Below are 57,671 nucleotides of genomic sequence, written 5' to 3' on the forward strand. Positions count from 1 at the left end.
GATTCCTTCCACAGCTTCTTTGTCTTATTCTTTATCCGCATTAAAGTAATTTAAGATGCCTTGATAAATTCCGAGGGTAGCCTGTTCACGGAATTTAGCCGTTGTGATGGCACGTTCCTCACTAGCATTACTTAAGTATCCTAACTCAATAAGCACGGCTTTTTGACGATTCTCTCGTAGTACTAAGTAATTGCCCTGTTGTGTTCCGCGATCTCTCAAATCTATTTTACTCGAAAGTCCATCATGTATGGCCTCAGCAAGCCCTTTTTGATTACTATTCATATAATAGGACGTGAAGCCGTTAATAGAGCTATCGTCAGTTGCATCATAATGTAGACTGATAAAGGCATCTGCCTCATATTGATGTGCAATCGAGACACGCTTACGCAGTGCCACATACTCGTCTGATTCTCGTGTCATAACAACATTGGCTCCAGCAGCACTTAACTTGGAGGCAAGGAGAGTGGCTGTTTTCAAGGTAATTCCTTTTTCTTCTGTTCCACGTTGGCCTGTTGTACCATGGTCATTGCCTCCATGCCCAGCATCTACAACAATGGTCAGTCCATTTAACGTTCCCTTTTTACGTGGCTCTAGTTGATCCTTTTGTGGAATTGAAGTTTTATTGGAGCTCGTTGTCACAACCCAGTTCGCAACAAACGCTGTTTCTTTGTCTAATTGAATTTCGTAGAAATCATTTTTTACGCCTACAATAGGATACGTTTTACCAGCATCTACTCGCTCCACTACTTCAGCTGCTGTTGAAGCATCCGTTCGGAGGTTTGTCCCATTATAAATAATGGTAACGGATTCCAAATCTTTTGAAGAGGACGATTTAGATGTACTCTTTACTTTATTTGAAAATGTCCCATAAAAACTATAGACCCATCCAGTTTTTTTATCATTGTACTGAATTTGTACCCAATTGTGCTCATGCGTAAGTACTTTGTAAGCCTGTCCTTTTTTTACAGTGCCAATTTTTTTAGCATTCAAGTCTGGTTTTTTACGAACATTCAGTGCATCCACCAAAATAGTAAAGCTTGTATCTTTATTTACAGGTGTAGTAGTTGTTGATACTTCTACTGCATTTTCTTTTGGTTCCGTTTCTTTTTTAGGACTATCGTTAATCGTGACATAATCCTTAGAAACCCAACCTGTTAGTCCATTCCAATCAATTTTTGCCCATTCATTATTCTCCTCAATGAGGTTTGCTTGGTTGCCCGTAGAGAGCTGTCCAAGAACAGCTGAAGAGATATCTGGTTCTGTGCGAATATTTAAACGGTCTACCTGTGAAATAACAGTTTTATCAATGGTTTTTTGAGCGTTTGTAGAGGCAGTCAGCCAAGATGCTACCCACCCTTCATAGCTACCTGTTTTTACTTGTATCCAATCACCTTCACGACCAATTGAAGTTAAAGGATCACCTTCTTCTAAAGTCGTAATAATTGGATAAGACAATCCAGGACCCTCACGTAAATGAAGAATCATACCTGCTACTTTTAGATCACTGGCGTCAGCGGAAGCTTTTTGAATAAAGTTCTTATTTGGAATCGCAATTGTTACCATTAGTACGAAGATGATAATACTATGTAAAATTTTTGTCCTCATCAGATTCCTCCTATTCCTTGTGCTATTTTACCATGCTTTTGTATGAAAATTCGTGGTAAAAAGGTAATGGAATTTGTCATTTTCATTACTGCCTGATGAAAAAAACAAAAATAGTTGACATTGGCCTAGCTAGTGACTAACATAAAGGGTAATCGAAAAATGATTAATCGCTTATGACCAAGCAAGTAGCGTGTACCTCTATTGGAACAGAGAGGGGAAGACTTAGGCTGCAATCTTTCCTACAAAAATGTATGACGTGAATAACACTTGAGAGGCTTTTTTCCGAAAAGCAGTGCTTAGTAGGAAAAAACGGAATCGGCCGTTATCCGATTACGAGGAGGACACATGTAAAAATTTGTGTCAACTAGGGTGGAACCGCGGAAGCTTATACAGCTCTCGTCCCTTGCAGTGGCAAGGTGACGGGAGCTTTTTGTGTTGTCCGAAAAATTGAGATGCTCTTAATGAGGGGAAACCTGCTTAACTCGATGAAAAAGGCACTTGAGTGAACTCGTTCAAAACGGAGGAAAAACTGCTCAATCATAGGCAATCAATATAGGAGGGAATTACATGAGTTTTAAAGTGCCAAGAGGGACACAAGATATTTTGCCAGGTCAATCTGAAAAATGGCAAAAGGTTGAAGCGATTATTCGTGATATTTGTCGTGTATATCGCTATAACGAAATTCGTACACCGATTTTTGAGCAAACTGATTTATTTGCACGCGGTGTTGGTGAAACAACGGATGTTGTACAAAAAGAAATGTATACATTTGAGGATCGCGGAGGCCGCTCGTTAACACTGCGTCCTGAAAATACAGCTGGTGTTGTACGTGCATATGTTGAACATAAAATGTTTGGTGCTCCAGACCAACCTGTTAAGCTTTCCTATTTAGGACCCATGTTCCGCTATGAACGTCAACAAGCTGGCCGCTACCGCCAATTTGTTCAATTTGGGGTAGAGGCAATTGGTTCAGCAGATCCTGCAATCGATGCAGAAGTCATTGCTCTTGCAATGGATGTCTATGAATCAGCTGGCTTAAAGGATTTAAAATTAGTGATCAATTCACTGGGTGATAAAGAAACACGTGATACGCACCGAACAGCTTTATTACAACATTTTGAGCCACATATTCATGAGTTTTGCTCAGATTGCCAAAATCGTTTGCATAAAAATCCATTACGTATTTTAGATTGTAAGGTGGATCGTGAGCACCCATTAATGCAAACGGCTCCTGCATTAACAGATTTCCTCACTGAGGAATCGGCTACTTATTTTGCTCAAGTGAAAACATATTTAGATACTTTGGGTATTACGTATGAGGTTGATCCAAATCTTGTAAGAGGACTGGATTATTACAATCATACAACATTCGAAATAATGTCTTCGGCATCTGGCTTTGGTGCTATTACAACCCTTTGTGGTGGTGGACGATACAATGGTCTGGTGCAAGAAATAGGCGGCCCAGATGTACCCGGTATTGGTTTCGCATTAAGTATTGAACGTCTGTTATTAGCGCTTGAAGCAGAGGGCGTTGAATTGGATACGGCTTCAGGACTAGACGTTTATATTATTGCCATGGGTGATGAAGCGAAGCAAAAGGCTGTAGAGTTGACTAGTACTTTCCGTGCGAAGGGTCTTGCAACAGAGATGGATTATTTAGATCGTAAAATGAAAGCCCAAATGAAATCAGCTGACCGTCTAGGGGCAAAGTATACAATTGTCCTTGGTGAAACAGAGCTTGAAGAGCAACAAGCCGCGGTGAAACATATGGAATCTGGTGAACAGCACAAGGTTGCATTTTCAGAGTTAGTGAACTATTTATCACAACAATCTTAAAAAAGATAGGGCATTTCTTGTTGAATGCTACATAAATTGAATATATTTTGGAGGAATTTAACAATGGCTACAAGAACACATGCTAGTAACGAGCTTTCAGAAACGTTACAAGGCGAAAAAGTCGTATTAAAAGGATGGGTACAGCGTCGTCGTGACCTTGGTGGTTTAATTTTCATTGATTTACGTGACCGTACTGGTATTACACAAGTCGTATTTAGTCCAGATGTTGCAGAAGCACATGCATTAGCGGATAAAGTGCGTAGTGAATATGTAATAGAAATAGAAGGAACAGTCATTCTACGTACAGAGGACCAAATCAACCCGAATGTACCAAACGGTAAAATCGAAGTGGAAGCGACAAGATTAGTCGTGATTAATACAGCAAAAACAACACCATTCCAAATTGAAGATCGCACAGACGTATCAGAAGATCTACGTTTAAAATACCGTTACCTTGACCTACGTCGTCCAGTCATGTTCGATACTTTCAAAATGCGTTCGGACGTTACGCGTACAATCCGTAACTTCTTACAAAACGAAGGCTTCCTAGAAGTAGAAACTCCGATATTAACGAAATCAACGCCAGAGGGTGCTCGTGACTATTTAGTGCCATCACGTGTCCATGAAGGTGAATTTTATGCACTACCACAATCACCTCAGCTATTTAAACAATTATTAATGGTTGCTGGCTTTGAAAAGTATTTCCAAATTGCACGTTGCTTCCGTGACGAGGACTTACGTGCTGACCGTCAACCTGAGTTTACACAAGTTGACATTGAAACAAGCTTCTTAACACAAGAAGAAGTATTAGAAATGAATGAGCGATTAATCCAAGCAGTAATGAAAGAAGTAAAAGGGATTGATATCCCTGCACCATTCCAGCGCATGAAGTACCAAGAAGCAATGGATCGATATGGTTCTGATAAGCCAGACGTACGTTTTGGATTAGAATTAGTGGCATTAAATGATGTTTTTGAAGGCTGTGGTTTCAAAGTATTCGCTGATACAGTGGCACAAGGTAAGCAAGTAAAAAGTATCAATATTAAAGGTGCAGCTGACAAATACTCTCGTAAAGACATGGATGAACTAACAAAGTTCGTTGGTATTTACGGTGCTAAAGGTCTTGCTTGGTTAAAGGTAACAGAGGAAGGCTTAAATGGCCCAATCGCGAAATTCTTTGATGAGGCGTTAGCGGCAGCATTAATCGAACGAATGGGAGCAGAAGTTGGCGATATTCTAGTATTCGTAGCGGATAAAGCATCTGTTGTAGCTGCTTCTTTAGGTGCACTTCGTACGAAATTAGGTCAAGATTTAGAGTTAATCGACGAATCACAATTTGCTTTCCTATGGATTACAGACTGGCCATTATTTGAATTCTCTGAGGAGGACGGTCGTTATTATGCCGCTCACCATCCATTCACACGACCATTTGATGAAGATATTCTATTAATGGACACGGACCCATCTGCTGTTCGTGCACAGGCATATGATATCGTTTTAAACGGCTACGAGCTTGGTGGTGGATCATTACGTATTTATGAACGTGACCTACAGGAAAAAATGTTTGAATTACTTGGTTTCTCAGAGGAAGAAGCTCAAGCGCAATTTGGTTTCTTATTAGAAGCATTTGAATATGGCGTGCCACCGCATGCTGGTCTTGCATTTGGTCTGGATCGCTTTGTCATGCTGTTAGCTGGTCGTCACAATTTACGTGATACAATTGCATTCCCGAAAACGGCAAGTGCTAGCTGCTTAATGACAGAAGCACCAAGTGAGGTATCTCCTGAACAACTAAGCGAATTGAGCTTGGCAATTAAACCTTTTAGAAAATAATCAATAAGGCAAAATACCTGGATTTTCTAGCAAATATTGTTGGGAATCTAGGTATTTTTTGCGTTTTCTCAAGAAATTATAGATTATTAGAGAAAATCGTTTGAATTATCAGAAAAGTGATGCTATGATAACTGTAATACGAATCCTGATGTGTTTGTCTAACTGCTAACTCTACTTCACAGTTTTGACCGAACACTATCGAATCGGGAGCCTTCATTTTGTAGTCGCAAACATGCCCCTTGCGGAGCGGGAAGTTTAAAGCTGCAAAGCAGGCACCCCCCTGCAAATTGCGGGTTCAAAACGAATGTTTCTTGGCATTACGGCACAATTGGGATTCGTCCTATACATAGGATTGAAAAGGAGCTTAAAAAAAGCTCCTTTTTTATGTGCAAATGAATTCATGTAAGTTCCAAACATTAAGAAAAGAACATACGTCTGTCAAATTGGAATTCTTTCAAGGATTAAATATTTTATAAAAAATTTAGAAAATAGAAAAAATTACTTTTTATTTCTGGTAAATCAGCATATAATTGGTATAGACAACTATACCTTTTAGGTGAAACTGTTGATGGAGGTGAAATTTTGAAGGATACACTATTAATCTCCAATGTCACGATGATTAACCCAGAGGGAAAACCTTTTGAGGGTGATATCTATATCCAGAACGGTAAAATTGCTCAAATAGGTCATAGGTTAACTTTGGAGGCGACTCAATATATTGATGGTCAAGATCAGGATTGGCTACTGCTCCCTGGTTATATTGATATGCACATTCACGGTTCAGCTGGCCATGATACGATGGATGGTACTCAACAGTCTTTGCATGCAATGGCTCAATCTTTAGTACAAGAAGGTGTTACAGGTTTCCTTGCCACAACAATGACACAATCCGTCGCTAAAATTGAAAGCGCTTTAAAGAATGTAGCAGAATTTGATCATAATGAGGGAGAAGCCAATCTATTGGGCATACATGTGGAAGGTCCATTTGTTTCGCAACTTCGCGCTGGCGCTCAACCAGTAGCTTATATGATTAGTCCTACGATTGATCAATTTGCCCATTGGCAAACAATTAGCAAGAATCGGATAAGACAAATCACAGTTGCACCAGAAATAGAGGGTGGCTTTACATTTCTAGAAGCACTAAAGAACTTTCATGTAATTCCATCTATTGGTCACTCTGACGCTACAATAGAGGAGGTCAAGAAAGCAGTAACATTAGGGGTAAATCAAGCCACTCATTTATATAATCAAATGCGGCCATTTCATCATCGTGACCCTGGAGTTGTCGGTGGAGCGTTACTAAATGACAAAATTATGGTTGAACTAATTGTCGATTTTGTGCATAGTCATCCTCAATCAGTTATGTTAGCTTATCGTATGAAAGGTGCGAAAGGCATCATTCTTATTACGGATGCAATGCGCGCGAAAGGGTTAAAATATGGCGAATATGATTTAGGCGGGCAAACAGTGTATGTGAGTGAAAAAGGAGCCCATTTAGCAAACGGAGCATTAGCTGGGAGTATTTTAACCATGGAACAGGCAGTAAAAAATATGAAATTTATTACAAATTGTTCACTTCAAGAAATAGTCGCTATGTCCTCTACGAATGCAGCGGAGCAATTACGGCTGTCCAAGAAAGGACGAATTAAAGAAGGTTTTGATGCAGATTTTGTATTGCTTGATCAAAAATTAAATGTGCAAAAAACTATTTGTCGAGGTAAAGTTGTATTTGAGAAATCATAAACGAGGCGATAAGGATGGTGCAAGAATTGTTAGAGAAAAATTCTCATATACCTATCTATATACAAATAGAAGAGATTATTAAACAACGAATTTATTTAGAAGAGTACAAAATTGGTGAAACAATACCTTCAGAACGAGAGCTTTCTGCACAATTTGATGTAAGTAGAATGACTGTCCGTCAATCCATTACTAATCTAGTGAATAGCGGTTTGTTATATCGTGAAAAAGGAAGAGGCACCTATGTTGCCAATCCAAAATTAGAGCAACCGTTAAAAGGCTTAACAAGTTTTACTGAGGATATGCGAGCAAGAGGTATGGAACCGAGTAGTAAAGTATTACGATTTGAAAAAATCATACCACAAGTGGATATTGCAAGAGATTTAATGATAGAGCCTGGGGAAGAAGTATTCTTTGTCGTGCGGATAAGAAATGCTGATTCACAACCAATGGCAATTGAAAAAACGTATATACCTGTGAAAGTATATCCAGAATTGGATGAGAAGCAAATAATGGGCTCTCTTTATGCATTAATCGAAGCTAAATTCCATCAAAAAATTGGAAATGCCGTCCAACAAATGGAGGCAGCGATTGTGTCTAAAGAGGATAGTAAGTTTTTACAGATCAATCAAACAGCACCTGTTTTAATTATTAAACGTACGAGTTATCTGTCTGATGGTCGGCCGTTTGAGCTTGTACGTAGTACGTATCGTGCTGATCGCTACAAATTTATAAGTGAAATTAAAAGGTGATAATATGGATGCATATTTTTCTGAAATCGAAAAGCTGATCCAGGTTGTGAAAGAGCAGGAGTCTGCTCGTATAAAGGAAGTTGCACAAATCATTGTGCAACGCCTTCAGAAAGGTGGGATTATCCAATTATTCGGTTGCGGTCATTCTCAGTTATTAGCACAGGAGGCATTTTATCGTGCTGGAGGTTTAGTACCTGTACGTCCAATTTTTATTGGACCTCTAGCATTACATGCAGGTGCCTTGGCCTCCTCTATCAATGAGAAGGACCCAGCAATTATTGAACAACATAAGGAACAATTTGACTTTCGTGAAAATGACATTTGTATTGTAATTTCAACCTCTGGGAGAAATTCAGCGCCAATTGACGCGGCTTTATTAGCCAAAAAAGCAGGTGTATTTGTCCTATCTCTCCAATCACTTGCCTATAGAGAGCAGGCTACACGTCATCACAGTGGGCAACGGCTAGAAGAAGTGGTAGATCTCGTTATTAACACTCATATACCTATTGGTGATGGTGTTCTGCATGTACAAAAAATGCAGTATGCACCTGCATCAACAGTTATAGGTTCGCTGCTATTGAATGCTTTGTTCAGCGAAGTTATTGGGGAAATTGCAAAGACTTCAACAGAGCTGCCCATTTTTGTTAGTAATAATGTAGACTCCGATTGGTCACATAATGAGATAATGATTGCCAATTATCAAGATCGGATAGATTTTACATGAAAATGGAGGCATTATGAATGAAGAAAATGTATAAAATTACTTCACCCGAAGGAATTCATGCAAGGCCCGCTGCATTACTCGTCACTGCAGTTACACCGTTCGAAAGTGATATTACCTTAACTTTTCAAGAGAAATCAGTAAATTTAAAGTCTATTATGGGTGTCATGTCACTTGGGGTAAAACCAGGAAGCGTAGTAGAAATTTCAGCGTATGGTCCAGATGTCGAAAAATTATTTCAAACAATAACGGACATCATGGTATCGAAAGAGATAGGGGAAGAGTTTTAAGGGTTCTAGCAGTGGTTGTTTTTCAAGCCACTGCAGATGAATCCCCATTAACAGATTCATAGCTATTTAATTATTAGAATATTCAGATAAAAAGAGGTGGTTATATGGACATTCGCATCGTTTCGCCCAACGATTATGGGCAGGTCCATCAATTACGGGATTATTGTTTTCCAAATAAATATACAGGGCCACGTAGAGAGGATTTTCACTATTGGATTGAGCATAGTACAACACTTGGTGCCTATGATACTAAAAAGGTAGTTGGGCAGCTATTAATCTTACCACTAAATATGACCATACATGGTATCCGCTATAAAATGGGTGGTATAGGATTTGTTGCTACGTATCCTGAGTATCGACAGCAGGGAATTATTAAAAGTCTGATGATAGAAGCTCTACAAAATATGCGTGAAAATGGGCAAACCATTTCTATATTAGCGCCTTTTTCTGTGTCCTTCTATCGTCATTTCGGATGGGAGTTGTTTTTCGAGAAGTTACATTACACAATACCGCAATCGATGTTCCCATCATTCGGGAAACAACTAGATGTCGTCAAACGGATGAGCTTCGAATGGCAAGACTCCGAGCTTTTTAAGAAGATTAAGGATTTTCATGATGCAATGGCTGTTTCTCAAAATGGTGGCATGGTACGTGATGACGCATGGTGGAAGAGAATTGAGAGAAGGAGCCCTGATAGTCATTTTGCTGCTTATTTTAACAAGGATCACCTTGAGGGGTATATCCGTTATACGATTCAGCATAGTACGTTTGAAATTCAAGATTTTATGGTAGCAAATTATTCAGCAGAGCAAGCTATGTGGCGCTATATTACATCTCATGCAGCAAGTGTCAGTAGTATTACAGGGGTTACTTCTAACCATGTTCCTTTCGGCTTTTTTTTCAAAGAGCCACAATTTAAAAAGGAAGTTATACAGGATGTGATGGTCAGAGTAGTAGATGTTTACGCCTTTATGCAGCAGTATCCATGGAAAGATATTCATGAAACATTGTATGTCCGTATTGAAGATAAATTCTGTCATTGGAATGAACATATCTATCAAATAAATAAAAGTGGTCATGTCTCAATAATTGAGACAAATTCGATCATTGACATGCATATGTTAACATTACCAATTACTCTTTTTTCTGCAATGATGGTTGGCTATCTGTCGGTTAAAGATGCTGTCATTTATGCGAATCAACCTGTGGTGGAAAAGGTTATTCAGCAATGGCAATGGGCATTACCTACTGAAAAACCAGCATTTTATGAGTATTTTTAAGGATTGGATAGTAAAGAAAATTAAAATTTTTTTGAATTCTTTTGTGGACTATACCAGTTAAGCGAAATCGTTTATTCTCCTATAAAATGTGACAGCCCAATTTTGTAAACACTTTCATATGGAGAAAATTACTGTAAAAAATATATTGTGGTATATACCAATAGGTGCTATTCTCAGATTAAGTAAGCGATTACAAAGTTAAAAAATGTAAAAGGGAGTGTTTCAAATGAAAAATATCATGTTAGTGTGTGTGGCAGGTATGAGTACTAGTTTATTAGTATCAAAGATGCAAAAAGCTGCACAGGAGCAAAATATTGAGGCAGATATTTATGCTATTGCGGAAGGGGAGGTTGAAAAAGTACTAGCCACAAAAAAGGCTGATGTGCTGTTATTAGGTCCACAAGTTCGCTACTTAAAGGGCTCATATGAAACAAAGTTTAAGGACATGAATTTTCCAATCGATGTTATTAATATGGCAGACTACGGCATGATGAATGGCGAAAAAGTTTTGCAGCAAGCACTACAACTAATAGGGTAAAGGAGGCTTAAGGGGAATGGAGGACACAGCATTAATGGAATCCATTATGGGGCTTATTGTTCATAGTGGTAATACAAAAAGTGAATGCATGGAAGCCATACAGCTGGCAAAAAAGGGACAGATAGATGCAGCAAAGGAAAAAATTAAATTAGCGAATGAGGCATTAATCGAAGCGCACCATTCTCAAACAGGTTTACTGTCACAAGAAGCAAGGGGAGAAAAAGTGGAAGTATCCATGTTATTAATTCATGCACAGGATCATTTAATGAACGCTATTACATTTCGTGATTTAGCACAGGAAATGATTGAATTATATGAACGTATCAAAGGGGAGTAACATCAAATTTTGATGTCACAATAAAAAGCAAAGGGAGTGTATGAGAATGTTCCGTTTTTTAGAAGAAAAATTTGTACCGGTTGCTGCTAGGGTTGGAAATCAGCGTCATTTAGTTGCTATTCGTGACGGATTTATTACGATCATGCCTTTGACGATAGTTGGTTCACTGGCTGTACTTATTAACAATTTGCCTATTAAACTTTATCAAAATGCACTCGATGCCATTTGGAAGCATGAGACATGGACACAGTTTGGAGGCAATGTTTGGGGCGCAACATTTGGAATCATCTCATTATTATTAGCCTTTTCTGTTGCTTATCATTTGACGAAAAGCTATGACAAGGATGCATTATCCGGAGGGGTTATCGGTCTTGCCAGTTATATGACATTTGGTACGTTTGGGGAAGGTGGTTTATCAGGATTAACGACAGGTACGGGAGGAATATTTGTTGCTCTCATTACTGCCCTTATTTCTGCTGAGCTGTTCGCACGGTTATCGGGTAACTCTAGACTATTAATTAAAATGCCTGCTGGTGTGCCATCTGCTGTGTCAAAATCATTTGCTGCATTACTACCAGCAATCATTACGATTGGTTTATTTGCATTAGTTCGTACGATAATTTCTGCTGGCTTTGATATACCAGATATTATTGGATCGTTTTATTCATCGATTCAAGAGCCGTTTATGGGCTTAACAAATACATGGGTAGCTGGTCTTATTTTAGCTTTCATTCCTACATTTTTATGGTCATTTGGTATACATGGGGCGAATATTATCGAGCCATTTATGCAATCCATTAACTTGCAAGCAATTGACGCTAACGTCGCTGCTATTTCTGCTGGAAAAGTAGCACCTTATATTATAAACAAACCGTTCTTTGATGCATTTATTAATATGGGTGGTTCAGGTACAACGATTGCTTTAATAATCGCCATATTCATTATTGCACGTAAAAACAAACAATATAATACAGTAGGAAAGCTTTCAGCTGCACCTGGATTATTTAATATTAATGAACCTTTATTATTTGGTTTACCAATTGTTTTAAATCCAGTCTTATTCGTACCATTCATTTTAACACCTATGATCAATGTGACAATTGCATTCTTTGCAACAAAATGGGGGTTCGTGCCTGCAGCAACAATTGCGGTTCCATGGACGACACCACCGATTATTAATGGTTTCTTAGTAACACAATCTTGGCGTGGAGCTGTATTGAGTATCGTTTTAATTGTGGTAGCAATATGTATTTACTTGCCGTTCCTTTCCATGGCAAATCGCATGGCGAAGCAGAACGAGCAAAAAGCTGCTTTAGCGGTACAGAGTGAACAATCACCTGTAGCCCAATCAGAAGGGCAAAAAGTAGAAGTATAAGCGTTTACTAACGGAGGGTTCGAAGTGAAAAGATTAGGAATTTCGCTATATCCGCAGCATAGTACACTAGAAGAAATGAAGCGTTATGTTCAGCTAGCTCATGACAACGGCTTTGATCGTATTTTTACATGTCTGATGTCATTAAAGCAGGAAGAGGAACGGCAAAAATTACAGCAAATAAACCAATTTGCACAGCAATTGGGCTTTGACATTTCTGCAGATATAGCCCCAGCTGTTTTTCAAGAGCTAAATTTAACCTATAGAGACATAGGGTACTTGAAGGAACATTATCATTTGGCAGCATTACGTTTAGACATGGGATTCTCAGGTCAGGAAGAAGCATGGATGTCACTTGATGCAAGTAATCTGAAAATAGAATTAAATATTAGTAATGGTACAAAATATGTAGACAACATTTTATCTTACCATCCGAATAAAGAGAACATTATCGGCTGTCATAATTTTTATCCAAGACGCTTTACGGGTTTATCTCGTCAGCATTTTTTACAAACCTCTCATCAGTTTAAAGCAAACAATATTCGGACGGCTGCGATGATTTCCTCTCAGAATGGTAAATTCGGGCCATGGGAAGAAACGGAGCATGGATTACCTACATTGGAGGAACACCGCCACCTCCCAATTACTGTTCAGGCAAAAGATTTATGGCATACAGGGTTAATCGATGACTGTATCATCGGCAATATGTATGCATCTGAGGATGAAATACGTGCATTAGGTCAATTATGCCGCAATAAGCTTGAGTTAAAACTTGTTCAGTCAACAGACACGAGTATTTTAGAAGAAACCATCCTTTATAAAGAACCACATTTTAATCGTGGAGATGTATCTGAATACGTAATTCGTAGTACCCAATCTCGAGTGAAATATAAAAATGGGGATTTTCCAGTTCATGATACACGTCCATTAAAAGTTGGAGATGTCACAATAGATAATAATTTGGATGTACGTTATAAGGGTGAGCTACAAATCGTACTAAAGGAAATTCCGAATGCTGGGTCTAGTAATGTTGTCGCAAGTGTTGCTGAAGAAGAACAGTTTTTACTAGCGCACATTCAACCGTGGTCATCATTTGGTTTTACGAAATGAAAATAAGGGAGAAAGGGATTGAGCTATCAATCTCTTTTTCTTTATGAGAAAGGAAATGATGTTATGTATGTATTAGCCATTGATGGAGGTGGCACAAAAACGACGGCGGTTATTTGTGATGAAAAAGGCCAATGTTTTGCCCAAATAGAAACGACTCGCAGTAACCCTACAGCCATGGATCAACCCTATTTCGAAGCCACAATCCATTCAATCATGCAAAGTTTGCAGCAACAAAATCCTCAATTAGTGGCAGAAGTTACTAGCTGCTTTGCGGGTATGGCGGGCGTCAAAGAGCTTCGAGCAGAGGGCATTGTGGAAGCTATCTTACGTCAATATGTATGTAGCTCAGCAACTATTACGGTGGACAATGATGCGTTAATCGCTCTTTATGCGGGTACACTTGGAAAGGCAGGTATAGTTCAAATCGCCGGAACAGGTGCCATTACGATGGGGTATGATGAGCAGCAACGTTTTTATCGAGTAGGTGGCTGGGGTTATCTTTTTGATGATGAGGGGAGTGGCTATGATTTAGGTGTTCAGTTACTAAAAGCTGTGTTTCAAAGTTATGATGGTAGAGCTTCTGCTACTGTATTAACAGAAGCTGTGCTGAAACATTTTTCTGTGGATTATGTGCCGCAATTAATCGCATGTGTTTATGGAGAAGAGCATCCACGCACAGTTATAGCACCACTCAGTACATATATTTTTGAAGCGGCTGATAATGGTGATCTTATAGCTAAGCGAATCGTTGAAGATGCTTGTCAAAACTATTATAGGGCGATTAAAGCATGCTATTCTCATATGGAATGGACGCAAGAAGAAGTGCTTGTCGTCTTATGTGGAGGCGTGTTTACGAACGAAAATTATTTTGTACCAAGACTTCAAGCTATGGCAATGGAGGAGACACTGCCATTCCGTTTTAAGACCCCAGATTTACCTCCAATAGGTGGGGCTGTCATTGCAGCCCTTCAACAAATAAATGTCCAGTTTTACAGTTCTTTTGTAGAGACCTTTCAAAAAAATTATGTATAATGAAGCACAGAGCAATTGAATGAATTCAATTGCTTTATTTTTTTCTTTATAATTTTCACTTGATGAATAACATGATAAAATGTAAGATAGATTTTGATTTTATCTTAGTATATAACTAGGTTTACTAATAAAATTTCATAGATGGAGAGTGTCAGGATGTTACATCAATTTTCACGTAACGAGCTCGCTATAGGAACAGAGGGTCTCGAAAAATTAAAAAATACAACGGTTGCTATTCTTGGAGTAGGTGGCGTTGGATCTTTTGCAGCTGAAGCGTGTGCACGAAGTGGTATCGGCCGTATTATATTAGTCGATAAGGATAATGTAGATATTACAAATGTGAACAGACAATTAGTAGCGTATCTATCTACAGTTGGCCAATCTAAATCAGCTATCATGAAAGAACGCATTGCAGATATTAACCCTGCATGTGAAGTCATTGATATGCATATGTTTTATACGGAAGAAACTTATGAAGAATTTTTCGCGCAAGGCATTGATTATGTCATCGATGCAAGTGATACAGTAATGTATAAAATTCATATTATGAAAGAATGCTTAAAGCGTAATATTCCTATTATTTCAAGTATGGGTGCAGCGAATAAAATGGACCCTACGCGCTTCCAAATTGCGGATATTTCAAAAACCCATACAGATCCATTAGCTAAAGTTATTCGTACGAAATTACGTAAAGAAGGAATTCATAAAGGTGTGACCGTTGTATTTTCAGATGAAAGTCCAATTGTCGTACGTCCAGATGTCGTTGAACATGTAGGGAAACCTGATGCTGCTATCCGCAAAGCGAAGATGCCACCTTCTTCCAATGCTTTTGTGCCATCAGTAGCTGGTTTAATTGCTGCTAGTTGGGTAGTTAATACAATCTTAAAAGATGTGAAAATAACACGAGTACAAGGTTAATAGCCTAGATGGTTTTCAAAAAACAGCATAATTGATCATTTTCATAGAAGTAGCTACCTTAATTGTTTTAGAGGTGGCTACTTTTTCTATGTTACAATTAGACCGTTGAAAAAAGGAGGCATATACAGATGGAAAAAATTTATCAAATGGAGTATAGAGGCTTAAATCTTTTCGATGAAATAGGCACTGTTGAGTTAGCTATAGATGAAGAAAAGCAAACGATACATATTTTTGATGTTGGACAGGTTGTAAGCCCCATTTTTAATTTTGATGTATCTGCCTATGAATTGTCAGATGGCTTTTATAAAATGGCCGATGTATTGCGTCATAAGAGAATATTAACGAATCAACAAGCTGCTAGTGACTTAACATTAAGTGAATGGCTCATTAAAAACAATGCTTATTTTTATATACCGAATAAACGTATTAAAAAATATGTCAAGGGAAGTATTGTTGAAATTGTTGATCAAACAAAGGAATTAGCGTTATTTGATGAATATGTACAAAGGGTATAATTTTACCAAAATAGTTCCTCTTATGTGCATAAAATGCTATTAATTCACGAAATTGTCTTATTTTTTTCATGTCCTCACTACTCCAATTGGTTTATTGCTATAATTTGAATAATTCCAATAGATAATCGATCAGTTTGTTTGGGATGCTTTGAGCTAATCAAAAAATAGCCATGAAGTGAAATCAACAAATGACAAATGGGAGAGTGGGAAAATGGAAATTCAAATTATTCGTGATCATTTAGATATTGTCAAACTTCAAGAGAAAATGAATGCCATTGTATTTGATTACTTAGACACTTCTGATAATTATCCGAAAGCGATGCGAGAATTAAATCCTTTATATACACAAGTGACAACTTTTTATAAGGAATATCTCGATAATCGAGCAGGGGAGATTCCAAGTGCAAATACTTATTGGCATTTGTTTATAGACTGTAGTGCCAAGTTGTGTTATTTTTTAGCTGCTTCAATGTATTATTCATCCAATGCTTTGCAAAAGACGCCTGAAAAAGTTGAGAAGTTATTAAATATAGCGGCCTCTTCTTTGCCTAGTATTGAACAAGAAGAAAATGAGCAATTGTTAACAGATATATTTGCCCTCATGACTGAAGTTGTAGAGGATAAAGAAAAAGTGACTACATTGCGTAATGATGTGCTTGTACAAAAAGGTGATGTGAAGCAATGTCTTCAACAGTTTAAATTATTTGTTGATCATGAACTGATTGTCTAGACAATTTTAGGCACTCTATTTTCAGAAAATAGACTATACAACAAGAATCTACGTGACTTCTGTAGTTATTTCTTGTTTTTCTACAATGTTTGGTGTTAGAAAAACAGATTTTACTTGCCTATTTAAGTCTCGTGGGTTCTTTTTTATATTTAGAAAGTAAAAGGTACATATTCTTAAAAGGTATTTCTTCTTTTTTGTCGAATTATAGTTAAAAACAGGTAATTGTTGTGTACACTATATTTGACACTGTAAGTACAGGTTGAAAGGGGGCTAGGCAATGATTGTAAATGGTACTGAAATAGATTTGACGAATTTGGAAAAACCACTTTTACTAGTCAGTGAGGAAGAAGAACATTTATTTCGACGACTACTCCAACCGACGATTGAGCATGAGCTTATTCAATGCCAATTAGCGCTCTCTACACGGAAATCCATTTCATTGGTCAAAGATATTTGGCTGGCTATGTACAAGGATTCAGAAAAAATATATATCAATAGCGACCATGCCATGCTGTACCCCATTCGTTTAATTCTTTTTGAATTAGTAACCCAGGCAGAGTATTTTCAGCGCTTAGCAAAAAAATCACGTGGTGATGAATGTCTTTCCCTTATTTATGCGGTTATCCTGTTACAATTTGTTTTACAGTGGTTGAAAGATCGTTTTAGTGACAATCAAGAGGTCTATGGTGCATTAAAGCTGTTATATAGAGTGACAGATGATGAAGTACGGAATGAACAAACTCCTGAAACAAGAGAACAAAAGATTGCTCAAGCAATTGCTGTAAAAGCTATTCGCTTTGAGGTGCGAGAAAACTGTCAAGAGTTCGCCAGCTTGTTGTATCAATCTTATAATTTGATTGTTTTTTTGCATAGCAAGGAAAATGAAGAAGGTGGGAAAGAATCTATTTTGCCTTTTCTTCGAAATGTAGCGGAGACGTTGCAACGTTTTTATAAAGAACGATACACAACCTATAATGCTAGCAATTCAGGATGATTGTCGGGGCAGTCTATCCTGTTTTTTTGTCTTAAAAAAGCAAAGTCACCTCTATCGCTAGAAGTAGTGACTTTGCTTAGGGAACTATTTTTTATGTTGATGAAAAGATTTAAGCTTTTCGTAGATGCTAGCCATACGTTTTTCTTCACCTGCAATCACTGGTTTATAAAACTCGGTTCCTACAAGCTCATCTGGTAAGTATTGCTGATCTATCCAACCACCAAATGTTCCGATTGGGGTGTTATGCGGATACTGATAACCGACATGTCCTAGATCTTTTGCACCTGCATAATGAGCATCACGCAAATGATGAGGAATATCACCCGTTTTACCTGCATGAATCGCTTTTATCGCCTCATCGATCGCAGCAATAGCTGAATTAGATTTTGAAGCTAAACACATTTCAATTACTACACTTGCTAGTGGGATACGTGCCTCTGGTAATCCAAGACGTTCTGCTGCTTGTATAGCCGCTAACATATGGGGACCTACCTCAGGGTTAGCAAGACCAATATCTTCATACGCCATGACAAGTAAACGTCTGCTGACAGCAACTAAATCACCAGTTTCTAATAAATGCGCTAAATAATATAGTGCGGCATTAGTATCACTGCCACGTACAGATTTCTGTAGGGCAGAAAGTAAATTATAAAAATGCGAGCCTTTTTTATCACCATATACACCGATGCGACTAATAAGGTGTTCAATGATATGATCGGCTGCAATCGTTTGTCCATCTACTTCATCACTTGCATAATAAATGGATTCTAACAAAGTCAATGCTTTTCGGGCATCTCCGTTAGCTGCCTCAGCAATGAGCTCAATTTGAGAATCTGTTAAGGCAAAATGATATTTAGCTAGACCGCGTTTTTCATCCGCAAGTGCTTTTTCTATAAGCTCAATTAAATTTTCCTTTGTTAACCGTTTTAGTTGATAAATCTCACCACAGCGTGAACGAATAGCTGGATTGACATCGTGGTAAGGATTTTCTGTTGTTGCACCAATTAGCACAATCGAGCCATTTTCAACATGTGGAAGCAAAGTATCTTGCTGTAATTTATTGAAGCGATGAATTTCATCCAAAAAAAGAAGGACTTTTCCTGAGACTCTGGCTTCTTGTACAATATCTTCAACATCTTTTTTACCAGCTCGTGTTGCGTTGAGTGCGAAGAAAGGGAGCTGAGAGCTTCCTGCAATCGCATTTGCTATAGAAGTTTTGCCAATGCCAGGTTCTCCGTAAAGTAACATGGAAGGGACATGTTCATTTTGGATCATTTTATAAAGAGCTGTGTTTGGACCAATAAAATCTTGATGCCCTACAATTTCATCAAGTGTTAAAGGACGCATTCGAAAAGCCAGTGGTTCATTGTGCAAATTAAATCCCCCTTTCAGCTGTTGTTGTTATTTTTAATTCATCCATTTATATGCACTTAAAAAAAGCGCTGATATAGGATTGCTGAACGATGTTGAATCGCATTATTTAGTATATCATATCCTTCTAGGTGTATTTCCGAGTTCATCAAGAGGAGATTATGATATACTGTTGGTAGTAATTTTGACTAGACTAATTGAGGGTGATAAAATGAAAATTTCAACAAAGGGCCGTTATGGGCTTACGATTATGATTGAATTAGCAAAGCATTACGGAGAGGGTCCTATCCCTTTACGTAAAATTGCTGCTGAAAAAGAGCTTTCAGAGGCATATTTAGAGCAATTAGTGTCACCGCTTCGTAATTCAGGCTTAGTAAAAAGTGTACGTGGCGCTTATGGTGGTTATATGCTAGCGAATCCACCGAGCGAAATTTCTGCAGCCCATGTTATTAGTGTACTAGAAGGGCCAATCCAACCAGTAGAGGGTATTGAAAACGAGGAGGCACCACAACGAGAGTTATGGTTACGCATTCGTGACGCCGTAAAAAATGTGTTAGATACAACGACAATTGAAGATTTAGCACAATACACAGAAGAAAATGTAGCAGAAGGCTATATGTTCTATATTTAAAATGTTTAGGCTAAAGCGCTGCTCCCCATCCATTTATCATATTTTGGTTGAAAATAAAAGGTGAAATCTATCGCACAGCTGTGTGTATTGGACTTCACGCTGAATGTTTTTGATAAGCATATGATAAAAGATGTGGGGTCCAGCGCTTTTTATCAAAAAGGAGTTTTCAACATGAATTCATATATTTATCTCGATCATGCGGCCACTTCACCGATGAATGGCCAAGTTATAGAAGCGATGACGACTGCCATGCAACAGGTATTTGGCAACGCATCCAGTATACATGGAGCAGGTCGAGAGGCGCGTAAATATCTCGATGATGCTCGTGACATATTAGCGAAGTCCATTGGTGCTCAAGCGGGAGAGATTATCTTCACAAGTGGTGGTACGGAAGCTGATAATATGGCTATTTTAGGTACTGTTTATGCCCGGGCTAAAGAAGGGAAGCACATCATTACAACACAAGTAGAGCATCATGCGGTGTTACATACATGTGAAAAACTTGAACGAGATGGCTTTGAAGTGACCTATTTACCAGTGGATAAGTCGGGGCGTGTAGCGATTGAGGATGTCCAAAAAGCGCTTCGTGAAGATACGATTTTAGTGACAATTATGTATGGCAATAATGAAATCGGTACTATTCAGCCGATTGCTGACATTGGCGAGCTATTACAAGGACATCAAGCTACTTTCCATACAGATGCAGTTCAGGCTTATGGTTTAGAACCAATTGATGTTGGTCAATTAAAGGTTGATTTATTGAGTGTGTCTGCCCATAAAATTAATGGTCCTAAAGGAATTGGCTTCCTTTACCAAAAGGCTGGAGCTCCTTTAGCTAGTTATGCTTTAGGGGGCGCACAAGAGAAAAAACGTCGTGCAGGAACTGAAAATATACCTGCAATTATTGGCTTTTCAATGGCTGTACAAGTTGCAAATAAGTTGCGTGAAGAAAAGCGTTCACTATACAATCACTTTAAGCAAATTATGCTGGATGTTTTTTCACAGGAAAAATTAGCGTTCCATGTTAATGGTGATAAAGAGCAGTCATTGCCACATGTTTTAAATATCAGCTTTGAGGGCATGGAAGTAGAATCGTTTTTAGTGAATCTTGATATGGCAGGAATCTGTGTATCTAGTGGTTCTGCATGTACCGCTGGGTCGATTGATCCATCACATGTGTTAGTTGCAATGTTTGGACAAGGTGCCGAGGAATTACGAAACTCGATCCGATTTAGCTTTGGTCAGGATTTAACGGAAAAAGATATACGAGACGCAGCTGAAAAAACGGCACAAATTGTGCAAAAACTAGCTAAAAAGTAATTTGCGAAGAACATGTTAGGTTTCTACAATTTTGGAAGCACTAACTGTAAATAGATAAAAGAAAAGGTGACCACAATGAAAGAAACACGTGACCCCTCTCAAATTCGCGTTGTTGTCGGCATGTCTGGTGGGGTAGATTCGTCGGTGGCTGCATACTTGTTAAAACAACAAGGGTATGAAGTAATCGGGATCTTTATGAAAAACTGGGATGATACTGACGAAAATGGTGTTTGTACAGCAACAGAAGATTATGATGATGTAATAAAAGTATGTAATCAAATTGGCATCCCATATTATGCTGTGAATTTTGAGAAACAATACTGGGATAAAGTTTTCACATACTTTTTAGAAGAATATAAGGCAGGACGTACGCCAAATCCTGATGTGATGTGCAACAAAGAAATTAAATTCAAAGCATTTCTAGATCATGCCATGAGCCTTGGCGCAGATTATTTAGCGACTGGTCACTATGCACGTATTGATCGTAGTGGTGATGGTGAAGTGCAAATGTTACGCGGTGTTGATGACAATAAAGATCAAACATACTTTTTAAATCAACTATCACAGGAGCAATTGGCACATGTTATGTTCCCAATTGGCGACATTGAGAAAAAAGAAGTGCGTAAAATTGCCGAAGAAGCAGGTCTGGCAACAGCGAAGAAAAAAGATTCAACAGGGATTTGTTTTATAGGCGAACGTAATTTTAAAGAATTTTTGAGCCAGTTTTTACCAGCGCAACCAGGTAATATGGAGACTATGGATGGTTTAGTCATGGGAAAACACGACGGTTTAATGTATTATACACTTGGGCAACGACACGGTCTTGGTATTGGTGGAGACGGTGAGCCATGGTTTGTGTTAGGGAAAGACCTAGAGCGTAATGTTCTACTTGTTGGACAAGGCTTTGACAATGAACATTTATATTCTACTTCTTTATCCGCTGTAAAAATGAACTATACTTCGACAAAAAAATTGCCCGGGAAATTTTCTTGTACAGCAAAATTCCGCTATCGTCAAACTGATACACCGGTAGAAGTGGAGATATTAGCAGATGGTCGTACACATATTACATTTGCTGAGCCTGTCCGTGCAATTACTCCAGGACAAGCGGTAGTTCTCTATGATGGAGAAGAATGTATTGGTGGCGGAACGATTGATGAAGTCTTTAAAAGTAACGAAAAGCTAACATATGTTGGATAACTTGCGTTTAGACTGCTTTTATTGCCACTTGGCTTCATGGAAGCAGTCTTTCGCTACATAGAGGTGATGAAATAGTGAATTATAATGAACAGGGCATTCAAGCATTTCAAGATAAGCGTTACGAAGAGGCTGCCCAACTATTTACAAAGGCGATAGAAGATGAGCCCGAAAATGCCATTGGTTATGTTAACTTCGGAAATCTATTAGCTGTCTTAGAGGATATAGAACGGGCAGAGCGTTTTTTCCAAAAGGCTATAACTGTTGATGAAACAGCGGCTACCGCTTATTACGGGTTAGCAAACCTCTATTACAATGCGGAGCGCTATGCTGAAGCTGTGAAGCTTTACGAACAAGCACTCAAGCATAATATTGAAGGTGCAGATGTGTACTATATGATGGGGAAATGCTTTGAGCGTATGGAAAATTCAAAATTAGCATTGCCTTATTTACAAAGGGCCGTTGAAATTGCTCCTGAAGATACACAGATCCGTTTAGCCTATGCAATTGTGCTGTGTGCACTAGAAATGTTTGAGCAAGGGAAGAAGGAACTGGATCTTTTAATCGAGCAGGACTGGAATAATGCAGATGCACACTATAATTTAGGCGTATTGTATGCAGTGTCAACAGAGCAAACAGAAGATGCAATGTATCATTTGAAACAAGCCTTTACATTACAGCCTGAATACGATCAAGCACGTTATATTTATGATATGATTGCCCAGCGATTTAACTAATAGCTAAAAGCAGCAAGTGTCAATTGACAAACTTGCTGCTTTTTCATGTAGTTATATAGTAGGGTTTTGGCAGTTCATGGTTCAAAATATTATTACCATTAAATATTTTTTTGTAAAATTTATCTCTTTCTCTTTTATTTTCAGGTTAAACTTGTTAGTGTATGTCATGCAGGAAAGGAATAGGTGACATGATGAATAAAGTATTTATTGCACTATTACTTGTAACAGCGCTTGCTGCAATTGAAGGAACGATTGTTAGTACAGCTATTCCAAGTATTACAGCTGATTTGTTAGGCGTAGATTTAATAAGCTGGATTTATTCCGCTTATTTACTAGCTTCTGCTATCGCTGCGATTATCTTCGGTAAGTTAGCCGACTTATTTGGGCGCAAACGGATGATTATTACCGGTATCATAATTTTTTTAATTGGTTCCATGTTATGTGGGTTAGCGCAATCGATGGAGCAATTAATTGTCTTCCGCGCAATTCAGGGGATTGGCGCAGGATCGATTTTACCTATTACATTAACAATGGTCGGAGAATTATTTACGACTGAAAAAGCACGTGCTAAAGGACAAAGCTATTTAAGTATGGTATGGGGCGTATCTGGCGTGGTTGGTCCACTATTTGGGGGTTTTATTGTTGACCAAGTGTCATGGCACTTTATATTTTTCATTAACGTACCCTTTGGCTTAGCTTCTATTTATCTAATTGTTAAACATTATAAAGAGCAGGTAGAAGCAGTGAAGCGTAAAATTGATTACTTAGGCGCTGGATTATTTACTGTCGGAATGGTTTCGCTACTATATGTAATTATTGAAAACAGTAAAACACAAGCTTGGTTATCAAGTCAATCGCTCCTTATGTATGGTGTTGCGGTGGCATTTTTAGGCATTTTTATATGGGTGGAGCTACGAGCAGAAGAGCCGATTATTCCGTTAACACTGTTTAAAAATGGCCGCTTAATGGTGATTAATTCACTAACATTAACCACGATGTCTATTGTGATTGGTGTAACGGTTTATATTCCGATATATGCACAAAGTGTTCTTGGGAAAAATGCCACACAAGCTGGCCTACTTTTAACACCAATGTCTATATTCTGGACGATGAATTCCATTATGGCAGGTTACTTAATCGGACGTTTAACAAATAAACGAATTATCCAAATGGGTACGATTTTATTGGTTACAGGAACGATAATGCTTGCAAAACTATCTTCAGGTTCCAGCGATATCAGCGTATATCTCGGTTCATCATTAATCGGGCTGGGTATGGGCTTTATCATGCCAATGTTAATGATTTCCATTCAAAAGGTGGCTGATCCGAAGCAACTGGGTATTTCTATTGGTCTCAATTCCTTTACCAATACATTTAGCCAAGCGGTCGGTGCAGCACTATTTGGGATGATTTTTAACCTTGCAACGAGTGAAAAAATGGCTTCATTAGGGAAGGGAGAAATTCAGCTTAATGGAGAGTTTGCAAAAGGCGGCTTTAGCATAGAAGAAATCATCTTTTTAAAGGTAACAATTGCTGATGGTGTAAGCTTTGTTTATATAACTACCTTAGTTTTTGCCAGTTGTGCCCTTATTCTATCCTTCTTTATTGCAACGAAATCCAAAGACAAAGCTTAAACAAAAAAAATCCACCTTCTTTTCCTGTGAGGAACTTTTATCGTTCCTGTAGGAAGCTAGGTGGATTTTTTTCGTCTAAAATATTCTAAAATTACTTAATCATTATTGTTAATGGTAGGGAGTTGTGCAAAATATTTAGCTAGCTGAGATATAGGTGTACTATCTAACAAAGAAGGCTCGGCCTCATTTTCTTTTAATATATTGATTTCTTTATTTAGTCGCTCCATTTTTCGATCTAACTCAGCGGCTTGTAGTGCGGCTTCTTTTAATTCAACCCGAATATGTTCAGGTACTTCTTTATTATATTTATAATAAATTTTATGTTCTAAGCTTGCCCAAAAGTCCATCGCAATTGTCCGAATTTGAATCTCTGTATACACCTTTTCCATATGGTCTGACATGAAAATTGGAATTTTTATAATAAGGTGCAAGCTTTGATAACCATTTTCTTTAGGTTTAGCAATATAATCCTTCACCTCTACAACCTCAATGTCATGTTGTGCCTGTAACATGGCACTGACTTTATAAATATCCTCGACAAATGAACAAGTAATACGAGCACCTGCTATATCACGAATGTTTTCGCGAACACCTTCCATCGTTGGAGGAAGTTCTTTTTTCAACATCTTTGTTAAAATGCTTTTCGGTGATTTTACACGTGTTGAAATATGCTCTATTGGATTATATTCATGAATCAGCTTAAATTCTTCTTGCAGAATATTGATTTTCGTTTCCACTTCCTGTAATGCAAATTTATAGGCTAAAAAGAAGCGTGTTAACTCTGTTTGAAATGATTTTAAAGAGTTTACTTCGAGTTCGGTTTTCATAGTTTAAATCCTTTCCCCTATGTCTGTGGACACATATTTATTTTCCACTACTCATTTTATGTAGAATTGTCATTTATCTCAATAAAATAGCAACCAATTATTGGCGAGATTTAAATAGTAAAATAGTTTTTTATAATAATGGAGCTTTTCTACATTATATATAACTATCATAAGAGGTAAAAGGTTTCGGAAAGGTAGGAAGGATTGAAAGGATTAGATTAAGGAGATTGAGAGAAGTGTCACAAACAAAGGGGGAAAATGCCCCTTTGTCTTAACTAATAATTTCCGCATTTAAGTTATAACGTTTATTAAACTCATCCACAAATACTTGTAGGTCAATATAAGTCCCGATATAGGGCTCTGTTTCTTGATCGCGTAGGAAACCACAAGTAGCCTTTAATGATTTTGAAAACTCTAGTAACATTTGTTCATTATCGAGTTGAACATGGATAGCAAGAGAATGATCTTTTTTATTCACTTTAAAATACTTACCATCAATGATACGTTCTAAATTTGTTTCTTGAAATGGAAATACGTAATTTTTATAGATGAGGTTCATATTATCCCGCCTTTTTGCAATATTTTACTACATCTGTGTAGGGTAGATCTCCTCCAAAAATGGACAGAGCACTCCCGATAGTGACATGAAGTTTTCCGCTGGCTAATTGGTTAAACATTTCTAAGTCTTCCAGTGAACGAACGCCACCTGCATAGGTTGTTGGAATAGAAGTCCAGGCAGCAAGATCCCGTACCAAATTTTCCTGCATGCCACCCTTTTTTCCTTCCACATCGACTGCATGAATTAAAAGTTCATCACAAAAATTTTCAATATACTGGATAGATGCTGCATTGACTTCAAAATGACTAAATTTTGTCCATTTATCAGTCACAACAAACCATTTGCCATCTTTCATCCTGCAACTGAGATCAATGACAAGATGTTCTTTACCGATTAATTCGTTTAAGTTTTTTAAGCGTTCTAAATCAAGCTGACCATCATGAAAGATATAGGAAGTGACAATGACATGTGAAGCACCAGCATCAATATATTTTTTGGCATTCGCAGCAGTAATACCACCACCAATTTGTAAACCTTGAGGAAATGCAGCTAATGCGGCTAAAGCAGCATCTTCATTTCCTGGGCCAAGCATGATGACGTGTCCACCTGTTATGTGATCTTGCGCAAACATTTGTGCATAGTAGCTAGAGTCAAAACTAGAAGTAAAATTCTCAACGACTGATTGATTTGAATAACCTAAAGTACTTCCTACAATTTGTTTTACTTTGCCATCATGTAAATCGATGCAAGGTCTAAATTCCAATAACTTCACGATCCTTTCGTGCAACTATTTCTTATTTATCATAGCATGGAAATATGGGTAAAAGCAGAGAATTATCATTTGTCGAAATAATGTAAAAATAACGAAGGGGAAATAATTTATCAACGAAATAATGATATGTATATGGTAAAATGAAAAGATTGAAAACAATTAGAAAGGACGGACCGAACATGACCGATCATCCCGATTTATTTGAACTCAATAAATTTTTTATACTCGGACGTCCAATCGTCTCTATTTTTCATAACACACAAAATATGTATTCCATTGTGCGTGTGAAAATTCAAGAGACAAACTTACAATATGAAGATAAAGAAATTATCGTTGTTGGGTATTTTCCGCCGTTACAAATGGATGAACAATACCGTTTTACGGGCATTTTAAAACAGCATCCTAAATATGGTGCTCAATTTCAAATCGAGACATTTACAAAAGAGGTACCCGCTACTGAACAAGGAATAATTCATTATTTATCCAGTGACTTATTTGTAGGAATCGGGAGAAAAACAGCTGAAACCATTGTTGAAAAATTAGGTGCTAATGCATTACGTCTTATTTTGGAAGATCCAAGTGCACTTGACGCTGTCCCACGTTTATCCGCTGAAAAAAAAGAAGTGATCCATCGCACGATTGAGCAAAACCTAGGTTTAGAACGTGTAATGATCCAGTTGAATGAGTGGGGCTTTGGTCCACAGCTTGGAATGAAGATCTATCAAACCTATCGAACAGAGGCCGTTGAATTATTAACAGAAAATCCATATCGCTTGATAGAAGATGTGGAAGGGGTAGGATTCTTTCGAGCGGATGAGCTTGGTGCGAAATTAGGGATTACCGGAAACCATCCTGATCGTGTCAAAGCAGCGATTCTCCATAATTTAAATACTGCCGCTTTATCTGACGGGCATGTCTATCTAGATGCGGAGCATGTTTTACCACTCGTAAAGGAAATGCTTGAACAAAGCCAACGACAGGAAATTCCGTTTGAGGACATCTCAAAAGCATGTATCGAACTACGTGAAGATGGGAAAATTTGTGGGGAAGAAACAAGATTATATTTACCATCTCTTTATTTTTCAGAGGTAGGAATTGCCTCAAAAATTTTGACGCTTATTGAGCGAAATAGCAAGGCTGAGCATTTTAGCAAAGATGAGATCCGCAAAGCGATTGGTGAAACTGAGGAACTACTTAATGTGACCTATGCTGAAACGCAAGCAAATGCTATTGAACAGGCGCTAAATTCAGCAGTGATGATTTTAACGGGAGGACCTGGAACTGGTAAAACGACTGTTGTACGCGGAGTTGTTGAAGTCTATGCGAAGCTACATGGCTTGTCATTAAATCCAAAAGAATATGCTCAAAAAGAAGAGCCTTTTCCCATCATCCTTTGCGCACCCACTGGACGAGCTGCCAAGCGCTTAGCTGAATCCACCGAACTACCTGCTATGACTATTCATCGTTTACTCGGGTTTACAGGTCAAGAAAAAGAGGAAGAGACTGAACGAGAGGTAACAGGTAAGCTTATTATAGTGGATGAAATGTCAATGGTGGATACATGGCTAGCCCATCAGTTACTTAAAGCTTTACATGAGGAAGTACAGGTTGTCTTTGTGGGGGATCAGGACCAGTTACCACCTGTAGGACCAGGACAGGTGTTAAAGGATTTATTAGCATCCAAGCAACTTCCGACTGTGGAATTGACAGATGTTTACCGTCAAGCAGAGGGCTCTACAATTATTGAACTAGCCCATCAAATTAAAAAGGGGACAATCCCCAAGGATTTAACATCCAAAACTACTGATCGTTCGTTTATAAAAGCTTCCGTCGATCAGGTTGGAAATGTTGTGACGCAGGTGGTAAAAAGTGCTGTTGCTAAAGGTCAAGAAATTCGTAATATTCAAGTACTAGCTCCCATGTATAAAGGACCTGCGGGCATTGATAATTTAAATAAAATGATCCAAGAGCTTATCAACCCTAATGATACAGGGACAAGAAAAGAACTTGTCTTTGGAGACGTAACTTATCGAATAAAAGATAAAGTCCTACAGTTAGTGAATCAACCAGAAAGTAATGTTTTTAATGGGGATATGGGGGAAGTCATTAGTATTATTAAGGCAAAGGAAACGATAGAAAAACAGGATTTACTTGTCGTTTCATTTGATGGAATAGAAGTAACTTATCAGCGTAGTGATTTGAATCAACTAACATTAGCTTACTGTTGTTCCATTCATAAATCTCAAGGATCAGAGTTTCAGACTGTCATTATGCCTGTTGTAAAAGGGTATTCAAAAATGTTGCGTCGTAATCTTTTATACACTGGGATTACGCGAGCCAAAAACTTTTTGATTTTATGTGGTGAACCAGATGTCCTTGCAGATGGCTTACAGCGTACTGACGATCTACAGCGTTTCACATCTTTACGCGCACGACTAAATCCAATGGATATCAATGAAGTAATTATTGAAGTCGAGGCAGTTCCAGTAGAAAATGAAATTGTACAAGAATCGGCTGTTATTGAACCTAAATTAACAGTAGAAACAGCACCATATATTCATCCAATGATTGGTATGGAGCAAGTCTCCCCATATGATTTTTTGGATGATTAAAGGATGTACCCGATTAGATTTCGTTCTGATCGGGTTTTTCTAATTCGTCATATCGTCACCTAATATTTGGACATTTCATATACTAGATGAGTACAAAAACATAGGGAATGTTTAGGGGTGACAACATGCCAATAATTTCAGGACAGCAGTATATTGAACGTATTGATGCTTTAAAAACGTATATTTCGATTGACGGGGAAGTTGTGACTAATAAAGTGTCAGAGCATCCTGCATTTAAGGGGATCATGCAAAGTCAGGCAAAGCTCTTTGATTTTCAACATCAAGATTCGTTTCTTGAAAAAATGACATATGAATCGCCAACTAGCAAACAGAGAGTTGGCATGTCTTTCCTTCAAGTAATGACTCCAGAAGATCTCATAAATCGACGTTTAGCCGCCAGAGAATGGGCTTTACTAACACACGGTATGATGGGGAGAAGCCCTGACTACATGAATACGACATTGATGGCTTTGGCATCAGCATCAGACTTTTTGAAAGATAAGCCAAATTGTTTTCCAGACCATTTGCTGAAGTTTTATGAATATGCCCGTGAAAATGATATCTCCATGACACATACCTTTATAGAACCGCAAGTAAACCGCAAGCGTTATTACTATGAAGATGAAGAAGTAATCATAGCTGCCAAAATAGTTGCAAAAACGGGCGAAGGCTTAGTCATTAAAGGAGCGAGATTATTAGCCACACAGGGAGGAATAACGGATGAACTTCTTGTTCTATCAACAAATGGCTATGATGAAGGAAAAAGTTTTGGCTTTTCTATACCGAGTAACACAAAGGGCTTAAAGTTTTTATGTCGGCAATCCTTTGTCTGTGGAGACTCTACGTTTGATAATCCTTTAAGTGCTCGTTTTGAAGAAATGGATTCGATTGTTGTTTTTGATGATGTAGTTGTCCCATGGGAGCGGGTATTTTACTACGAAAATGTGGAAGTGGCCAATCAATTTATGAATGTTAGTGGCTTCCAGGCATATAGTTTGCATCATGTACTGACTCGTCAAATAGCAAAGACAGAATTCGTCCTAGGGGTTGTCCAATCGATTGTAGATACGATTAATATCGGGGATTTCCAACACGTCCATCAAAAAGTGGTAGATGTAATTGTGGCTTTAGAAACGATAAAAGCTTTACAATTAAAATCAGAAATTGAGGCACAAAGGGATTCGTTTGGCTTTATAAGACCAGACCTATCGACATTACAGGTCGCTATTCATATCTTCCCAAAAGTATATCCTACCTTTACAGAAATCATCCAGCAACTGGGAGCAAGTGGATTAATGTCCATACCGAGCGCAAAAGCTTTTGCAGCTGATGATGGGGATCTTGATCACTATCTGCAATCATTTCAAGATAAAGGCGAAGAACGTGTTAAAAAATTTCGATTAGCTTGGGATTTAACGATGAGTAGTTTCGGCACTAGGCAAACGCTGTATGAGCGGTTTTTCTTTGGAGACCCAGTTCGTTTATCAAGCCTGCTCTATCAATCCTATAGGCGCGAGCATTTAGTGCAGAGGGTAGAAGACTTTCTGAAAAATGATTGATTAAGTTTGACAGTTGTGAAACTATCCGTTATTATTTATAGGAATAAAAAAATAAGATTCCCTTCGTTAGGTGAGGCTCCTATGCTGGAGATACGCTACTACCCAAAAATGTCGAGAGACGCCAATGGGTCAACAGAAATCATCGAAATAAGGTGTTTTTTAACGTAGCTGGACATATTCCTATGCCGCATAGTGCTAAAACTCAACGTTTGAAGGTAACAAACATGCAAAGATTTTTTATTGCTATTTTTTGATATGTGTATTCAACACGCCTTCATTCGTAGAAGGCGTGTTTTTGTTATGAAAGGAAGGTGATGAGAAATGGATAGTAGTCCTGAGCCGAATAAGTATGATGAAGGTAGTCAGAAAGTATTGAGAGAGTCGTCGTTTCTTATCGCCGACACAGACAGAAGGCATTAAAAGAAAGCCTTTTGTTCCTCTAATAATAAAACACGAGGTGAAGTATCATGATTAAAATTCACTATTTCGATCACAATAGCAATACAGTCCAACATGATTTCAACATGAAAGATTTAAGACTTCCCATTCATAACGAGGATTTATTATGGGTGGATTTATATGCGTACAGTCATAATGAATTAAATAATATAGCAGATGTATTTGGCTTTCATCCACTAGCAGTTGAAGATTGCTTACATGAAGGCTCGCGCCCGAAAATGGATAGTTATGGGGATTATAAATTTTTCGTTTTCCATGCGCCAATCTACAATGAAAAAAGTAACAATGAAATTACAACGGTCGAGTTAAATATTTTTATGGGACCAAACTATGTTGTTACTGTCCATAAACACAAATTACAATGGCTAGGCCACATAGAAAATGTTTGTTTGAATAGTACGAAATATATGGAAAAGGGCACTGACTTTTTATTGCATACCATTATTGATGGAATTACAGACGAGTATTTTCCTGTATTGGAGCGAATTCGAGCACGTATAGATGAACTTGAAGAAGAAATTTACGATTATCAACCGAAAGTAGTAACAGAAGAATTTCTTGCATTAAAACGGACAATTATTTTAATTCGTCAGGCTATCATGCCTCAAAGAAGAATTTTTTCAACCATTAATGGCCAATGGAAATTTGATATTCAAGAGGAAAATATACCGTTCTATAAGGATTTAAATGATCATCTTGAACGCATTGTCGACTCCACTGAAACCTATCGAGACTTAGTCAACAGCACGCTAGATACGTATTTTTCGATTATCAGTGGCAAGTCCATTGAAAAGCTGAACTTGTTAACTGTTATTTCGACAATTATGTTACCTTTATCTGTGATTACTAGCTTCTTTGGTATGAATGTACCTTTACCTTATCAAGATTCACCTATTACAACCATTACTATTAGTGCCTTTTTAGTGTTATTTACTTGGGGAATGTGGGCATACTTTAGAAAAATGATTGCCTAGTTACAATTAGCAATACTAGTGCTAATTGACAGGTGAACAGATTTTTTTTATAATTTTCGTTAGAGAAAGTAAAAACGATGATGGAAAAAGTACGTATTTGCGTGTGTAAAAGAAAGGGATTTCTTGGCTGAAAAAATCCTCACAATGCAAATGCCGAAAGCTACTCCAGAGTGCAACTAATCCCTGCCGTTCACTGACGTTACAAGTGCTAAAGAGGTAAGTAAGAACGTTTACTTACAACTAGGGTGGTACCGCGAGACAGATGACAAGTCCTCGTCCCTTTTTGGGGATGAGGGCTTTTTTATTTTCTTTCAGTAAAAGAATTCCATTTATAGTGATGGATACCAAATGTTGCTGACAGGGAATAAATGGGTCGTAAGAGTCTGGTTCATATCGTGATTTACAATATAAACAAGGAGGAATTTATCCAATGAAAGCAGTAGATATTCGTCATATGTATTTGGAATTTTTTAAAGAAAAGGGGCATCACCATGAACCGTCCGCACCTCTTGTGCCAATAAATGATCCATCCTTACTTTGGATTAATTCAGGCGTAGCTACACTTAAACCGTATTTTGACGGTCGTGTTATTCCGGACAACCCTCGAATTACAAATGCTCAAAAATCAATTCGTACCAACGATATTGAAAACGTAGGAAAAACAGCGCGTCACCATACGTTCTTTGAAATGTTAGGGAACTTTTCAATTGGTGATTACTTTAAAAAAGAAGCTATTCATTATGCTTGGGAATTTTTAACGGATAAAAAGTGGATGGGCTTTGATCCTGAATTATTATCCATCACAATCCACCCAGAAGATCAGGAAGCATATGATGTTTGGCATCAAGAAATTGGTATTCCTGAAGAACGTTTAATTCGTCTGGAAGGAAATTTCTGGGATATAGGTGAAGGTCCATCTGGCCCAAACTCAGAGATTTTTTATGATCGTGGCGTTGAATACGGCTCAGACGAAAATGATCCAGAAATGTACCCAGGTGGGGAGAATGAACGTTACCTTGAAATTTGGAACCTAGTGTTCTCTCAATTCAACCATAATCCTGATGGTACGTATACACCACTACCGAAGCAAAATATTGATACTGGTATGGGTCTAGAACGTATTGTCTCAGTGGTTCAAAATGTACCAACGAATTTTGATACGGATTTATTCATGCCGATCATTGAAAAAATTGAGGAATTTGCCAACCGTAAGTACAAACGTCCTGGTGAAGTAGATTTAAATGAAATTTTTGGCTCAGAAGAAGATATTAATACGCCATTTAAAGTTATTGCAGACCACATTCGTACTGTAGCGTTTGCAATTGGTGATGGTGCCCTTCCTTCAAACGAAGGCCGTGGCTATGTATTACGCCGCCTACTACGTCGCGCAGTTCGTTACGCAAAACAAATTGGTATTGAGAAACCATTTATGTTTGAATTAGTCCCAACAGTGGGTAAAATCATGGAAGACTTCTATCCAGAGGTAACGGAAAAATGTGAATTTATTCAACGCGTTATTAAAAATGAAGAAATTCGTTTCCATGAAACATTAGATGGTGGTCTTACGATCTTTAATGAAGTAGTTGAATCACAAAAAGCAGCTGGTCATGATTATATTCCAGGAGCAGATGCTTTCCGTTTATATGATACTTACGGTTTCCCTATCGAATTGACGGAAGAATATGCAGAAGAAGTAGGAATGAAAGTCGATCATGGGGGCTTTGAAGCGGCAATGGAAGAACAACGTGAACGTGCGCGTGCAGCTCGTCAAGATGTTGACTCTATGCAAGTACAAAATGAAGTATTAGCAAACTTAACAGTTGCCAGCGAATTTGTTGGCTTTAACACGTTAGAAGCTAATACCGAAATAGCTGCAATGATTGTTAATGGTCAAGTGGCTAAAGTAGCATCTGAAGGCCAAGAAGCATTAGTTATTTTAGCCAAAACACCATTCTATGCTGAAATGGGTGGTCAAATTGCCGATAGCGGTATCATTTCAAATGATAGCTTCACTGCTGTGGTGAAAGATGTTCAAAAAGCACCAAATGCTCAACCGCTCCACACTGTAGTGGTTGAATCAGGTGAAATGCATGTGGAAGATGCTGTACAAGCAATTGTTAATCGTGATGACCGCAATTTAATTATTAAAAACCATACTGCGACACATATTATGCAACGTGCGTTAAAAGATGTGTTAGGCGATCACGTCAACCAAGCGGGCTCTTATGTAGGTCCTGATCGTTTACGTTTTGACTTCTCTCACTTTGGTCAAGTGACAAAAGAGGAATTACAGCAAATTGAACGTATTGTTAATGAAAAAGTGTGGGATGATATAGAGGTCGTTATTGAAGAAATGGGCATCGATAAAGCGAAAGCAATGGGTGCAATGGCGTTATTCGGCGAAAAATATGGCGATGTTGTCCGTGTCGTTTCAATTGGAGATTATTCAATTGAGCTATGTGGTGGTATCCATGTAAAACGCTCTTCTGAAATTGGTTTCTTCAAAATTGTTTCAGAAGGTGGAATCGGTGCAGGTACTCGTCGTATTGAAGCTGTTACAGGTAAAGTGGCTTATGAAGTTGTAAAAGAAGAAGAAGCTCTATTAAATGATGCAGCGTCATTATTAAAAGCAAATCCTAAAGATATCGTAACAAAAGTACAAGCATTACAGGGTGACTATAAAGAATTACAACGTGAAAATGAAGCATTATCTCAAAAAATTGCCAATGCTCAAGCGGGGGCAATTGTTGATGCAGCACAAACAATTGGAGATGTAACAGTTCTTTCTACAAAAGTAGACGCAAAGGACAATAACCAACTGCGCCAAATGATGGATGATTTAAAAGCGAAAATGCCAAAAGCAATTATCGTTCTTGGAGCAGTCGATGGCGATAAAGTGATGTTATGTGCAGGTGTATCAAAAGATTTAGTTGGTGGCAATTACCATGCGGGGAATATTGTGAAAATGGTTGCAGAAGCTTGTGGTGGTAAAGGTGGCGGTCGTCCAGATATGGCGATGGCAGGAGCAAAAGATGCATCAAAACTTGATGAAGCACTACTTTCTGTGTATGATTATGTTAAATCCATTTAATTAATTCGCCAAAACATGTTATAATAAAGAGAAATTGGAGATGAGCTTGTTCGCACATCTCCTTATTTCTGAAAGCGAGGTGCTGGTCATGAGTTCATTTGATCAAACGATGAAATTTAATTTTCCAGAAGAATCAATGGAACAGGAAGTCAAGCAGGTAATGTTGAAAGTTCATTCTTCATTAGAGGAAAAGGGATATAACCCTATCAATCAGATTGTTGGTTACTTACTTTCTGGTGATCCGGCGTATATTCCTCGCCATCAGGATGCTCGTAATTTAATTCGCAAGCTTGAGCGTGACGAAATTCTAGAAGAGCTTGTTAAATTTTATATCAAAAAGAATAACGAGGACTAGAAATGAGAATTATGGGATTAGACGTTGGGTCGAAAACCGTTGGCGTTGCTGTCAGTGATGCATTAGGTTGGACTGCCCAAGGTATTGAAACCGTAAAAATTGATGAGGCTAACGGCGAGTTCGGCATTGAACGTATCACCGAGCTAGTAAAGGAATATACTATAACAGCATTTGTTGTAGGCTTTCCGAAAAACATGAATAATACGGTTGGACCGCGTGGAGAGGCTTCTGAAAACTATAAAAAGTTATTAGAAGAAACGTTCTCACTACCGGTTACATTATGGGATGAGCGTTTAACAACGATGGCAGCGGAACGTATGCTAATCGAGGCGGATGTGAGTCGCAAAAAGCGCAAGCAAGTCATTGATAAAATGGCGGCTGTGATGATTTTACAAGGCTACTTGGATAGCAAAAATTAATTGATGAGGTGACTATACATGGCACACGAGCATAACCATGAAGAAGAATTACACGTTCAACACATTACAGTGATTGATGAAAACGGAAATGAACAGCTTTGTGAAGTAATTCACGTTCATGAATCTCCGGAATTTGGAAAATCATACGTATTTTACTCAATGGTAGGCGCAGAAGAAGATGAAGATGGCTCAGTTGAAATTTTCGTTTCTTCATTTGTTCCGTCTGATAACGGTGAAGATGGTGAACTAACACCAATCGAAACTGAAGCAGAATGGGATATGGTAGAAGACGTATTAAACGCTTTAGAAGATGAAAACGAAGACTAATCTTCTTTCTTAAAGCTTGGAACAAGGATCGCAGCTTGCAGTCCTTGTTCTTTTTTATTGCAAGTTGGTTTAATTTTTTCTCAATTAAGGGAGTACCCCTGAGGGATTAAAAGGTGAGAATTTGCTCCAGGTTGTGGAGAAAATGATAAAAGAGTAGTAGTGACCACTTATTAAATGACAATAAACTGTCATTAGGAGGAAATCGAATGAATGAAGAAACGCAAGAATTTATGATTATCGATAAAGATGGGAAGGAACAACGTTGCCATGTGGTCTTTACATTTGATGCAGAGGATAAATCCTATGTGCTATTCTCCGTTTTGGATACCAATGGTGAAGAGATTCCAGGAGATCTTTCGGCCATGACTTTCGATTATGACGATAACAATGGTGAGATGACAAATTTACAGCCTGTCGAAACGGATGCAGAATGGGAAATGATTAATGAGGTGGTGTTGACACTTCTTGATGAATTTGAAGAAGAGCCACAACTTATTACTGTGACAAATGAAGATGGAACAGATCAAGTTTGTGAGGTTATTCATACTTTTACATCTGAACAATTTGGTAAATCGTATGTGTTATATGTGCCAGCGACAGATGAACCGATTGATGAACGTGATATTTTTGCAGCTCAATATCTAGCTGGGAATGACGGTTCTATCGAAGAATTATTACCCATCGAAACAGAAGAAGAATGGGCATATGTTGAAGATGTATTAAACGAAATGTAAAAAACTCCGAGTGGTTGTGAGCCACTCGGAGTTTTTTTATGTTTTATTAATAGAAATTTTCTATCAATGGTCAAAAAGCATTCTATCTGTAAATGGAAATTTTGCGTTTTCGAGTAATATAAGAGGAAATACGAGAAAATATAGGTATTTCTAGTTTTAATTTTCTGAATTTTTTAACAAATGAACCAAAAGGGGCATTGACCAAACATAAGCAAATAGATAAGATTTGTTTTAAATTAAACCAAGTAAATTGATTAATTAAGGAGGTAATATAATGAGATTAGGTTGGAAATTGCTGGTCGGAGCATTGGTAATAGGCTTATTGGCGGGTTGTACAAACAAAGGAGAGGCTGCTAAAGAGGAAATTGAAACATTAAAAGTAGGAGCTGCTAATGTTCCTCACGCGGAAGTATTGGCGTATTTAGAAAAAGACCTTGAAAAGGATGGCGTGAAACTAGACATTACCATCATAAAAGATGCTGTGCAAACGAACCAACAAACGGCAGATGGAGAGTTGGATTTTAATTATTTTCAACATGTTCCATTTTTAGAACAGACGAATAATGAAAGCCAATTAGATTTAGTCAGTGTAAAAGGAATTCATATTGAACCATTTGGTGTGTATTCTAAAAAAATAAAAAAAATTATTGATTTGCCACAAAATGCAAAGGTTGCTGTACCAAACGATGTTGTCAATTTCTCTCGAGCGTTACTACTTTTTCAAAATAACGGCTTGATTGAATTAGATAAAGCAAAGAAAAATGATTATACAGTCGAAGATATTACGAAAAATGAGAAGAATATTCAATTTATCGGAGTTGATTCTCCTTTACTTGTTCGTTCATTAGATGATGTAGACGCATCAGCTATTAATACAAATTATGCTTTAGAAGGGGGCTATAATCCTATGAAGGATGCACTGATTATAGAAGGTTCTGATTCACCCTACGTCAACATAATAGCATCGACTAAGGAAAAAAAGGATGATCCCGCAATACAGATAGTCGTTAAGTGGTTAACAAGTGAAAAGGCACGTTCTTTCTTTGAAGATCAATATAAAGGTGCTGTTGTTCCCGCATTTTAAAGCTTTGCCATCAACATAAATGCTAAGGAGGTAATTGTGCATGATTGAGTTTATTGAAACAACAAAAGAATTCCAGGTCGGTACTTCGACTGTAACCGCCTTAAATCATATCAATTTAACGATTCAAAAAGGGGATATTTTTGGTGTTATCGGTTTTAGTGGTGCTGGTAAGAGCACTTTGATTCGGACAGTAAATTTACTGGAGGAGCCTTCGTCGGGGCAAGTAATTGTAAATGGTAAAGAACTAACCACGCTCACGAAAAGCCAGTTTCGCGAGGAGAAGAAAAATATCGGCATGATTTTTCAACACTTTAATCTTCTTCATTCTAAAAATGTCTTTGAAAATGTAGCAATGCCTTTAATTATTAGTGGCGTAAAAAAAACAAATTTGAGGGATCAAGTAAATGAAGTTTTAGCATTTGTTGGTTTAACGGACAAAGCCAATCGCTATATTGACGAGTTATCAGGGGGGCAAAAACAAAGAGTTGGCATTGCTCGAGCGTTGGTAACAAAACCAACTATCCTTTTATGTGATGAAGCAACTTCGGCTCTCGACCCCCAAACAACCAAATCGATTTTAACTTTACTTAAGAAAATCAATAGAGAGTATGGTATAACGATTTTGCTGATTACTCATGAAATGGAGGTTATTCGAGATATTTGTAATCGAGTAGCTGTCATGGAAAATGGAAGAATTATAGAAACAGGTAATGTACTTGAAATTTTCTCAACTCCAAGAGAGGAAACAACCAAAAGTTTTGTCCAATCGGTTGTTCGAGATGAAATACCCCCTTCTGTTTATGAGCAATTAAAAAGTATGAATGACACTAAAAAAATTTATAGTTTAAAATTCATCGGTGTAGACGTTGGACAGCCAATTGTCTCACAAGTAGCGAAAAAATTTGCTGTAGATGTCAATGTTTTATTTGGCAATATCACGGAGTTACAAGGAATTCCATTCGGCCATTTAATTGTGGAGCTTGTTGGCTCTGATAAAGACATCCAAAAAGCATTTCTATTTATCCAGGCTAAAAATATTCAAATAGAGGAGGTTGTTGCACGTGAAAGTGAGCACACAAATCATTATCGACGCGGTTCTAGATACGCTGTACATGGTTAGCATTTCTTTGTTTTTTGGTGCGATTTTAGGCTTTATTTTAGGGGTAATCCTAGTTGTGACGAGAAAAGGGCATATTCTTGAAAATAAATTAATCTTCGCCATTGTTAATCCAATCGTAAATACATTACGTTCCATTCCATTCATTATTTTACTTGTCGCAATTATTCCATTTACAAGATTACTCGTTGGTACTGCTATTGGTACGACCGCTGCCATTGTGCCGTTAGTCTTGCATATTGGACCATATATTTCAAGATTAATAGAAAATTCATTATTAGAGGTGGATGGGGGCATTATTGAAGCCGCCAAAGCAATGGGAGCCTCTCCATTTCAAATAATTCAAAAGTTTTTGTTGCCTGAAGCTTTTCCATCCTTAATATTAAGTGTCACGACTGCAACGATAGGGCTTATTGGTGCGACAGCCATGGCAGGAGCTGTTGGAGGCGGTGGTTTAGGGGATGTTGCCATTACTTATGGCTATCAACGTTTTGATAATACGACAATTATGGTAACAGTTGTCATTTTAGTTGTCCTTGTACAGGTTATTCAAAGCATTGGCAACAGTTTTGAACGAAAAATACGTAGGGTGTCTTAGGGGAGAGTGTGAACATGAAAAAACTGACATATTTAATAGGGATTTTTGCATTGCTACTTTTACTAGTGGCATGTGCAGAGGCAGAAGAAGATACTGTGAAGGTTGGTATCCGTGGTTCTGAATTGAAAACATGGGAGTATATTAAGGATCAGGCTAGCAAAGAAGATATTAACCTCGAATTAGTAACATTTTCCGCACAATACGATCCAAATCAAGCATTGGTGGAGGGAGAAGTAGATATTAATGCTTTTCAACATGTAGCCTATTTGAATTTATTTAATACGAATAATAACTCAGATTTACAGGCAATTGGCACAACGATAATGGCGCCAATTGGCTTATATTCAAACAAATATAAGTCACTAGATGATATAAAAGAAGGCACAAAAATCGCTGTACCAAATGATCCCTCCAACTGGGGTAGAGCTTTATTACTGCTTCAAGAGCATGGTTTACTAACAGTAACAGACAATTTTGATGGTAACGGTGGAGAAGATCGTATTAAAGAAAATCCGAAAAACATAACAATTTTGCCTGTTGATGGTGCAACTACGCCACGTGTGATGGAGGATGTTGATTTTGCCGTTATTAATAATGGTGTTGCTGTAGAAGCAGGGCTTTTATTGAAAGATGCCATCATTCACGAAAGTAAAACAGCTAAGCCATTTATTAATGTAATCGTGGCAAAGGCAGAAGACAAACATAATGACACGTTGAAGAAAATAGTGGAAATTTATCAACGTGATGAAACAGGCAATTTTATTAAAGAAGTATCAAATGGTAACTATATTCCAGTGGGAATGCCATTAGATGAATTAGCAACATGGAAGGATTTCTATTCATATTAGGAAGGGTGATACCATTGACTAAGAAAAAAGAAATAAAGCTAGCCTTATATTTAATTGGAGCAGGTATGCATGTTGCTGCATGGAGGCATCCATCTGCCCAAGCGAATGCAAGCATCGATATTCAAGCATTACAAAAAGTAGCTCAGATTGCGGAAAAAGGAAAGTTTGATATAGCTTTTGTGGCCGACAGCTTAGCCATTAATCATGAGTCACATCCACATATTTTGAATCGCTTTGATCCATTAATTCAAATTACCGCTTTAGCAGCAGCAACAACTAAAATTGGACTTGGAGCGACGGCTTCTACCACATACAGTGAGCCATATGTGTTAGCAAGACAGTTAATGTCCATCGATCATATAAGCAATGGGAGAGTTGCTTGGAACTTAGTAACCACAGCAGATGCCACAGGAGAAACAGCATTAAATTTTAGTCGTGATAAGCATTGGGAGCATGACCATCGCTATGAACGGGCAGAGGAGTTTATTGATGTTGTTCAGTCATTATGGGACTCTTGGGAAGATAACGCTTTTCTCTATGACCGAGATAACAATATATTTTATGATCGTCATAAAGTACACGAAACATCATTTAAGGGACGTTATTTATCTGTTAAGGGTCCATTAAATATTGCTCGTTCTGTACAGGGTCAGCCTGTTATTGTGGAGGCTGGTGCATCTAAACCAGGCCAACAATTAGCGGCACGTACGGCGGAAGTTGTATTTGTCCATTGGGATGACATTGAAAAATCCAAAGAACATTATCGTCAACTAAAGGCACAGCTTGCCACATTTGGACGTAAAGAGGAGGAGCTTCTTGTTTTACAGGGAATTTCCCCGATAGTGGGCGATACAGAGGAGGAGGCAATTCGTAAATTTAATGAATTACAGTCGTTGATTGATCCATATGAGAGCTTAAAATTTGTTTCTGGGTACATGGGAAATGTCGACTTTTCAAAGTACTCACTCGATACACCTGCTAGCGAAGTGGAATTTCCAGAAGTGAATAGTATTCAAAGTCATTTTTATGAACATTTAGAGATTATTAAAAAGGAAAATTTAAAAGTTGGCGATTTATATGCGCGCCTATTTGGACCTGCAAAATGTGATGCCTTTGTTGGTACACCGATACAAATTGCAGATGAGATGGAGCGTTGGCTTCTAGAGCAAGCAGCAGATGGCTTTATGCTACAGTTTCCGTTATTACCACGTGATTTAGAGGATTTTGTTGATAAGGTTGTACCGATTTTGCAAGAGAGAGGCATTTATCGTAAAGAGTATACAGGCGCAACGTTAAGAGAGCATTTAGGATTGAAAGTGCCGCTGAATCGTTTTACTAAAAGTAAGGTGTCACAGGGATGAATGATATTTTTATACGTAATGAACGAGAGCAACGGCTTGTTCTATATGCTCAGAATTTAGCGACACAAATTGAGAGAACAGCAAATCGATATGATGAGAGTGGAGAATTTCCATTTGAACATTTTAAGATTTTAGAAGATGCAGGTTATTTTAGATTAACTGTACCCCAAAAATATGGGGGAGAAGAAATTTCTCTATACGAAATGTTATTAGTCCAGGAACAGTTAGCGAGAGGTGATGCTTCTACTGCATTGGCTGTTGGTTGGCATTTATTAACATTTTTGAATGTTCGTGAGGCGAAAGCATGGCCAGAGACTATATTTGCAGATTTATGCCGGAAAGCAGTTGAAGAAGGCTCACTTTTGAATATAATTAACAGTGAACGTGGAAAAGGAAATATTTCTCGTGGGAGTTTACCTGGCACAATCGCTAAAAAGGTGCCTGGGGGATATCTCATTACTGGTGAGAAAGCATTTGCTTCCTTAGCGCCGATTTTAAGCCAATTCACCATTGTTGCTTATGTGGAAGAAGAAAATCTAACAGCAGAGTTTTTAATTACTAAAAATGAACAGGTGGAAATTGTTGAAACATGGGATGCGATGGGTATGAGGGCGACAGGCAGTCATGATATTATTTTTCATGATACGTTTGTACCAGAAGATGCATTGCTTTACCGACATCGTCCAAATGAAGTCAATCGTTTTTTAGCGGATGGCCGAGTCTATTCGTTAGAGATTCCAGCCGTGTACTTAGGGGTGGCAGGTGCAGCAAGAGACTATGCAATTGAATTTGCTAAAAATACGTATTCTCACAGCTTAGAAAATACTATTGCTCATGCCAGTCATGTTCAGCAAAAAATAGGTGAAATAGAAATTCTTTATCAAACTGCACGAAGAACATTGTATAGTATTGCAGCCCAGGTTGAACAAAATCCCGCTCTTAAGGAGCAACTATCTCAATCTGTTAGTATTGCAAAGTATGTTATTTGTAATAACGCTATCGATATTGTAACAAAAGTTATGCAGGTTGTAGGAGGACGAAGTTTATCTAAAGAAAACAAAATCCAGCGCCTATTTAGAGATGTTCAATGTAGCCGCTTTAACCCTCCAGCCGATGACGTGGTTATCACTCAACTTGCAACGGCATTACTTGCCGATAAGAAACAAGAAACTTTTCAATTATAGTATATATAATGAAGATTCTGAACCGTAAATGATTTATAGTGAGATAATCTGCCAGCAAAAATAGCTGGCAGATTTTTTTACATATGCAATTTCTCCTGAATTGTCGATTTCTGTTTGTCGTGATAGTTGATTTCTAGTATGATATTGGATAGTGATAGGGGGGAAACCCGTGAAAAACGGTACTAAAAAACAAGAAATGTTTTCAAAAATGCAGGAAAAAAAATCAGAGGTAAAAATCGTGAGAAAAATCGTTGCAATTGTGGCAATTGTTTTTGTCCTCGTTATAGGGATTGTCGGTTTATTTGGGTACAATTATGTAAAGGGTGCCTTAAAACCACTGGATCCTAATGCGACAAAAGCAATTGCAGTAGAGGTACCAATCGGTTCTAGCTTGAGTTCTATTTCAACACTATTAGAGAAGAAAGGCGTTATTAAAGATGCGCGTGTTTTTAAATACTACGCAAAATTTAAAAACGAATCTCAATTCCAAGCAGGGAATTACGATTTAACGAAAGCGATGACATTTGATGAACTCATCGAAAGCTTAAAAACAGGGAAGGTGTACCGAAAACCTGTCTTTACGATGACGATTCCAGAAGGCTTAACACTTGAGCAAATTGGGAAAATTATTGAAAAGAAAACACCATATTCTCAAAAAGAATTTATGAATTTAGTAACAAGTGACACATTTGTTCAGCAAATGATGGCAAACTATCCTGAGCTAGTAACAGATGCGGTGTTAGCAGAAAATATTCGCTATGACTTAGAAGGCTATTTATATCCAGCTACTTACTCTTACTATGAAGAAAAGCCATCTCTAGAAGCGATTGTAGAAGAGATGATAACAGCCATGAACAATGTGGTGAAAAATTATAATGATGTTTTAACGGAAAAACAAATGTCCGTTCATCAACTGTTAACATTTGCTTCATTACTAGAAGAAGAAGCTACGGCTCAAACAGATCGAGAGACAATAGCAAGTGTCTTCTATAATCGTATCAATGAAGGTATGCCATTACAAACAGACCCAACTGTTTTATATGCACTTGGTGATCATAAAGATCGTGTACTGTTTGAAGACTTAGAAGTGGATAATGCCTATAATACTTACAAAAATAAAGGCTTACCACCTGGCCCAATTGCAGGTGCAGGAAAGACTTCTATTGAGGCGACATTGAACCCAAGTCAAACAGATTATTTCTATTTCTTAGCAGATAAAGAGGGTGTCAACCACTTCTCGAAAACATATGATGAACATTTAGAGAAAATAGCAAAATATTTAAAAAAAGATGAGTAAGCGTATGTGAAGATCAAAATGCATATAGCAAACATATGGATAGAAGGAAAGAAAAATAGCTTTCCTTCTATTTTCATGCTATTATAAAGTGTGATTTTTGATCTATCCGTTTATTCGGGACAAATATGCGTGGTGGCAATTGTTTAAGCATGTCAAAAACAATTGCTCATTTTTGTATGGCAAAGTACCAAGACATCACGTTTGGTCTTTTTCTTTTTGTTGATAAATGATGAAGTACGGACAACGGCTACATGCACGTTGCCTTTTAATTGAGGGTGGAACAATGGAATTATCAGATGCATATATACAATCATTTATACAGCCACGTAATGAATTGCTTTTAGAAATGGAAGCATATGCGGAGGAGAATCATGTACCGATTATGCAACTATCAGGTATTGATGCATTGAATCAATTGCTACGTATTCAAAATCCGTCAAAAATTTTAGAAATTGGCACGGCAATTGGGTATTCTGCTATCAGAATGGCAGAAGCTTTGCCGAATGTCCATATCGTGACGATTGAACGTGATATAGAGCGTGTGACAAAAGCTAAATCCTATATTGAACGTTCAACCATATCTAATCGAATTACGGTCATTGAAGGCGACGCTTTAGAGATAGACGATGAGGCAATTCACACAGTGTTCGATGCAGTTTTTATCGATGCCGCAAAAGGACAATATCAGCGCTTTTTTGAAAAGTACGCTCCCCTCGTGAAATCAGGTGGAGTCTTGTATATCGACAATATGTACATGCATGGCTTGTCTGATTTAGAATTGAAGGATGTCCCACGTCGTAAGCGTACAATGATTCGCAATTTAAAAAACTTCACAGAATGGATAATGCAGCACCCTGATTATACAAGTGCTTTTTTACCAGTCGGTGACGGTTTATTACTATGTTTGAAGAGGTGACTACTATGAAAAAACCGGAATTGCTTGTGACACCACAATCATTAGAACATATTAAAGCACTTTTAGACGCTGGAGCAGATGCTTTTGTTATTGGTGAACAACAATTTGGTCTACGTCTAGCAGGAGAATTCTCTGTTGATGAAGTGGAAGAAGCAACGAAGCTCATTCACGCAGCGGGTAAAAAAGTCTATGTGGCAGTTAATGCACTTTTCCATAATGAAAAACTGGAGGCACTTGCTGACTATTTACAAGAAATGCAACGTATTGGTGTGGATCGTTTAATTTATGGCGACCCAGCAGTATTAATTATTCGTCGTGAGCAAGGCGTAACGATTCCATTGCATTGGAATCCAGAAACGACAGCAACGAACTGGTTTACGGCTAATTATTGGGGGAAACGTGGTGCGACTCGTGCCGTGTTAGCACGTGAACTTTCTCTTGATGAAGTTTTAGAAATTAAAGAAAGTGCAGTATTGGAAATTGAAGTACAAGTACATGGAATGACATGTATGTTCCAATCGAAGCGTCCACTACTTGGCCATTATTTCTTATATCAAGATAAAGTAATGGAAATTGAAAATCGTAAAGAAAATCGTAATATGTTCCTCCATGATGATGAGCGTAATAATAAATATCCAATTTACGAAGATGTAAATGGTACGCATATTTTCAGTCCAAATGATATGTGTGTGATTGATGAGCTTGGCGAATTATTTGAAGGTAGCATCGATGCTCTAAAAATTGAGGGCGTGTTACAAACACCAGAATATGTGGTGACAGTAACAGAAGCCTATCGCAAAGCCATCGACACATATTTTGACGAGTCAGAAGAAGCATATGAGGACATAAAAGATGAATTATTAGCTAAAATTGAAGATATTCAACCAGCTTTAAGACCATTAGATACAGGCTTTATCTTCAAGGAAACAGTTTACTAAGAGGGGGCAATAACATGGCATTAGCGTTAGAACAAAATGACAAAATCCGTGACATTGTCGACGGTAAACGTGTCATTACAAAAAAACCAGAGCTACTTGCCCCTGCAGGTAGCTTAGAGAAATTGAAAGTAGCTGTGCATTACGGAGCAGATGCTGTATTTATTGGTGGCCAAGAATTTGGTCTACGGTCCAATGCAGATAACTTCTCTATTGAAGAAATGCGTGAAGGTGTAGAGTTTGCTAATCGATACGGTGCGAAAATTTATGTAACGACAAATATTTTTGCACATAATGAAAATATGGACGGCCTGGAGCGTTATTTAAAGGATATTGAGTCGGTAGGCGTAACAGGTATTATCGTTGCGGACCCACTAATTATTGAAACATGTCGTACAGCAGCTCCTAAACTTGAAATTCACCTTTCCACACAGCAATCACTGTCTAACTGGAAGGCAGTGCAGTACTGGAAAGAAGAAGGTTTACATCGTGTTGTTTTAGCGCGTGAAGTAGGCGGAGAAGAAATGAAGCTGATGAAGGAAAAGGTAGATATTGAAATCGAGGCCTTCGTTCATGGCGCAATGTGTATTGCCTATTCCGGGCGTTGTGTTCTGTCCAATCATATGACTGCTCGTGACTCTAACCGAGGTGGTTGCTGCCAATCATGCCGTTGGGATTACGATTTATATGAATTAGAAGATGGTGAAGAAAAAGCACTGTTTGATGATAATCATGCGCCTTTTGCTATGAGCCCAAAAGATTTAAAACTAATCGAAGCGATTCCACATATGATTGAGCTTGGTATCGATTCTTTAAAAGTTGAAGGTCGTATGAAATCCATTCACTATGTGGCGACAGTAGTATCTGTCTACCGCAAAGTAATCGATGCTTACTGTGCTGATCCTGATAATTTTATTATTAAACGTGAATGGCTAGAGGAGCTAGATAAATGTGCAAACCGTGATACGGCTGAAGCATTCTTCCACGATGCACCTGGCCTAGAGGAGCAAATGTTTGGCATCCATGGCCGAAAAACGACGTATGAATTTGCTGGATTAATTTTAGATCATGATCCAGAGACAAAAATAGTCACTATGCAGCAACGAAATTACTTTAAACCAGGTGACGAAGTAGAGTTTTTTGGTCCAGAAATCGAAAATTCCCGTTTGACAATGGGAGAAATTTGGGATGAAGATGGCAATAGCCTAGATGCAGCACGTCATCCATTACAAATTGTTAAATTTAAATGTGATATACCATTAATGCCGCATAACATGATGCGAAAGGAGAATAACTAATGGCAGTTAAGCGTCCTGTTGTCATCGGTATCGCTGGTGGCTCATGCTCGGGAAAAACGAGTGTGACGCGCGCCATTTATGATGTTTTCCGCGAGCATTCAGTTGTTGTAATTGAACAAGACTTTTATTATAAAGATCAAAGTCATTTAACATTTGAAGAGCGTTTAGGAACAAACTACGATCATCCGTTAGCATTTGATAATGATTTATTAATTCAACACATAAAAAAACTCTTAGTTAGACAATCAATCGAAAAGCCAGTCTACGATTACGTGCAGCATACCCGGGCAGAAGAAGTAATCCATGTTGAACCGGTAGATGTTATTATTCTAGAAGGAATTCTCGTGTTAGAGGATGCGGATTTGCGAGATTTAATGGATATTAAATTATTTGTGGATACCGATTCCGATCTACGAATTATTCGTCGTATCATGCGCGATATTAAAGAGCGTGGACGTACAACAGATTCAGTTATCGAACAGTATTTATCAGCAGTTCGACCTATGCATAATTTATTTATTGAACCTACAAAACGTTATGCGGATATCATTATTCCAGAAGGTGGGGATAATGAGGTAGCAATAGATTTAATGGTAACGAAAATTAAAACTATTCTTGAAACCGACAACGTATTGTAATAAGATAGAGTGGTATTGACAATATTTACATGCATATTTTGAAAAGGCATGCATACTATTAGGTCAAAGCGTAATTTGAAAACGTTTAAAAATAATAAAATTCGATTAAATGCACCTTACATGCATTTAATCGAGTTTTATGTTTTTATATTGAAGAAACAAGGAGTGAAGGACTTTGGCAAATGAAAAACAGTACCCTATGACAGCTGAGGGAAAACGAAAATTAGAAGAAGAATTAGTGAAATTAGAAACTGAAACACGTAAAGAAATCGTTGAACGTATAAAAATAGCACGTGATTTTGGTGATCTTTCTGAGAATGCGGAGTACGATTCAGCAAAAGAAGAACAAGCCTTTTTAGAAGGTCGTATTTCTACTTTAAAATCAATGATTCGCAATGCAGTGATTATTTCTGAGGATGAAACAGATAACAGCGTGGTATCACTCGGGAAAACGGTTACATTTGTAGAAATTATTAATGGTAAACCATCAACTGACGAAGAATCTTATACTATTGTAGGTTCAGCTGAAGCAGATCCAATGGAATTCCGTATTTCAAATGAATCACCAATTGCTAAAGGCTTACTTGGCCGTGCTGAAGGCGAAGAAGTAGTCGTTCAAACACCTGGTGGCGAAATGAAAGTCAAGATTGTTTCGATTAAATAATATGTAAGTGTACAAGCAGTTAGTCTTTCTATCCAGAAAGGCTAGCTGCTTTTAATATTTCAGATTGTAAAGTAACGAAGTAAATTAATGAGTATAATTATTTTGCAAGTGCTGTAGAACTTGATAGAATATTTGCTAGAGAGGGGGAGGACATATGAGTGAACGACAAACTCGAAGTAGTCGTCATTTGCAGCCATCTCGTAATAAAAAGCTAGATAAACTATTGAATGTATTAATTGGTATTGTGGTTGTACTAATTATTATCACAGCAACGTATGTGTTTAAATGGCAAGGTGATGCAGAGCAAACAGTAAAAGATGAACCAACTCAAGAGGAAAAAGGCGATAACAAAGAAGAGGATAAAGAACCTACGAAAGAGGATGAAAAAGATCTCGCTGTAGAAGAAGATAAAACTTCAGAGGAAGAGGATAAATTAGAACCTGAAAAACCTCAGCAAGAACAAGGTTCACCAGAAGAATCAACTTCAGATAATCCCGAAGTTGAGAAAGTCATTACTAATAAAAATTGGCAACCAACACCTACAACCCAAACAGGCCAACATGTGTCTTCCTACGATTCGTCATCAGTAGACTGGTCTGAAAAAGTAGCGACAGTCACAAGTGTTACGGGCATTGATCAAAACAATATGATTATTTGGCGTATGCAAAATAATGGTGGCCCTAATTCTTCAATTGCCACAGTTTCAACAAAAGACAAATCTCAGATGTACCGTATAAGTATGGAATGGGTAGACAATGAAGGATGGTTGCCTGTAAAGCTTGAGCAACTGAATACATTAGAAGGCGCCTATTGACGAAAATCACTCTTTTGATTATTTTTAATAGAGTTGATAAAGAAGGGAAGTAACATTACATGAAGATTGCAGTAATTGGTGCAATGGAAGAGGAAGTAGAACTACTACGTGCATCATTAAACAATGCACAAAGTACAACCATTGCAGGCAGCGAGTATACAACAGGAACATATGAAGGCAAGGAAGTCGTGTTATTAAAAAGTGGTATTGGTAAAGTGAATGCGGCAATGTCCACTACCATTCTTTTACATGAATTTAAGCCGGATGTTGTTATTAATACAGGCTCTGCGGGTGGCTATGACGAAGCACTAGAGGTAGGTGCTGTAGTCATTTCTGATGAAGTTCGTCATCATGATGTTGATGTCACAATTTTTGGTTATGAAATTGGACAAATGGCAGGTATGCCAGCAGCTTATAAATCTGACGAGCGATTAATGAAAGTAGCTGAAGATGCTGTCAAGGCAGTTGGAGAGCATCAATATGGTATTGGTTTAATTTGCTCTGGAGATGCATTTATGAATGATCCTGAACGTGTAGAAGCAGTTCGTCGTCATTTTCCTCAAATGAAGGCGGTAGAAATGGAAGCGGCTGCGGTTGCGCAAGTTTGTTATCAATTTGCTACACCTTTTGTAGTTATTCGTGCATTATCAGATATAGCAGGTAAAGAATCAAACATTAGCTTTGATGAGTTTTTACCAGTTGCTGCAAAACATTCGACACAAGTTGTATTAAAAGCAATTGCTTCACTATAATACACAAAACGGTCAAAATGTGATGTTTCTTATGTGAGAAAAATCACAGTTAATGCATTGTAGAAATGCTACACTAGCTTTAATAAATCTCTTCATATTAGAATGGGAGGCATTCATGATGCTCTTATTAACAGTAGGTGTAGTGATTATTACAACTTTAATAGGTTCATTGATTACTGCAGAACTATCAGAATCAGCACATTAATATGACGGAAAAGCTCCTTTGCGACATGCCATGTCGCAAGGGGCTTTTTTTTATGCCATGGAATCGGCACAACTTACGCTAAAGATGCATTGAATTTTTCTAGTAAACATTTTACAATATATTACTCAATTGACTTTTGGTCGCGTTTGTACAATTGATAGAGTTTGATAAGTGCTCGTTTTTCAATACGAGATACATAGCTTCGAGAAATATTTAATCGGGCAGCTATTTCTTTTTGCGTGAGGGCATCTTGTTGATTTAAACCATAGCGAAGTGTCACAATTTCTAGTTCGCGTTCATCAAGCATATGCAAGTAATGATATAACTGGGCTACATGCTCTTTATGTTCGATTTTCTCAGTTGCACTCTCTTCATCACATTGGAGTAAATCACGAATTTGAAGCGCATTGCCATCTTTATCCGTCCCGATTGGCTCAAATAAAGAGACATCTTTCTGTACTTTTTTTTGTGTGCGTAGATGCATTAAAATTTCATTTTCAATACATCGTGCTGCATATGTGGCAAGCCTTGTTTTTTTGTCAGGGGTATAGCTTTCTACCGCTTTCATTAGCCCGATTGTCCCGATGGAAATATAATCATCAAGTTGTTCATGTTTTGGATGGAATTTTTTTACGACATGCGCGACGAGTCTCATATTGCGTTCTATTAGGTCCAGGCGTGCTTGCTCATCGCCACCTAAAAATCGTTCAATACAAGCAGCTTCCTCTTCTTTTGAAAAGGGTTTATGGAATGTTTGCCCCTTTAAGTAGCCAAGTAACGCTGGGATTTCAAGCCATAACTGCAACATTGATGTAAAAATTCCGCTCATTGAATGATTTCATCCTTTCCCCATTTTTCGACAGTATATGTTTCAAAGCAGGTGGAAATGAAAAAAGTGCAACAGCAATTGTGCTGTTACACTTTTTTTAGCGTAAATGTACTGATCATGAGTAAAGCTAAAATCGGGAAAAGAAAAAGATAAAATGCCGGATGGAACGTAGTGGCTACAAAATACGTTAAAGTTAAGAACGTACCTGCAGCTGTAATAGGTAAACCTGTGAAATAGCCATTTGCATCACTAATATTAAAGCGGGCTAATCGCATCGCACCACAGACGATAAACAGGACGGCCATCATCATGCCGACAAAACCAAAATCAACTAGAACAACTTCGTACATTAATAATGCAGGCGCCACGCCAAATGATATAATATCACTCATAGAATCTAATTGTTTACCTAACTCAGACACTTGTCCGAGTGCTCTAGCTACCTTACCATCATAGCGATCAAGAAGAGCTGCAATAAAGATAAACAAGACACTATAGCTATAGTATTCATGTAAAGTGGCCATAATAGCCGCGCCTCCAAAGGACATATTACTAATTGTAATGAAGTTAGCTGCGTGCGATTTCATTTTCTTAACCGTGGTATCCACCAACTTGTGATAAAAAAACAAGGGGGATCACTCCTTTGCACTTAAGATATTGTACCATTATACTTCGAATGCGAAAAAATTGACAGTCTAAATTAATGGATAGGGGATTTTACTGATGAAAGAAAAACTATATCAACGCTTGATAGAACTAACGAATGGTAAGCAATCCTCCCATCTTTTGCAAGCAATTGCAAAAGCCAAGTGGAGTAAACGTATAATTCCAAGCTACATGAAGGTATACGATATAAACCTTGAAGAAGTTTCAAAAAAACAACAACAATTTTCATGTTTACATGAATTTTTTACAAGAGAGCTTTTAGAAGATGCACGACCTATTGAAAATAATCCGACGGTTTATGCAAGTCCTGTAGATGCCAAAGTAGAATCCTTTGGAAGGATTGAATGGGATATGACGTTTCTCGTAAAGGGTAAGCCATATGCTTTAGAAGATTTACTTGGTAATTCAGCACGAGCTGCCCATTATGCAGACGGCCATTTTATTGTGTTCTATTTAAGTCCTGCCGATTATCATCGCATTCACAGTCCGATTGATGGGGAAGTATTACGACAGTATACGCTTGGTCAGAAATCTTATCCTGTGAATCAAATTGGTCTTACATACGGTAAAAAACCAATTTCTCATAATTACCGTTTAGTGACAGAGTTGAAAACTGCGCATGATCAGCAAGTAGCGTTTATAAAAGTGGGTGCTACCTTTGTAAACTCTATTGTGCTCACTAACAGGACAACAAAATGGCAGAAAGGCCAGGAAGTTGGTTATTTCTCATTTGGCTCAACAGTGGTTATGCTGTTTGAAAAGGATGCGATTGAGTTTACGGAAAATGTTGTACAGGGCAACCCAATTCGAATGGGTGAAGCCTTTGCAAATATGCTATAATGGTCGAATAATACGTTAAGATTAGGGGTCGCTATTTTGTATAATTTTTTATTACCAAACGAATTTGTGACGAATATTTTCGAAATTACACCTGAAAAGCTACAAGAATTAGGTATAAGAGGGATTATAACAGATCTAGATAATACCCTTGTGGAATGGGATCGTGCAGATGCAACAGAAGAACTGATCATTTGGTTGCGCATTATGAAGGAATCCGGTATTCGTGTTATTATTGCGTCAAATAATAATGAGACACGTGTCAAACACTTCGCTGAACCATTGGGTATTCCATATATTCATAAGGCAAAAAAACCATTGCGAAATGCTTTTTATAATGCCCTGATTCAATTAGGTTTGCGTCCTAATGAAGTAGTAATGGTAGGGGATCAACTCCTAACAGATGTAATGGGCGCGAATCGATTAGGCTTGCATACAGTGTTAGTAAAGCCTGTTGCACAATCTGATGGGCTTGTAACAAAATTGAATCGATTCATTGAACGTCGGGTGTTCAATGATTTGAAACGAAAAGGAATTATAACTTGGGAGGAACAAGAATGATTGAAATGCCAAATTGTATTGGCTGTGGTACAACAATTCAAACAGAAGATAAAACAGCAGTTGGGTATGCACCCCCATCATCTTTAGAAAAGGATGTGGTCATTTGCCAACGTTGCTTCCGTTTGAAAAATTACAATGAAATTCAACCAGTGTCATTAACAGATGACGACTTTTTACGCATTTTGAACGGCCTTGGTACACAGCAAGGCTTAATCGTAAAAATTGTTGATATTTTTGATTTTAATGGGAGCTGGCTACCTGGACTTCACCGTTTTGTAGGGAAAAATCCTGTGCTTTTGATTGCTAACAAAGCTGATTTATTACCGAAATCGGTAAAACCAAAAAAAGTTATCAATTGGCTTAAACGCGAAGCAAAAGCTCTAGGACTTCAGCCTGTTGATGTGCTGTTAGTAAGTGCCCATAAAGGTATGGGAATGGCTGAAGCAATGGAAGCCATTGATGAATACCGACAAGGTCAAAATGTTTATGTTGTGGGCTGTACCAATGTCGGAAAATCCACATTCATTAACCGTATTATTAAGCAGGCAACAGGGGAAGGCGAAGTTATTACAACCTCACATTTCCCAGGTACTACTTTAGATATGATTGAAATTCCATTAGATGATGGTAGTGCATTATATGATACACCTGGTATTATTAATCATCACCAAATGGCCCATCATATTGATTCAAGTGAATTAAAGTATATTATGCCGAAAAAAGAAATCAAGCCGAAAGTCTACCAGCAAAATCCTGGACAAACCTTATTTATTGGGGCATTGGCGAGATTTGATTTTATTCAAGGTGATCGATCTGCCTTTACGATTCATGTGGCAAACGATTTACCAATTCATCGGACAAAGCTTGAAAAGGCAGATATGTTGTATGCAGAACATAAGGGAGAACTACTTGCGCCGCCGACTGCGGACTTTATTGACCAACTTCCGCCGTTAGTTCGTCATGAGTTCTCAATAAAAGAAGCTAAAACAGATGTTGTATTTTCTGGGCTAGGCTGGATTACCATACAGCATGCTAATGTCGTAGTAGCAGCATATGCCCCGAAAGGTGTACAAGTTTCAATTCGTCCTTCACTTATTTAAGCTGAGGGATGAAGGAGAGAAGAGGGACTAGGAAATGAAGAAGTGGTTTGCAGTGATTGGTGATCCAATTGAACATTCAAAATCACCGGCCATGCATAATGTTTGGTTTGAGGAAACGTCCATTGATGCGACATATATTCCGATACATGTATCTTCTGAGCAATTAGAGTCAGCGGTTGCTGGCTTGAAAACTTTAGGGGCAAGTGGCTGGAATGTGACAATACCTCATAAAACAGCAATCATTCCCTATTTAGATGAGCTAGATGAGTTAGCGCTAAAAATGGGAGCAGTGAATACAGTAGTACGAACAACAGAAGGAAAGCTGAAAGGCTATAATACAGATGGAATTGGTTTTGTTCGTTCACTAGAGGAAGCAGTAGGTTCGTCTCATAAAGACAAGCCAGTGTTACTTGTTGGTGCTGGTGGCGCTGCTCGCGGTATAGCCTTTGCCATGTGGCAGCAAGGCTATAACCACATGACCATTGCTAATCGTACCGTAGCCAATGCACAAGCTATTGTGGATGAGATGGGTATGGGCTGTGCAATTTCATTAAAGGAAGCGGAAGAAACATTAGCTGATTTCAGCATTATTGTGCAAATGACATCGGCAGGCCTTGCTACGGGCAATTTTTCAATGCCGTTTTCCTTAAATCGGCTTACGAAAGGAGCAATTGTTGCGGATATTGTGTATAATCCATTAATGACGCCTTTTTTACAAGCGGCTGAAGAAAAAGGGGCAACGATTGTTACAGGTTTAGGAATGTTTGTGCATCAAGGAGCAATTGCTTTTGAGCACTGGTTAGGAAACTATCCAAATACAAATTCAATGATTGCGCAGTTAAAGGCGCAATTAGGAGGAAACTAATTTTTATGTTAACAGGTAAACAAAAACGTTTTTTACGTGCAGAAGCACACCATTTAACACCAATTTTCCAAGTAGGAAAAGGTGGCGTAAATGATGAAATGACTAAGCAAATTCGTGAGGCTTTAGAAGTACGTGAACTGATTAAAGTGCGTATTTTAGATAATTGTGAAGAAGATAAACATGAAGTGGCAGAAGCACTTGCAACAGGTGCACATGCAGAGCTTGTCCAATTAATCGGCCTTACAGTTGTTTTATATAAAGAGTCACGCAATCAAAAAAAGATTGTATTACCAAAAGCAACGAAATAAGGTGAGACGATGAAAAGGGTCGGTTTACTAGGCGGCACGTTCAATCCTCCGCATATGGGGCATTTAATGATGGCAAATGAGGTATTTCATGCATTGCAACTTGATGAAATCCGCTTTATGCCAAATGCCATACCACCACATAAGCAAGCACGTTTTGATGCCAGTAATGTCGAACGCCTTGAAATGGTCAAACGTGCGATTCGTCCATTTTCTTATTTTTCAGTAGAGTCGTATGAGGTTGACAAGGGTGGCGTATCCTATTCCTATGAGACACTTTCTGCATTGTGTAGAAGAGAACCTAATGTGAAATTCTACTTTATCATCGGTGGCGATATGATTGATTCGCTACACACATGGCATTGTATAGAGCAATTAGTGGAACTTGTACAATTTGTTGGCGTAAAGCGTCCAGGAACAGCAGCAATTACAGAGTACCCTATACTTATGGTGGAGGTGCCTCAAATCGATTTATCGTCCACACTGGTTCGTGAACGCCTTGCGACTGGAGGAACGGTGACATTTTTACTACCAATAGCGGTAGAGACGTTCATACGAGAGGAAGGTCTTTATGGAACGCGAACAGTATTTAGCGGCGATTAAGCCCAGAATGCCGGAAAAACGTTATATTCATACAATTGGTGTAATGGAAACGGCCATCGATCTAGCACGAAAGTACGGCGAGGATGAGAAAAAAGCTGAGATAGCTGCAATCCTTCATGATATTGCTAAATATGCAGATATGGAGTGGATGGAGAACATCGTCCGAGCTGAAAAATTAGATGCCCGACTCATTGGCTGGGGTAGTGAATTACTGCATGGCCCAGTTGGTGCATATATTGTAGAAAGCGAATTTGGCATCAATGATGAGGAGTTGTTGAATGCTATTCGTTTCCATACAACAGGGCGACCTGGTATGAGTCGTTTAGAAAAAATCATTTTTGTCGCAGATATGATTGAACCGAATCGTCAATTTGATGGTGTGGAGCGTCTACGCAAAAAAGCGCAAAAAAATTTGGATAAGGCAATGAGTGCGTGTGTCCGTCATACATTGGCATTTTTAATAGACACAAAGCAGCCTATTTATCCATTATCAATAGAATGTTATAACGATATGATGAACAGAGAGGATAGTGAAGGATGACTTCAACTTTATTACAAGCAGCGTACAAAGCAATTGACGACAAACATGGTGAGGATATTGTCGTTTTAAATATGCAAGGAATTTCCCTTTTAGCAGATTATTTTATCATTGCACATGGTAACTCAGATCGTCAGGTGCAAGCGATTGCACGTGAATTACAAGATGTAGCTGAAAAAGATGGCTATGAAATTCGCCGTGTCGAAGGTTTTGATGGAGCTCGTTGGGTTCTTGTAGACTTAGGAGATGTAGTAGCACACGTATTCCATAAAGATGAGCGTGCTTATTATAATTTAGAGCGTCTATGGGGCGATGCACCACAATTAGACATGCCAGAGGCCTAAGTGAGTAGTTACGAGCGCTTCGCCCATGTCTATGATGAGCTACAAACGGATATTCCTTACAATCTTTATGTAGATTGGGTTGTACAGCATGCACCAAGTAGCCAATACAAAACGCTATTAGACATTGGTTG

Annotated in this window: 59 protein-coding genes, 1 other RNA gene, 1 riboswitch and 2 other annotated features (1 of these 63 only partly in view); of the genes, 53 read left to right on the forward strand and 7 right to left on the reverse strand. The window is 38.1% G+C overall.

Annotation, left to right across the window (positions count from 1 at the left end; all coding sequences use genetic code 11):
* Nucleotides 1-24: 24 nt before the first annotated feature.
* Nucleotides 25-1,605, reverse strand: a complete 1,581-nt coding sequence (locus tag AO843_RS00520) for an SH3 domain-containing protein (RefSeq protein WP_054609211.1) — start codon at nt 1,603-1,605, stop codon at nt 25-27.
* Nucleotides 1,606-1,769: 164 nt separating this feature from the next.
* Nucleotides 1,770-2,012, forward strand: a binding site (T-box leader).
* Nucleotides 2,013-2,172: 160 nt separating this feature from the next.
* On the opposite strand from AO843_RS00520, the gene hisS reads away from it, so the two are divergent.
* From hisS to AO843_RS00600, 17 genes are all read left to right on the forward strand, one after another.
* A complete protein-coding gene (gene hisS / locus AO843_RS00525) occupies nt 2,173-3,441 on the forward strand; it encodes a histidine--tRNA ligase (RefSeq protein WP_054609212.1) in 1,269 nt (422 codons plus the stop codon).
* 63 nt (nt 3,442-3,504) lie between these two features.
* The gene (aspS, locus tag AO843_RS00530) at nt 3,505-5,274 is read left to right on the forward strand and encodes an aspartate--tRNA ligase (protein ID WP_054609213.1); all 1,770 of its coding nucleotides are present in this window, start codon (nt 3,505-3,507) and stop codon (nt 5,272-5,274) included.
* A 139-nt stretch (nt 5,275-5,413) separates the two neighbouring features.
* A non-coding RNA gene (ssrS, locus tag AO843_RS23860) (6S RNA) lies at nt 5,414-5,613 on the forward strand.
* Nucleotides 5,614-5,856: 243 nt separating this feature from the next.
* Complete coding sequence (gene nagA / locus AO843_RS00535) at nt 5,857-7,017, forward strand: N-acetylglucosamine-6-phosphate deacetylase (RefSeq protein ID WP_231630035.1); 1,161 nt, start codon at nt 5,857-5,859, stop codon at nt 7,015-7,017.
* A gap of 26 nt (nt 7,018-7,043) precedes the next feature.
* Nucleotides 7,044-7,766 (forward strand): GntR family transcriptional regulator, encoded by a 723-nt coding sequence (locus AO843_RS00540; protein ID WP_054609390.1) that lies wholly within the window; start codon nt 7,044-7,046, stop codon nt 7,764-7,766.
* Nucleotides 7,767-7,770: 4 nt separating this feature from the next.
* Complete coding sequence (locus tag AO843_RS00545; protein WP_054609214.1) at nt 7,771-8,490, forward strand: sugar isomerase domain-containing protein; 720 nt, start codon at nt 7,771-7,773, stop codon at nt 8,488-8,490.
* Nucleotides 8,491-8,507: 17 nt separating this feature from the next.
* Nucleotides 8,508-8,777 (forward strand): HPr family phosphocarrier protein, encoded by a 270-nt coding sequence (locus tag AO843_RS00550; RefSeq protein ID WP_054609215.1) that lies wholly within the window; start codon nt 8,508-8,510, stop codon nt 8,775-8,777.
* Nucleotides 8,778-8,881: 104 nt separating this feature from the next.
* On the forward strand, nt 8,882-10,057 hold the full coding sequence (eis, locus tag AO843_RS00555) for a GNAT family N-acetyltransferase (RefSeq protein ID WP_054609216.1): 1,176 nt from the start codon (nt 8,882-8,884) through the stop codon (nt 10,055-10,057).
* 226 nt (nt 10,058-10,283) lie between these two features.
* A complete protein-coding gene (locus AO843_RS00560; protein WP_054609217.1) occupies nt 10,284-10,595 on the forward strand; it encodes a PTS sugar transporter subunit IIB in 312 nt (103 codons plus the stop codon).
* A gap of 16 nt (nt 10,596-10,611) precedes the next feature.
* The gene (locus AO843_RS00565) at nt 10,612-10,932 is read left to right on the forward strand and encodes a PTS lactose/cellobiose transporter subunit IIA (RefSeq protein WP_054609218.1); all 321 of its coding nucleotides are present in this window, start codon (nt 10,612-10,614) and stop codon (nt 10,930-10,932) included.
* 46 nt (nt 10,933-10,978) lie between these two features.
* Nucleotides 10,979-12,307 (forward strand): PTS sugar transporter subunit IIC, encoded by a 1,329-nt coding sequence (locus tag AO843_RS00570; RefSeq protein WP_082389349.1) that lies wholly within the window; start codon nt 10,979-10,981, stop codon nt 12,305-12,307.
* Nucleotides 12,308-12,331: 24 nt separating this feature from the next.
* The gene (locus AO843_RS00575; RefSeq protein WP_054609220.1) at nt 12,332-13,414 is read left to right on the forward strand and encodes a DUF871 domain-containing protein; all 1,083 of its coding nucleotides are present in this window, start codon (nt 12,332-12,334) and stop codon (nt 13,412-13,414) included.
* Between the two features lie 18 nt (nt 13,415-13,432).
* The gene (locus AO843_RS00580) at nt 13,433-14,446 is read left to right on the forward strand and encodes an N-acetylglucosamine kinase (protein ID WP_231630037.1); all 1,014 of its coding nucleotides are present in this window, start codon (nt 13,433-13,435) and stop codon (nt 14,444-14,446) included.
* A 156-nt stretch (nt 14,447-14,602) separates the two neighbouring features.
* A complete protein-coding gene (locus AO843_RS00585; RefSeq protein ID WP_054609221.1) occupies nt 14,603-15,364 on the forward strand; it encodes a tRNA threonylcarbamoyladenosine dehydratase in 762 nt (253 codons plus the stop codon).
* Nucleotides 15,365-15,492: 128 nt separating this feature from the next.
* On the forward strand, nt 15,493-15,879 hold the full coding sequence (locus tag AO843_RS00590) for a hypothetical protein (RefSeq protein ID WP_054609222.1): 387 nt from the start codon (nt 15,493-15,495) through the stop codon (nt 15,877-15,879).
* Between the two features lie 211 nt (nt 15,880-16,090).
* On the forward strand, nt 16,091-16,609 hold the full coding sequence (locus tag AO843_RS00595) for a hypothetical protein (protein ID WP_054609223.1): 519 nt from the start codon (nt 16,091-16,093) through the stop codon (nt 16,607-16,609).
* Nucleotides 16,610-16,886: 277 nt separating this feature from the next.
* On the forward strand, nt 16,887-17,603 hold the full coding sequence (locus AO843_RS00600) for a hypothetical protein (RefSeq protein WP_054609224.1): 717 nt from the start codon (nt 16,887-16,889) through the stop codon (nt 17,601-17,603).
* Between the two features lie 84 nt (nt 17,604-17,687).
* Here the strand turns inward: AO843_RS00600 and AO843_RS00605 are convergent, their stop codons facing one another.
* Complete coding sequence (locus tag AO843_RS00605; RefSeq protein WP_054609225.1) at nt 17,688-18,977, reverse strand: replication-associated recombination protein A; 1,290 nt, start codon at nt 18,975-18,977, stop codon at nt 17,688-17,690.
* 208 nt (nt 18,978-19,185) lie between these two features.
* On the opposite strand from AO843_RS00605, the gene cymR reads away from it, so the two are divergent.
* The 5 genes from cymR (at nt 19,186) to AO843_RS00630 (ending at nt 24,493) form a co-directional block, all read left to right on the forward strand.
* Nucleotides 19,186-19,605, forward strand: coding sequence for a cysteine metabolism transcriptional regulator CymR (cymR, locus tag AO843_RS00610; protein WP_008181126.1), 420 nt, complete (start codon nt 19,186-19,188; stop codon nt 19,603-19,605).
* A 171-nt stretch (nt 19,606-19,776) separates the two neighbouring features.
* Nucleotides 19,777-20,925, forward strand: a complete 1,149-nt coding sequence (locus AO843_RS00615) for a cysteine desulfurase family protein (protein ID WP_054609226.1) — start codon at nt 19,777-19,779, stop codon at nt 20,923-20,925.
* A 75-nt stretch (nt 20,926-21,000) separates the two neighbouring features.
* The gene (mnmA, locus tag AO843_RS00620; RefSeq protein WP_054609227.1) at nt 21,001-22,125 is read left to right on the forward strand and encodes a tRNA 2-thiouridine(34) synthase MnmA; all 1,125 of its coding nucleotides are present in this window, start codon (nt 21,001-21,003) and stop codon (nt 22,123-22,125) included.
* 74 nt (nt 22,126-22,199) lie between these two features.
* The gene (locus AO843_RS00625; RefSeq protein WP_054609228.1) at nt 22,200-22,859 is read left to right on the forward strand and encodes a tetratricopeptide repeat protein; all 660 of its coding nucleotides are present in this window, start codon (nt 22,200-22,202) and stop codon (nt 22,857-22,859) included.
* 191 nt (nt 22,860-23,050) lie between these two features.
* Complete coding sequence (locus tag AO843_RS00630; protein ID WP_054609392.1) at nt 23,051-24,493, forward strand: DHA2 family efflux MFS transporter permease subunit; 1,443 nt, start codon at nt 23,051-23,053, stop codon at nt 24,491-24,493.
* A gap of 95 nt (nt 24,494-24,588) precedes the next feature.
* Here the strand turns inward: AO843_RS00630 and AO843_RS00635 are convergent, their stop codons facing one another.
* From AO843_RS00635 to hisA, 3 genes are all read right to left on the reverse strand, one after another.
* Nucleotides 24,589-25,320: a GTP pyrophosphokinase gene (locus AO843_RS00635; protein WP_054609229.1), complete on the reverse strand. Its 732-nt coding sequence runs from the start codon at nt 25,318-25,320 to the stop codon at nt 24,589-24,591.
* Between the two features lie 271 nt (nt 25,321-25,591).
* Nucleotides 25,592-25,879 (reverse strand): hypothetical protein, encoded by a 288-nt coding sequence (locus tag AO843_RS00640; protein WP_054609230.1) that lies wholly within the window; start codon nt 25,877-25,879, stop codon nt 25,592-25,594.
* Nucleotide 25,880: 1 nt separating this feature from the next.
* Nucleotides 25,881-26,642, reverse strand: a complete 762-nt coding sequence (gene hisA / locus AO843_RS00645; protein WP_054609231.1) for a phosphoribosylformimino-5-aminoimidazole carboxamide ribotide isomerase — start codon at nt 26,640-26,642, stop codon at nt 25,881-25,883.
* Nucleotides 26,643-26,830: 188 nt separating this feature from the next.
* Here hisA and AO843_RS00650 point away from each other — a divergent pair, with 188 nt between their 5' ends.
* From AO843_RS00650 to mtnN, 22 genes are all read left to right on the forward strand, one after another.
* Complete coding sequence (locus AO843_RS00650) at nt 26,831-29,263, forward strand: SF1B family DNA helicase RecD2 (RefSeq protein WP_054609232.1); 2,433 nt, start codon at nt 26,831-26,833, stop codon at nt 29,261-29,263.
* 125 nt (nt 29,264-29,388) lie between these two features.
* Nucleotides 29,389-30,822 (forward strand): 4-hydroxyphenylacetate 3-monooxygenase, oxygenase component, encoded by a 1,434-nt coding sequence (gene hpaB, locus AO843_RS00655; protein ID WP_054609233.1) that lies wholly within the window; start codon nt 29,389-29,391, stop codon nt 30,820-30,822.
* A 55-nt stretch (nt 30,823-30,877) separates the two neighbouring features.
* Nucleotides 30,878-31,043: riboswitch (M-box (ykoK) riboswitch) on the forward strand.
* 246 nt (nt 31,044-31,289) lie between these two features.
* Entirely contained in the window at nt 31,290-32,255 is a 966-nt protein-coding gene (gene corA, locus AO843_RS00660) for a magnesium/cobalt transporter CorA (protein WP_054609234.1), read from the forward strand.
* Nucleotides 32,256-32,323: 68 nt separating this feature from the next.
* Nucleotides 32,324-32,539: a binding site (T-box leader), on the forward strand.
* 146 nt (nt 32,540-32,685) lie between these two features.
* Complete coding sequence (alaS, locus tag AO843_RS00665) at nt 32,686-35,346, forward strand: alanine--tRNA ligase (RefSeq protein ID WP_054609235.1); 2,661 nt, start codon at nt 32,686-32,688, stop codon at nt 35,344-35,346.
* 88 nt (nt 35,347-35,434) lie between these two features.
* Entirely contained in the window at nt 35,435-35,701 is a 267-nt protein-coding gene (locus AO843_RS00670; protein ID WP_004226839.1) for an IreB family regulatory phosphoprotein, read from the forward strand.
* Nucleotides 35,702-35,703: 2 nt separating this feature from the next.
* A complete protein-coding gene (gene ruvX, locus AO843_RS00675; RefSeq protein ID WP_054609236.1) occupies nt 35,704-36,120 on the forward strand; it encodes a Holliday junction resolvase RuvX in 417 nt (138 codons plus the stop codon).
* Nucleotides 36,121-36,138: 18 nt separating this feature from the next.
* A complete protein-coding gene (locus AO843_RS00680; RefSeq protein WP_054609237.1) occupies nt 36,139-36,447 on the forward strand; it encodes a DUF1292 domain-containing protein in 309 nt (102 codons plus the stop codon).
* 206 nt (nt 36,448-36,653) lie between these two features.
* Nucleotides 36,654-37,181, forward strand: coding sequence for a DUF1292 domain-containing protein (locus tag AO843_RS00685; protein WP_054609238.1), 528 nt, complete (start codon nt 36,654-36,656; stop codon nt 37,179-37,181).
* Nucleotides 37,182-37,455: 274 nt separating this feature from the next.
* Complete coding sequence (locus tag AO843_RS00690; protein WP_054609239.1) at nt 37,456-38,265, forward strand: MetQ/NlpA family ABC transporter substrate-binding protein; 810 nt, start codon at nt 37,456-37,458, stop codon at nt 38,263-38,265.
* A gap of 40 nt (nt 38,266-38,305) precedes the next feature.
* A complete protein-coding gene (locus AO843_RS00695; RefSeq protein ID WP_054609240.1) occupies nt 38,306-39,385 on the forward strand; it encodes a methionine ABC transporter ATP-binding protein in 1,080 nt (359 codons plus the stop codon).
* The gene (locus AO843_RS00700; RefSeq protein ID WP_369814383.1) at nt 39,378-39,980 is read left to right on the forward strand and encodes a methionine ABC transporter permease; all 603 of its coding nucleotides are present in this window, start codon (nt 39,378-39,380) and stop codon (nt 39,978-39,980) included. The genes AO843_RS00695 and AO843_RS00700 overlap by 8 nt, the downstream gene beginning before the upstream one ends.
* A gap of 14 nt (nt 39,981-39,994) precedes the next feature.
* Nucleotides 39,995-40,828, forward strand: a complete 834-nt coding sequence (locus AO843_RS00705) for a MetQ/NlpA family ABC transporter substrate-binding protein (protein WP_054609242.1) — start codon at nt 39,995-39,997, stop codon at nt 40,826-40,828.
* Nucleotides 40,829-40,842: 14 nt separating this feature from the next.
* Complete coding sequence (locus tag AO843_RS00710; protein ID WP_054609243.1) at nt 40,843-42,189, forward strand: LLM class flavin-dependent oxidoreductase; 1,347 nt, start codon at nt 40,843-40,845, stop codon at nt 42,187-42,189.
* The gene (locus AO843_RS00715; RefSeq protein WP_054609244.1) at nt 42,186-43,373 is read left to right on the forward strand and encodes an acyl-CoA dehydrogenase family protein; all 1,188 of its coding nucleotides are present in this window, start codon (nt 42,186-42,188) and stop codon (nt 43,371-43,373) included. Before AO843_RS00710 ends, AO843_RS00715 begins: the two co-directional genes overlap by 4 nt.
* A 169-nt stretch (nt 43,374-43,542) precedes the next feature.
* A complete protein-coding gene (gene mltG, locus AO843_RS00720; protein ID WP_054609245.1) occupies nt 43,543-44,670 on the forward strand; it encodes an endolytic transglycosylase MltG in 1,128 nt (375 codons plus the stop codon).
* Between the two features lie 283 nt (nt 44,671-44,953).
* Entirely contained in the window at nt 44,954-45,586 is a 633-nt protein-coding gene (locus AO843_RS00725) for an O-methyltransferase (RefSeq protein ID WP_054609246.1), read from the forward strand.
* A gap of 5 nt (nt 45,587-45,591) precedes the next feature.
* A complete protein-coding gene (locus tag AO843_RS00730) occupies nt 45,592-46,524 on the forward strand; it encodes a peptidase U32 family protein (protein ID WP_054609247.1) in 933 nt (310 codons plus the stop codon).
* A 14-nt stretch (nt 46,525-46,538) separates the two neighbouring features.
* Nucleotides 46,539-47,819, forward strand: a complete 1,281-nt coding sequence (locus tag AO843_RS00735) for a peptidase U32 family protein (RefSeq protein ID WP_054609248.1) — start codon at nt 46,539-46,541, stop codon at nt 47,817-47,819.
* Nucleotides 47,819-48,457, forward strand: coding sequence for a uridine kinase (gene udk / locus AO843_RS00740; RefSeq protein WP_054609249.1), 639 nt, complete (start codon nt 47,819-47,821; stop codon nt 48,455-48,457). Before AO843_RS00735 ends, udk begins: the two co-directional genes overlap by 1 nt.
* Nucleotides 48,458-48,632: 175 nt before the next feature.
* On the forward strand, nt 48,633-49,121 hold the full coding sequence (greA, locus tag AO843_RS00745) for a transcription elongation factor GreA (protein ID WP_016994160.1): 489 nt from the start codon (nt 48,633-48,635) through the stop codon (nt 49,119-49,121).
* Between the two features lie 154 nt (nt 49,122-49,275).
* Nucleotides 49,276-49,935, forward strand: coding sequence for a YrrS family protein (locus AO843_RS00750; protein WP_054609250.1), 660 nt, complete (start codon nt 49,276-49,278; stop codon nt 49,933-49,935).
* Between the two features lie 59 nt (nt 49,936-49,994).
* Nucleotides 49,995-50,687 carry a 5'-methylthioadenosine/S-adenosylhomocysteine nucleosidase gene (gene mtnN, locus AO843_RS00755; RefSeq protein ID WP_054609251.1) on the forward strand — a complete coding sequence of 231 codons (693 nt, stop codon included), beginning with the start codon at nt 49,995-49,997 and terminating at the stop codon, nt 50,685-50,687.
* Between the two features lie 326 nt (nt 50,688-51,013).
* On the opposite strand, the gene sigK is transcribed toward mtnN, so the two are convergent.
* Both sigK and pssA read right to left on the reverse strand, forming a co-directional pair.
* Nucleotides 51,014-51,721, reverse strand: coding sequence for an RNA polymerase sporulation sigma factor SigK (gene sigK, locus AO843_RS00765; protein WP_008180932.1), 708 nt, complete (start codon nt 51,719-51,721; stop codon nt 51,014-51,016).
* An 86-nt stretch (nt 51,722-51,807) separates the two neighbouring features.
* The gene (gene pssA / locus AO843_RS00770; RefSeq protein ID WP_054609393.1) at nt 51,808-52,308 is read right to left on the reverse strand and encodes a CDP-diacylglycerol--serine O-phosphatidyltransferase; all 501 of its coding nucleotides are present in this window, start codon (nt 52,306-52,308) and stop codon (nt 51,808-51,810) included.
* Between the two features lie 136 nt (nt 52,309-52,444).
* Here pssA and AO843_RS00775 point away from each other — a divergent pair, with 136 nt between their 5' ends.
* The 9 genes in view from AO843_RS00775 to AO843_RS00815 are tightly spaced (at most 36 nt apart) and all read left to right on the forward strand, a layout consistent with a single transcriptional unit that may run on beyond the window.
* Nucleotides 52,445-53,227: a phosphatidylserine decarboxylase gene (locus tag AO843_RS00775; RefSeq protein WP_054609253.1), complete on the forward strand. Its 783-nt coding sequence runs from the start codon at nt 52,445-52,447 to the stop codon at nt 53,225-53,227.
* A 36-nt stretch (nt 53,228-53,263) separates the two neighbouring features.
* A complete protein-coding gene (locus AO843_RS00780) occupies nt 53,264-53,785 on the forward strand; it encodes a YqeG family HAD IIIA-type phosphatase (RefSeq protein WP_054609254.1) in 522 nt (173 codons plus the stop codon).
* Nucleotides 53,782-54,885, forward strand: coding sequence for a ribosome biogenesis GTPase YqeH (gene yqeH, locus AO843_RS00785; RefSeq protein ID WP_054609255.1), 1,104 nt, complete (start codon nt 53,782-53,784; stop codon nt 54,883-54,885). Before AO843_RS00780 ends, yqeH begins: the two co-directional genes overlap by 4 nt.
* A 34-nt stretch (nt 54,886-54,919) precedes the next feature.
* On the forward strand, nt 54,920-55,750 hold the full coding sequence (aroE, locus tag AO843_RS00790; protein WP_054609256.1) for a shikimate dehydrogenase: 831 nt from the start codon (nt 54,920-54,922) through the stop codon (nt 55,748-55,750).
* A gap of 5 nt (nt 55,751-55,755) precedes the next feature.
* Nucleotides 55,756-56,058 (forward strand): ribosome assembly RNA-binding protein YhbY, encoded by a 303-nt coding sequence (gene yhbY / locus AO843_RS00795; RefSeq protein WP_054609257.1) that lies wholly within the window; start codon nt 55,756-55,758, stop codon nt 56,056-56,058.
* A 9-nt stretch (nt 56,059-56,067) separates the two neighbouring features.
* Complete coding sequence (locus AO843_RS00800) at nt 56,068-56,658, forward strand: nicotinate-nucleotide adenylyltransferase (RefSeq protein WP_054609258.1); 591 nt, start codon at nt 56,068-56,070, stop codon at nt 56,656-56,658.
* Entirely contained in the window at nt 56,627-57,199 is a 573-nt protein-coding gene (gene yqeK / locus AO843_RS00805) for a bis(5'-nucleosyl)-tetraphosphatase (symmetrical) YqeK (protein WP_054609259.1), read from the forward strand. The genes AO843_RS00800 and yqeK overlap by 32 nt, the downstream gene beginning before the upstream one ends.
* Nucleotides 57,196-57,540, forward strand: coding sequence for a ribosome silencing factor (gene rsfS / locus AO843_RS00810; protein ID WP_008180916.1), 345 nt, complete (start codon nt 57,196-57,198; stop codon nt 57,538-57,540). Before yqeK ends, rsfS begins: the two co-directional genes overlap by 4 nt.
* A protein-coding gene (locus tag AO843_RS00815) for a class I SAM-dependent DNA methyltransferase (protein WP_054609260.1) crosses the window boundary here: on the forward strand, nt 57,541-57,671 show its 5' portion. 610 nt of this gene lie beyond the right edge of the window; only the first 131 of its 741 coding nucleotides appear in the window; the start codon lies at nt 57,541-57,543; its stop codon lies beyond the right edge, outside the window.

The organism is Lysinibacillus sp. ZYM-1 (assembly GCF_001308875.1).
Taxonomy (GTDB): Bacteria; Bacillota; Bacilli; order Bacillales_A; family Planococcaceae; genus Lysinibacillus.

Coding starts and splice junctions, on each gene's coding strand:
- eis (WP_054609216.1), top strand. CDS start 8,882: ATGGACATTCGCATCGTTTCGCCCAACGATTATGGGCAGGTCCATCAA.
- AO843_RS00800 (WP_054609258.1), top strand. CDS start 56,068: ATGAAAAGGGTCGGTTTACTAGGCGGCACGTTCAATCCTCCGCATATG.
- AO843_RS00545 (WP_054609214.1), top strand. CDS start 7,771: ATGGATGCATATTTTTCTGAAATCGAAAAGCTGATCCAGGTTGTGAAA.
- hpaB (WP_054609233.1), top strand. CDS start 29,389: ATGCCAATAATTTCAGGACAGCAGTATATTGAACGTATTGATGCTTTA.
- AO843_RS00680 (WP_054609237.1), top strand. CDS start 36,139: ATGGCACACGAGCATAACCATGAAGAAGAATTACACGTTCAACACATT.
- AO843_RS00715 (WP_054609244.1), top strand. CDS start 42,186: ATGAATGATATTTTTATACGTAATGAACGAGAGCAACGGCTTGTTCTA.
- ruvX (WP_054609236.1), top strand. CDS start 35,704: ATGAGAATTATGGGATTAGACGTTGGGTCGAAAACCGTTGGCGTTGCT.
- AO843_RS00615 (WP_054609226.1), top strand. CDS start 19,777: ATGAATTCATATATTTATCTCGATCATGCGGCCACTTCACCGATGAAT.
- AO843_RS00560 (WP_054609217.1), top strand. CDS start 10,284: ATGAAAAATATCATGTTAGTGTGTGTGGCAGGTATGAGTACTAGTTTA.
- aspS (WP_054609213.1), top strand. CDS start 3,505: ATGGCTACAAGAACACATGCTAGTAACGAGCTTTCAGAAACGTTACAA.
- mnmA (WP_054609227.1), top strand. CDS start 21,001: ATGAAAGAAACACGTGACCCCTCTCAAATTCGCGTTGTTGTCGGCATG.
- yqeK (WP_054609259.1), top strand. CDS start 56,627: ATGGAACGCGAACAGTATTTAGCGGCGATTAAGCCCAGAATGCCGGAA.
- AO843_RS00590 (WP_054609222.1), top strand. CDS start 15,493: ATGGAAAAAATTTATCAAATGGAGTATAGAGGCTTAAATCTTTTCGAT.
- AO843_RS00690 (WP_054609239.1), top strand. CDS start 37,456: ATGAGATTAGGTTGGAAATTGCTGGTCGGAGCATTGGTAATAGGCTTA.
- AO843_RS00565 (WP_054609218.1), top strand. CDS start 10,612: ATGGAGGACACAGCATTAATGGAATCCATTATGGGGCTTATTGTTCAT.
- AO843_RS00695 (WP_054609240.1), top strand. CDS start 38,306: ATGATTGAGTTTATTGAAACAACAAAAGAATTCCAGGTCGGTACTTCG.
- AO843_RS00775 (WP_054609253.1), top strand. CDS start 52,445: ATGAAAGAAAAACTATATCAACGCTTGATAGAACTAACGAATGGTAAG.
- AO843_RS00650 (WP_054609232.1), top strand. CDS start 26,831: ATGACCGATCATCCCGATTTATTTGAACTCAATAAATTTTTTATACTC.
- AO843_RS00730 (WP_054609247.1), top strand. CDS start 45,592: ATGAAAAAACCGGAATTGCTTGTGACACCACAATCATTAGAACATATT.
- AO843_RS00520 (WP_054609211.1), bottom strand. CDS start 1,605: ATGAGGACAAAAATTTTACATAGTATTATCATCTTCGTACTAATGGTA.
- yhbY (WP_054609257.1), top strand. CDS start 55,756: ATGTTAACAGGTAAACAAAAACGTTTTTTACGTGCAGAAGCACACCAT.
- AO843_RS00700 (WP_369814383.1), top strand. CDS start 39,378: ATGGTTAGCATTTCTTTGTTTTTTGGTGCGATTTTAGGCTTTATTTTA.
- AO843_RS00635 (WP_054609229.1), bottom strand. CDS start 25,320: ATGAAAACCGAACTCGAAGTAAACTCTTTAAAATCATTTCAAACAGAG.
- AO843_RS00640 (WP_054609230.1), bottom strand. CDS start 25,879: ATGAACCTCATCTATAAAAATTACGTATTTCCATTTCAAGAAACAAAT.
- yqeH (WP_054609255.1), top strand. CDS start 53,782: ATGATTGAAATGCCAAATTGTATTGGCTGTGGTACAACAATTCAAACA.
- AO843_RS00630 (WP_054609392.1), top strand. CDS start 23,051: ATGAATAAAGTATTTATTGCACTATTACTTGTAACAGCGCTTGCTGCA.
- corA (WP_054609234.1), top strand. CDS start 31,290: ATGATTAAAATTCACTATTTCGATCACAATAGCAATACAGTCCAACAT.
- rsfS (WP_008180916.1), top strand. CDS start 57,196: ATGACTTCAACTTTATTACAAGCAGCGTACAAAGCAATTGACGACAAA.
- pssA (WP_054609393.1), bottom strand. CDS start 52,308: ATGAAATCGCACGCAGCTAACTTCATTACAATTAGTAATATGTCCTTT.
- AO843_RS00735 (WP_054609248.1), top strand. CDS start 46,539: ATGGCATTAGCGTTAGAACAAAATGACAAAATCCGTGACATTGTCGAC.
- hisS (WP_054609212.1), top strand. CDS start 2,173: ATGAGTTTTAAAGTGCCAAGAGGGACACAAGATATTTTGCCAGGTCAA.
- AO843_RS00725 (WP_054609246.1), top strand. CDS start 44,954: ATGGAATTATCAGATGCATATATACAATCATTTATACAGCCACGTAAT.
- AO843_RS00750 (WP_054609250.1), top strand. CDS start 49,276: ATGAGTGAACGACAAACTCGAAGTAGTCGTCATTTGCAGCCATCTCGT.
- udk (WP_054609249.1), top strand. CDS start 47,819: ATGGCAGTTAAGCGTCCTGTTGTCATCGGTATCGCTGGTGGCTCATGC.
- AO843_RS00600 (WP_054609224.1), top strand. CDS start 16,887: ATGATTGTAAATGGTACTGAAATAGATTTGACGAATTTGGAAAAACCA.
- alaS (WP_054609235.1), top strand. CDS start 32,686: ATGAAAGCAGTAGATATTCGTCATATGTATTTGGAATTTTTTAAAGAA.
- cymR (WP_008181126.1), top strand. CDS start 19,186: ATGAAAATTTCAACAAAGGGCCGTTATGGGCTTACGATTATGATTGAA.
- sigK (WP_008180932.1), bottom strand. CDS start 51,721: ATGAGCGGAATTTTTACATCAATGTTGCAGTTATGGCTTGAAATCCCA.
- AO843_RS00705 (WP_054609242.1), top strand. CDS start 39,995: ATGAAAAAACTGACATATTTAATAGGGATTTTTGCATTGCTACTTTTA.
- AO843_RS00585 (WP_054609221.1), top strand. CDS start 14,603: ATGTTACATCAATTTTCACGTAACGAGCTCGCTATAGGAACAGAGGGT.
- aroE (WP_054609256.1), top strand. CDS start 54,920: ATGAAGAAGTGGTTTGCAGTGATTGGTGATCCAATTGAACATTCAAAA.
- AO843_RS00595 (WP_054609223.1), top strand. CDS start 16,091: ATGGAAATTCAAATTATTCGTGATCATTTAGATATTGTCAAACTTCAA.
- AO843_RS00550 (WP_054609215.1), top strand. CDS start 8,508: ATGAAGAAAATGTATAAAATTACTTCACCCGAAGGAATTCATGCAAGG.
- AO843_RS00570 (WP_082389349.1), top strand. CDS start 10,979: ATGTTCCGTTTTTTAGAAGAAAAATTTGTACCGGTTGCTGCTAGGGTT.
- AO843_RS00685 (WP_054609238.1), top strand. CDS start 36,654: ATGAATGAAGAAACGCAAGAATTTATGATTATCGATAAAGATGGGAAG.
- AO843_RS00670 (WP_004226839.1), top strand. CDS start 35,435: ATGAGTTCATTTGATCAAACGATGAAATTTAATTTTCCAGAAGAATCA.
- mtnN (WP_054609251.1), top strand. CDS start 49,995: ATGAAGATTGCAGTAATTGGTGCAATGGAAGAGGAAGTAGAACTACTA.